We start from the raw sequence: 56,363 nt of genomic DNA, 5'->3' as shown, positions 1-56,363 counted from the left end.
CGAGGGCACGCTCGACCACATGGTGGGGGTGATCACTCCCGACCCGGCCACCGTGCAGATCGCCCTGGTCCACCCGCTGTCGGTCCTGGCCGAGATCCTCGCCTCGCCGGCCTTCGGGATCGTGCCCCGGGAGGCCGTCGAGGCCGCCCCCCCGGCACCGGCGTTCGCCGAGCAGCCGGTGGGCAGCGGGCCGTTCATGTTCCGCTCCCGCAACGTCGACGTCCTACGGCTGATGCCCTCCCCTGGGGCCGATGTCGAGCTCCGGGGCATCGACGTCTATTTCGGGAGCGACGGCGAGGAGGCCTACGCCGCCTTCCTGCGGGGCCAGCTCGACTGGACGGCCGTGCCCGCCGAGCGGGTCGAGGAGGTCGTGCGTGACCGGGGCCGGGACAGCTTCCGGCCCTACCCGGCCCAGCTCTTCTACGGGTTCAACCTCGACAACCCCAAGTTCGCCGACGTGCGCTTCCGGGAGGCCATCGTCCGGGCCGTCGACCGCCAGGCCATCGTCGACAACGTCTACGGCGGGCGGGTGCGGTTGGCCACCGGGGTGGTGGCCGCCGGGGTGCCCGGTCACCAGCCCGACCCATGTGGCGAGCGCTGCCGCTACGACCCGGCCCGCGCCCGGGCGCTCGTGGCCGAGGTGTTCGGCAACCGGCCCGTGCCCACCGTCAACATCGACTTCGACGACGACCCGACCCAGGAGGCGGTGGCCCGGTCCATGGCCGCCGGCCTAGAGGCGGTGGGGATCCCCGCGGGCCTGCGCCCCCACGCCTACACCGAGTACCTGAAGTTCGCGGCCAGCGGGCAGCAGGAGCTGTTCCAGATGGCGTGGATCGCCCCCTACGCCAGCCCCGACGCGTTCCTGGCCCCCCTCTTCTACAGCGGCAAGGACGACAACATCGTCTCGTTCAACTCTCCCGACGTCGACGCCTTCATCCGGGCCGGCCGCGAGACCGGCGACCGGGCCGCGGCCATGGCCGCCTACCAGGCCGCCGAGCAGCTCGTCATGGCCCACATGGTCGTGCTGCCCATCGCCCAGTACGAGACCCACACCCTGGTCGCCGACCGGGTCCGCGACCTACCCATGTCGGCCTTCGGCACCTTCGACGCCTCGCGGGCCCGCCTCTCGGGCTGACCGCTAGACTGGTCAATCCACTCGTCGGAGTGGCGGAATAGGCAGACGCGCATGGTTGAGGGCCATGTGCCCGCAAGGGCGTGGGGGTTCAAGTCCCCCCTCCGACACCATCTGACCAGCACGAAGGTGCTGGTCAGCGCAGTTTTCGGCGGGGGCCTCCTGGCTCGCAACGCACAGGTCGCCGTTCAGAAACAGGTGAGGCGCCCACCGATGCCGTCCGCCCTCACGTCGACGGATGACAGCCCGGTGATCCGGGATGACGTACGGCAGCCGCCCGTCCGGTCGGTGGGGTCTCCACGGCGGCTTCGCGCGAGGTGATATCGTGTGCTGGCGATTTGGATATCAAGGTCCGGAGGACACCAATGGCAAGAACCTTGGTGGACATCAACGAAGAGGCGCTGGCCGCTGCGGCGGCGGAGCTCGGGACGACGACGAAAGTCGACACGGTGAACCGGGCGCTTGCCGAGATCGCGGCCAGGCCCCGACGGCTCGCAGCGCTGGAGCGGCTCCGCACCACCGCTGACGACCTGGGCGACGCGGAGATCATGCGGGGAGCATGGCGTTAGGCCGCTACCTGGCGGACAAGTCGGCATTCGACCAGCAGCGCCACAGCGACGCCGCGGCCGGGCTCCTCGCGGCCCTCGCAGCCGACGGCGCACTCTTCATGACGGAGATCGTCGCCCTGGAGCTGCTCTACTCCGCCCGGAGCTCTGACGACTACGGCACACGCCGTGAGGACCTGCTGAGCCTCCCGTGGCTGCACCTGACGCAGGCGGTGGCAGCACGTGCGCTCGCGATCCAGCAGGAGCTGGCCGGACGGGGACAGCACCGCCGGCCGATCCCCGATCTCCTGGTCGCCGCCACCGCCCTCGAACAGGACGCGGTGGTGCTCCACTACGACCGGGACTTCGACCTCATCGCCGAGGCGACCGGGCTCTCGGCCCTCTGGATCATCCCGGCCGGGACCGGCCACGGCGGCGCAGCCTGATGTCCACGACACACCCTCCGAGGTGTGTCGCTTGTCATCAATCTGTCCTCACTTCTCCGGACAACAGGGTGGAAACGGTGGTGCGCTTTCTTTGGGCTTGCGGTCGGGTTCACCGTCCTTCGCGGCGCCAGGCGCGGGGGACGCGACGACCGCATGACCGAGGGGTCCCCGATGTCAGTCGCGATGGGGGCACGAGGTTGGCCACGGCGGCCCCGCCGACGATGACATCGAGCATCCCCGGGGGCGAGGGGGAGGTCAGGTACCTTCAGCACCTGTTCGGCCTTCGCTGTTGTGGATCGGGAGTAGGCTTCCCGAACACATGTTCGCCAGAGAGGTGGCCTCGTGAGTTCGACCAGACAGCGAAAGCAGTCAACGGGCGGTGCCCCTGTCGTCCTGGGTGTCCCCCTTGGCCCCGAGCAGGTTGGCTTGGCGGCACCGCGGTCGCTGCTGGAGCTTGTTCAGGCCGAGCCCCAGAAGGCGTTCCCGGCGATCGCCAAGGATCCCGAGAGGTGCGCCCGGATCGAGAGTGCCGTGCGGGGCCTCCAGTCGATGCACCGGCTGCAACAGACCGACTGCCGCACTCTTGACTTGGAGCCCGAGAGTATCGACCTCGTGGTCACCTCGCCGCCATACTGGAACCTCAAGAAGTACAACGACCACGAGTGCCAGCTCGGCGAGATCGATGACTACGACCTCTTCCTCGACGAGCTCGACGAGGTGTGGCGACGGACGTACGACGCCCTGGTGCCGGGCGGCCGAATGGTCATCGTCGTCGGCGACGTGAACGTCTCCCGCAAGCTGTTCGGGCGCCACCTCGTGTTCCCGCTGCACGCGAGCATCCAGGAGCGATGCCGGCTGATCGGTTTCGACAACCTCGCTCCGATCATCTGGTACAAGATCGCCAACGCGCAATACGAGATGGGTTCGGGCGGCTTCTACGGCAAGCCCTATGAGCCCAACGGCGTCATCAAGAACGACATCGAGTACATCCTCTTCCAGCGCAAGCCCGGCGGGTACCGCAAGCCCGACTTGGCCACGCGCCTGTTGTCGGTGATCCCCGCCCAATACCACTCCGAGTGGTTCCAACAGGTCTGGCGCCTCAGCGGCGCGTCGACCCGCAACCACCCTGCGCCGTTCCCGCTCGCGCTCGCGGAGCGCCTGATCCGCATGTTCTCGTTCGTCGGCGACACCGTCTTCGACCCCTTCCTCGGTACGGGGACCACCTCCGCGGCCGCCGCCGGATGGGGACGCAACAGCATTGCCTGTGAAGTCGATCCGGTGTACTTCGCAAGCTGCCTGGATCGGGTGAGTGACGTGGTCGACGGCGTCGGCAAGGCGGCACTGGATCTCTCCGCATAGCGATGGTGAAGCTGGTGGAGCCCACGGGCCTCCCACTCGTCGACGGGCTGGCGAGCCTCGATCCGCAGACGATCGAGGACTACTGCCGGGCCTCCGCCGAGTACATCCGCCAGGCGTCCGTCCTCGGTGCAGCGAAGTCGAAGGCGGCCCAGATCCGGCTGTCGAACGCGTTGGCCGCCATCACGCTCACAGACCTCCGTGGCGCAAGCCTCGCCGCGCCCCACGCGGTTGCGGGTGAGCGTGAAGTCGGCGGTGGCCTGCGAAGTGTCAAGGCCGACGTGTCGGAAACGACGACCCGCGACGGTCTCACGTTGGCGATAGAGGTCAAGCCGGTTCACCTGGCGGTGGGCCGAGCCATCTGGAACCGCTTCGGGGACATCCGGACCTTCGCGGTCAACCTCCACCTCAAGTTCCCGTTCGCGGTCGTCGGCGGCATCCTGACCCTGCCAACCTCTGAACGGTTCAAGTCCGGCGACGACGAGCACTGGAAGTCCACCGCGCACCTGGTCACTCGGGCCGTCGGTCGCTTCATCCGAGCCGGTGGCCGCGTCACCGAAGGCGATGCTGCGCACCTCCTGGAGGGCATCGCCGTCGTCGCCTTCGATCGCCTGACCGGCGACATCGAGCCCGACCTGCCGCCGGCCGGAAGTGGCCTGCGATGGGACGAGTTCATCAGCAGCCTTGCCGAGGTGTACGACGCCCGCTTCGGCGAGATCTGACATCCCTCGCCAGCAGACTTGTTGATGGCGGACAGTGCCAGAGCGTGAGACGCCCCGGCCGCGAGCCGGCCTGACCGGCTTGGGCCGGTGGGTGGGGTGGGCAGAGCACCGCATGGTGCTGGAGCCCACGGCCCGCTGGGGCACCTTCGCCCTGCGGTCGAACCGGGCACGGGGCCCGGTGGGTGACACCCTCGTCACCTACCGGGTCGTACAGGAGGGCCGGGCCACGGGCCGCGCCGTCCTCCATGCCGAACACGACGGGGTCCCGGTGGCGATCGCCGACCTGGCTCTCGGCGCGTCGGGCTGCACCGAACGCATCGTCCTGTGCGTACCGGACTGGGCGCAGGACCTGTCCATCACGGCCGACGACGGCGACGTCAGGATCGTCGACCTCCGGTTCTGGGCGCTGGGGGCCGGCCCGTTCAGCGGCCTCCTGGCGTGGCGCTGGCTGACGCGGCGGAAGGGGGGGCTCGGTCGGTGGCCCCGGCTCCTGCGGGTGGCCGCCGGTTACTTCCGCCACGGCGGCGTCGCTGGCGTGCGTCAACGGCTCCTAGACAGCGAGGCTACGGCGAGGGTCGGCGCTCGCCCGGGGCCTGGGCCCGTCACCGCTCCCCCCGTGGCGAGGGAGCTACTGGCCCAGAAGCGCCAAGAGCTGGCCGAGGCCCTCCACAGCCGGTTGGAAGCGTTCCTCGAGGGCCCCGGCCGCCTGAGCCTTCCCACGTCCTCCGGCCCCGCCACGAGCGTGATCGTCGTGTGCCACGGCCGGGCCGAGCTCACCCTGGCCTGCCTCGAGTCAGTGGCGTCGTTCGCCGGGAGCGACGCCGAGGTCATCGTCGTCGACAACGCCTCCGACGACCGCACCCCGGACCTCCTCGCACGAGCCGACGGAGCCTTGGTACTCCGCAACAGCTCCAACGTCGGCTTCCTGCGGGCCGTGAACCAGGCCGCCGAAAGGGCCCGGGGAGAGGCGCTCCTGCTGCTGAACAACGACGCCTGCCTGCGGGAGGAGAGCCTGTCCGCCGCCCTCACCACTTTGGAGAGCGACGAAGACATCGGCGTGGTCGGCACGATGCTCGTCCTGCCCGACGGGACCGTCCAAGAGGCGGGGAGCGTCGTGTACGCCGACGGCATCTGCGAGGGCCACGGTCGAGGCCTCTCGCCCCTGGAGCCATGGCTGCAGTGCCGGCGGGACGTGTCGTTCGTGTCGGGTGCGTTCCTGCTGACCCGCCGATCACTGTGGACCGACCTGGGCGGGTTCTCAACCGAGTTCGAACCGGCGTACTACGAAGATGTCGACTACTGCATTCGAGCGCGACAGGCCGGCCGTCGAGTCGTGTACGAGCCGGCGGCAGTCGTAGACCACTTCGAGGGTGGGTCGTCTGCTGACCCGCAATGGGCGCACCGGCAGACGCAGCAGAACTGGTCTGTGTTGGTGCAGCGGCACCGGGACTGGCTGGGAGGCCAGCCCCGTCGCGGTGACCCCGCGCACCAGGTGCGTACGTCGGACAGGCGGCCCCGTGCACTCGTCATCGACGACCGCGTCCCCATCCCCCGCCTCGGGAGCGGCGCTCCTCGGGTCGCGTCGCTGGTGCGGGCCCTGGAGAACCTCGGCCAGGCGGTGACGTTCTACGCCAAGCTCCCCTTGGATGGGAGTTGGCCCGAGGTTCGCGCCGCGCTGGGGCCGACGGTGGAGGTGGCCGGGTGCGACGGTTTCGCCGGGCTCGAAGCACTCCTGCGCGACGGCGCCGGGTCGTGGCGGACGATTATCGTGAGCCGGGACCACAACGCCGGGAAGGTCGCACGCGTGCTCGGCCGCAACCGGTCGGCCCTCGTCGGGGCGGTCGTCGTGTACGACGCGGAAGCGGTCGCCGCCAACCGGCTCGTGGCCCGCCACGCGGTGCTGGGGCCACCCCTGGGCCCCACCGAAGCCACGGCGCTGGTGGCCCGCGAGCTGCGCGTGGCCCAGTTCGCGGACCGCGTGATCGCCGTGTCGGAAGCCGAGGCCGAGCTGTTCCGGCGCCACTGCTCCGTCGAGACGCGCGTGGTCGGCCACGGCGTGGCCGTCAACCCCACCGAGCCGGGCTTCCACGACCGCCACGGCCTGCTCTTCGTCGGCAACCTGTCCGAGGACGGAAGCCCCAACGTTGACGGCCTCCTGTGGTTCATCGAACACGTCCTGCCCCGCTTCCGGCACCTGCTGGCGGAGGCGGGCCAGGGCCCGCGGGATGGCCTCCTGACCGTCGTAGGACGGACGACCGCCCTCACCCTCCTGTCTCGGACGCAACCCGGCGTGCGGTTCGCGGGAGAGCTCGACGACCTCTCGGGCGTCCTCGGCGCCGCCAGGGTGTTCGTCGCCCCCACCAGGTTCGCGGCGGGCATCCCGCTCAAGGTCATCGAAGCGGCCGCTCGTGGGCTACCGGCAGTGACCACGGAGCTGCTGGCGGACCAGCTCGGGTGGGAGCACGGAGACGCCCTGCTGGCCGCTCCGGCCGACGGCGACCGGTTCGCCCACGAGTGCGCCCGGCTCTACCTCGATGCCGACCTGTGGCAGAGGGTGCGCGAACGGGCACTGCGGCGAGTAGAAGAAGGCCACTCGCCGGGCACCATGCAGTCGCGGCTCGCCCAGGTGATCGCCCCTCGTGGCCAGGTCCTGCCGACCTAGGAACGAGAGTCAACGGCGGCGGACGCGGCCCGCCAGTGAGCGAAAGGCCAGCGTCCACGAGACCAGGGCGACGGCCGCGATGGCCAGCAGGGCCTGGCCCAGCTCGGCCGCCACCCAGCGCCCGGACCTCGACGTCGTACCGGAAGGGCGCCCGGAGCAGGTAGTGGGCGATCCCCTACCGCCGGGGCCGTCGTCGGGCCCGGTGCTACACGCAGAGCAGGGGCGTCGTGGCCGAGGCCTGGTTCGAGTTGGGGCTCGTCCACGTGTGCTTGGTCGCCCGGATCACGTAGTAGTACGTCGTCAGCAGGGCTAGGCCCGTGTTCGTGTAGGTCGTGGTCGTGCGCCCCGGCACAGTCGCTACCACCGTGTAGGGACCGCCGTTGGTCGTCGACCGGGCGATCTGGTAACCGTCGGCCCAAGTCGACGAGGTCGCGGTCCAACTCAGGCTGACGTGGTAACCGAGCAGTCCGTTGCAGCCACCGCTGGCGGACGCACCCGTCGGGGCGGCCAGGGAGTTGGTGGTGACCGACAGGTTGGCGACTGGGTGAGCGGACGTGAAGGTGGCCACGGCCGGTGTGGCCGAGGCCACGGCCGACAGGTACACGGCACCGGCCACCACCAGGGCCCAGCGGGCCCGGCGCCGGGTCGTCACGTCCCCGCCCCGGCGACCACGGGCTTGGCCCCGCTGTCGGCGCGGGGCTTGCGCCAGATGTCGAAGAGCACGACGATCACGAACAGCAACGGCGCGCCGACCACTGTGACCTTGTGCACGACGGGCTGGCGTAGCCAGTTAACGGCGTAGCCCACGGCCGGGACCGTATAGCGGACCTTCCAGGCCGTCGTGTCACTGATGCGGGCCGACCAGGGGTCAGGGGCGTTGCTGGCGTCCCCCTGGGTGCGGACGACGGGGTGGGCACCGGGGTCGGTGATCTCGATGATCCGGTGGGTCACGACGGGCGCACCGGCCACGGGTGCGTGGAAGGTGATCACGTCCCCGACCCGCAGTTCGGCGGGCTCGACGGGCACGACGACCACCACCGAACCGGGGTCGATGGCCGGCCTCATGCTCCCGGTTAGGACGGTGAGGGTGCGGTACTGGCCCGTGCGGGGACCGACCCCGACCAGGAGCAGCACGACGACGCTCACGACCGTCACGACCGCCACCAGCAGGCGGGCCATGCGGCCCAGCGTCCTCAAGGCAACTCCTCTCATCCGAGGCCCCCCACGCGAGAAAGCCGCCGGGCTGCCACCAGATGGCGGCAGCCCGGCGGTCGGCGGTTACTTGTCGGTGGCCACCCTCTGGGTGCCGAAGAACTCGTAGTCGATGGTCGAGGCCAGGTTCTGGAAGGTGTTGCCGGCCGTCACCGGGAACGTGAGCTTGACCATCAGGTGGTCGGTGACCCCTGCGACCAGGGACCCCAGGTTGGCCAGGGCCAGCTCGGAGCCGATCACCGCCCGGGAAGCCAGCACAACCGACTCCGTCCCCGAACACGTGTAGGTGTAGCCGGGGGCGCTGCCGGCCTCGGTCCAGGCGACCGAGCAGTCGCGGATCTCCATCTGCAGCCCGTGGGTGGCGTCGGTGTCGAGCAGCGACGACGGGTCGGCGGTGGTGGTCAGCACGATGGAGGACAGATCGGTGTCGCCCGAGTTGATCAGGTCGACGGCCCGCTGGATGGTGTCGCCGGGCACGATGTTGACGGCGTCGACGCTGAGGCGGTTGGCCGTTCCGTCGGCGCCCAGCTCGATCTGGACGAGACCGGAGTCGACGTCCTGGCTGGCTGAAGTGGTGCTGGTGAAGGTCGCGAACGTGCCCAGGCCGGCGATGGCGGCCGCGGTGCCGATGGCCCCGAGGCTGAGCAGGAGCTTCTTCGTAGTGGTGCGGTTGGACATCTTGGGACGAGCCCCCCTTGTGAAGACGAATGCTTGCCGGTTCTTTGTCGACCTCGAGTGGTCGACGGGATAGGGCCGAAAGGCCCATTCGCCGTGCTCGGTCGTAGGCTCGGCCCGTGGACCCCAACAGGTGCCGCTCCATCGAGGAGGTCGTCGACCGGATGTGGGAGCGGTGGCGGCGCCTCGACCGGGCGCGCGACTGGCGGGCGGTGTTCGCCAAGACCTACCTGCGCACGACCGAGGCCATCGGTGAGGCGACGGCCCGGCCCGGGGTGTTCGAGAACCCTGACTGGGTGGTCGAGATCGACTGCGAGTTCGCCTGGCGCTACTTCGAGGCCTTCGACCGGTTCGAGGAGGGCAGTGACTGCCCCTGGCCTTGGCAGGTCGCGTTCCAGAGCGCGAAGTCCAAGCGCACGCTGGCCATCCAGGACGTGCTGCTGGGCATGAACGCCCACATCAACTACGACCTGCCGTACTCCCTAGCGGCCACCGTGCCCCCGACGGCCAGCGGCGCCGATCTCGAGGCCTACCGGCGGGACAACCAGGTGCTCAACGAGGTGCTGGGCTCGGCTATCGACATGGTCCAGCGCCGGGTGGCCAGCCGTTACGACGTGATGCTGGGGGCAATCGACGCGGCCATGTGCGATCGCGACGAGGCGTTCGCGGGCTCGATGATCCGGGCCTGGCGGGCCCGTTCGTGGAACTCGTTCATGGTCCTGCGCACGAGCAACGACCCTCCGGCAGTCGACCGCCTGATCGAGGAGTCGGCCGTCGACAACGCGCTGCTGCTCCTCGAGGTGCAGCGGGCCTTCCCTTTCCTCCACTGGCCCAACCGGGCCTACCGCGGCCTGCTCTGGCGCCTGCCTAAGAGCGCCGCTCGCTCCAAGATGTGAGAGATCCGTGGGATTTAGTTGGGAAAGTGTTGACTTGTAGGGTTTGTAGGCGCATACTGACCGGGTGAGGCCGGATGCACGCTGAAGACCGCCGCCAGCTGATTGCCGACGAGCTTCGGAGGCGGGGGCGGGTGTCGGTCAGCCGCCTGGCCCAGGCCTACGACGTCACGGCCGAGACCGTCAGGCGCGACCTCGTCGAGCTCGAGCAGCGGGGCGTCCTGCGCCGGGTCCACGGCGGGGCCCTCTCCCACCAGAGGGTCCAGGCCGAGCCGGCGGTGAGCGAGCGGGCCAGCCTCCAAGCCGAGGAGAAGGCCCAGATCGCGTCGGCCGCCCTCAGCCTGCTCCCCCCCGACGGCGGCACGGTGCTCGTCGACGCGGGCACGACCACTGGTGCCCTCGTCGACCAGTGGCCACCCGACCGGCGCCTCACGGTCGTCACCAACGCCCTGCCCCTGGCCCAGCGGCTGACTGCTATCCCGGCGCTCTCGGTGCTGCTGGTCGGCGGGCGGGTCCGGCCCCGCACACTGGCCTGTGTCGACGACTTCGCCGTCCGCATGGTCAGCGAACTGCGGGTCGACGTCGCCTTCCTGGCCACCAACGGAATCACCGAGCGGGGGTGCTCCACCCCCGACCAATCCGAGGCAGCCGTAAAGCGGGCCATGGCCCAGGCCGCTGACCGGACGGTCCTGCTGGCCGACCACAGCAAGTTCGGCCAGGAACACTTCGTGCGCTTTGCCGAGCTCGCCGACCTCGACGTGGTCGTCACCGACGGCGGGGCCCACGAAGACGACCTGCTGCCCCTCAAGCAGGCCGGCACCGAGGTGGTCGTGGCGTGACCGTCCCGATCAAGCCGGTTCGAGTCGTCACGGTCACCCCTAACCCGTCCCTCGACCGCACCGTCGAGGTCGACCGGCTCGTGCCGGGAACCGTCATCAGGGCATCGGCCATGCGGGAGGACCCCGGGGGCAAAGGGGTCAACGTGGCCCGCGCCCTGGCTGCCAACGGCGTCGCCTGCACGGCCGTCCTCCCCCTGGGTGGGCGCGACGGCCGGCTGCTGGCCGACCTGCTCGACGAGCTCGGGCTGGCCTACAGGTCAGTCGCGGTCGCCCCGTCCACCCGCTCCAACGTGACCGTCAGCGACTCGAGGGGCACGGTGACCAAGCTCAACGTGCCCGGGGACGCGCTCACCCCCGGTGAGCTGGCTGCCTTAGCCGAGGCCGCCGTTGACGAGCTGGGCGGAGCATCGTGGCTCGTGGGCTGCGGCTCGCTTCCCACCGGCGCCCCCGACGACTTCTACGCCAGGCTTGCCGAACTGGGCCACGGGGCCGGGGTGGCCGTGGCCGTCGACACCAGCGGCCCGGCCCTGGCCGCAGCCGTAGAGGCGGGCGTCGAGCTCATCAAGCCCAACCTGGCCGAGCTGGCGGAGCTGGCCGGCCGTGAGCTGGTCTCCCTCGACGACGTGGTGGCGGCCGCCGAGGCCACCCGCGAACGGGGTGTCGCCATGGTCGTGGTGTCTCTGGGCGCCTACGGTGCTGTCCTGGTGGGCGACGGCGAACCATGGCTGGCCGTGCCGCCCCCGGTCGTGGCCCGCAGCGACGTGGGCGCGGGCGACAGTGCCCTGGCCGGATTCCTAGCCGGTGGCGCGTCGGGCCCGGGCGCCCTGTGCAGCGCAGTGGCGTGGGGCACAGCCGCTGTCTCACTGCCCGGCACGGCCGTCCCCGGGCCCGACCTCATCGACCCTTCGCTCGTCACCCTGCGGGCTGCTCGTGGCTCGCAACCGCTCGTCCGCCCACCGTCCTGAAGGAGACCACATGTCCGTGTCCATCGAGAACCTCGTGACCCCCGAGCTCGTCGTGCTCGACGCCGAGTTCGGGGGCGCCGATGAGGCGATCGGCGCCCTGGCCGATCGCCTGCTGGCCGCCGGTCGCCTGACCGACCGGGACGGCTTCGTGGCCGCCGCTTGCGCCCGAGAGACCGAGACGGGGGGCACGGGCATGGAGATGGGTGTCGCCATCCCCCACGCCAAGCACGCCGGGGTCACCGAACCGAGCGTGGCCGTGGCCCGGGTGCCCGGAGGCGTCGACTTCGGGGCCGAGGATGCCCCCGCCGACCTGGTGTTCCTGATCGCCGCCCCGGCCGACGCCGACGACGTGCACGTCACCGTCCTGTCCAAGCTGGCCCGCCGGCTGATCCACGAGTCCTTCCGTTCCGCTCTGAGAAGTGCCGCCACCCCCGAGGAGCTCGTGGGGACGCTGAAGAGGGAGATCCAATGAAGTTCGTAGCCGTAACCGCCTGCCCCACCGGCATCGCCCACTCGGCCATGGCCGCCGAGTCCTTGGAGGTGGCAGCCCGGGCCGCGGGCCACGAGATCGAAGTCGAGATCCAGGGGGCAGCCGGCGGGCCGCCCATTGCCGCGGCCACCATCGCGGCCGCCGACGCCGTGATCTTCGCGGTCGACGCCGGTGTGCGCGACCGTGAGCGCTTCGCCGCCCTGCCGGCCGTCGAGGTGCGTACCCGCTACGCCATCGACCGGGGAGCGGACGTGATCGACCAGGCGGTGGCGGCCGCCGGGGCGAGTCCCGCCCCTGCGCCCGGCGAGGCGGCTGCGACCGCCGAGGCCGCGGGTGGGGCGGGGGCCGGGCCCGTCAGCCCCATGGCAGCCAGGGCACCGGCGGCGTCGGGGGCTGCCCAGTTCAGGATCTGGCTGATGACGGGCGTGAGCTACATGCTCCCGTTCGTGGTGGCCGGCGGGATCCTGATCGCCCTCGGGTTCGCCATCGGGGGTGCCACCCGGGTCACCGAGGTCGCCGACTGGCCCAGCTTCGGCGACGCGTTCACCTCGAAGCTGCTCCTGGGCGTGCTCATGTTCAAGATCGGCGCCCTCGCCTTCAGCATGCTCGTGCCCATCCTGGCCGGCTACATCGCCTTCGGGATGGCTGACCGGCCGGGCATCGCCCCCGGCCTCGTCGCGGGCCTGATCGCCAACGACCTCGGCGCCGGCTTCCTGGGCGGCATCGTCGGCGGCCTGCTGGCCGGGGCCATCGTCAGGGCCCTCATGCGCATTAGGGTCAAAGGAACGCTGTCGAAGATGATGCCCATCCTGGTCTACCCGGTCGTGGGCACCCTGGCCGTCGGGGCCCTGCTGGTCCTCGTCGTGGGCAATCCCATCGCCGACCTCCAGTCCGCCCTGACCGACTGGTTGGAGGGGCTCCAGGGTTCCAACGCCATCCTGCTGGGCCTGCTGCTGGGATCGATGATGGCCTTCGACATGGGAGGGCCGGTCAACAAGGCGGCCTACGCCTTCGGCCTGGCCTCGCTCAGCTCGGGCAACTACACGGTGATGGCGGCCGTCATGATCGCCGGCATGACCCCGCCGCTGGGGCTGGCCCTGGCCACCGTGGTGCGGCCCAAGCTGTTCACCGACGGCGAGCGCGAGTCGGGCAAGGCGGGGTGGCTGCTGGGGGCGTCGTTCATCACCGAAGGGGCCATCCCCTTCGCGGCCGGTGACCCGCTCCGGGTCATCCCGTCGCTGATGGTGGGTTCGGCCACGGCCGGCGCTCTGTCGATGGCCTTCGAGGCCGGCCTGCGAGCGCCCCACGGCGGGATCTTCGTGCTCGGCCTCATCGACGGCAAGATCGGTTACCTGATCGCCGGTATCGTCGGAACGGCGGTGACCGCCGCCATGGTCGTCGTCCTCAAGTCGCTGCACCGGGAAGGGGCCGGGAGCGGTAGCGGGGCGGCGGCCACGCCAGCTTCGGGAGGGGTGCTCGTCGGTGCCTAGCCAGACCGTCCGTCTCGTCAACCCCACGGGCCTGCACGCCCGGCCGGCCAAGGTCTTCGCCGAGGCCGCGGCCCGCACCGGTATGACCGTGAAGGTGGGCAAGGCCGGCCCCGACGGCCCCACGGCCATGGTCAACGGCCGGTCAGTACTGTCGGTGCTCACCCTCGACTGCCACCACGGCGACGAGGTCACGATCTCGGTCGAGAGCCCCGGCGACGGGGCCGGCGGTGACGCCGGCGATGCGGCCGCCGCCCTCGCCGAACTGGTCGCCCTGGTCGAGACCGGTATCGGCGAGGACATCGGCGAAGATATCGGCGAGGACATCGGCGAAGATGTCGGCGAGGGGACTGCGGGGGCGGGGGGGCCGTGAGCGTGAGGTTGGCGGGCGCGGGCGTGTCCCCGGGGGTGGCCGTGGGGCCGCCGTTCGTCGTGGCCCCGGTGGCGGTGGTCCACGACCCGGGCCCGCAAGGGCCACCAGCGACCGAGAAGACCCGCCTGCGCCAGGCCCTGGCCCAGGCGGCCGCCGAGCTGCACACCCTGGCCGACCGGGTCCGGGAGGCGGCCGGCGAAGAAGCCGAGATCTTCGAGGCCCACGCCGCCTTCGCCGAGGACCCCGAACTGGAGGCCCAGGCCGAGGAGCTGATCGATGCCGGACAGTCCGCCATCGCCGCCACGCTCGCGGCCTTCGCCGCCTTCCGGGCCCTGCTGGCCGCGTCGTCAAGTGAGTACCTGGCGGCCCGGGCCGCCGACCTCGACGACGTGTGCGCCCGCGTGACGGCCATCCTGAGCGGGTCCCGGCAGACCTACGACCTTCCCGAGGAACCATCGGTCCTCCTGGCCCACGAGCTCACCCCCTCGGAGACGGCCGAGGTGCCCCGGGACCGGATTGCAGCCATCGTCACCGAAGCGGGCTCCCCCACGTCCCACGCCGCCATCCTGGCCCGTACCCTGGGGATCCCGGCGGTGGTGGGCGTGGCCAACCTGCTCCAGCTCGCAGCCGGCGTGGGCACGATCGCCGTCGACGGCCGCACCGGCGAAGTGCACCTCGGCCCCGACGCCGACGTGCTGGCCCTGATGGGCGAGCGTCACGGCCACGAGCAGGCCCGCCGGGCGGCGCTGGCCGGGGCACGGCTCCAACCTGGCCGTACCGCCGACGGCGTGGCCGTGGAGCTGGTGGCCAACATCGCCGGGCGCGACGACCTGGCCCTGGCCGTGGAGGCCGGTGCCGAGGGGGCCGGCCTGGTGCGAACCGAGCTCCTGTTCCAGGACCGCCGGACCGAGCCGACGGTCGACGAGCAGGCGTCCTACTACGGCGAGGTGCTCGACGCCTTCCCCGGTCACCGGGTCGTGTTCCGGACCCTCGACATCGGCGCCGACAAGCCGATGCCGTTCATCACGCGGGCCTCGGAACCCAACCCGGCCCTGGGTGTGCGGGGCATCCGGCTCTCCCTGCGGGCGCCCAAGCTTTTCGAGAACCAGCTGAGGGCACTGGTGCGCGCCCACGCCCGCCAGACGGGCACGGCCCGCATGGCCGTGATGTTCCCGCTGGTGAGCCGGGTGGAGGAGGTGGTGGCTGCCCGCGAGGAACTGGCCCGGGTGGCCGACGACGAAGGGGTCGACATCACCGACGTGGAGGTCGGCGTGATGATCGAGGTCCCCTCGGCGGCCCTGGCCTCACACCGGATCGCCCCCCTGGTGGACTTCTTCTCGATCGGCACCAACGACCTGCTGCAGTACCTGTTCGCGGCCGACCGCCTGAGCGCGGACGTGGCCGACCTGGCCGACATCTGCGAGCCGGTGGTCCTCGAGCTGGTGGCCACCGTGGTGGCCGCCGCCGGCGAGCACGGCGCGTGGGTGGGCGTGTGCGGGGAGACGGCCAGCGACCCGGCGGTGGGGGCGGCCTTCGTGGGCCTTGGGGTACGTGAGCTGTCGATGGTGGCCGGGGCCGTCGGCGAGGTTAAGGACCTGTTGGGCCGCCACGACCTGGCCTCGTTGGAGGCGGCGGCCCACGCCGCCCGCCTCGCCCCCTCGGCCGCCGCCGCCCGCGAGGCCCTCGCGAGCGTCCTCGGCTGAACTGCCGCCCCGACCACGCAAAACCTGCGCGGGAATCGTGGGCGAAACGCCCACGATTCCCGCGCAGGTTTCGTGGGGTGGGGGGAACCGTCAGCCGCCGGTCCGGCGCCGGCTGGCTACCAGGCCGGCCACGCCGATGACGATCAGCAGCACAGGCCACACCCAGCGGCTGGGTAGGCCGGTGGTCTGGCCGAGGAGGTAAGCGAGGCCGATGCCGCCGAAGAGCACTCCGGCCACCAGCGAGACGGGGTCGAGGTCATGAGCCGGCACGGAGAACCTCCACCTGCCCGACGCCCACCCGGGCGTGCAGCACCAGCCGGCCCCCGCCGTCCTCGCCGGCCAGCACCACCCGTTCGGTCGGCGTCCGGCGCCAGTCTCTCTGGCCGTCCACCACCACCTCGCCGAAGCCGGCCGTGGCCGTCACCACCACCTGGACAGCCGCGGGGACGACCACCGTGAGCTGGCCGATGCCCACGGAGGCGACGACGGTCTGGGAGGCCGCGGGGAACGACACCCGGCCGAGGTCGACGGTCATCTCCCCCACTCCCAGGCGGTATGGGGACCGGACCTCGGCCAGGACCGCCGGGCGGTACTCCCTCTCGCCGACCCCCCCTCTCAGCGGCACGTCGACGACGGTGGCGACGAACAAGGCCAGCGACAGCAGGACGCCGACGGGTACGAGCCCGCCCGCCCGGCCCCGCCAGGCACCGATCACCAGGGCCAGCCCGGTGACGACCAGCCCGACAGCCAGCCCGGTGGCCACGCTCGCCCCGGCCAGGGCCAGCACGCCGGCGATGATGGCCAGCACACTCAGGGTGACGGCCGTGAGCACCGACTTCGGCCCCGCCTTGGAGGCACCCGATGGTGACGCCACCGATGGTGCCGCGACCGGACCTGGCTCGAAGCCGGACAACGCCGGGCCAACCGCCCGCGCCTCAGTCGCACGGGCGTCGGTCGGACGGGCGTCGCTCGGACGGGCGTCGGTCGGACGGGCGTCCGCAGGCGGCTCCGGTCCCGGCCCGGGGCCCGGGCCGGGGGGCGGGTTGTCGCGCCGGGACCACAGCCACACGAGGCCGGCCACGGCCAGGAAAGCGGCCAGTGGGAACCCCCGGTCCGGCCCCCAGCCGTCGAAGCCGTCGAACAGCAGGAGCAGGGCCACGAGGCCGAGCACCCACAGGGCGGTGGTGCGGCCCGAGCTGCGGACCAACTGGTCGGCTTCCACCGTGCCGCGGTCGTCGGGCACCAGGAGCCAGCCGGCCAGGTAGAGCAGGAACCCCGTCCCGCCCACGAAGCACAGCACCACGAAAGCGATCCGGAAGACGACGGGGTCCACCGCGAAGTAGCGGCCCAGGCCGCCACACAACCCGCCGAGCACCTTGTCGTCGCGCGACCTGGTCAGCCGGCGCTCGCCCTGGCCGCCGGCCTTGCTGTCAGCCTGACCCTCAGGCTTGCCGCCGGGCTGGCTGCTCGCCCCCTCACCGGCACCCTCGCCCGGCCCCTCGCCGGCCCCACCGCCGTGGTCCGGCCTCGGGCCCGGGGAACCGGTCTCGTCGGTGGTGTTCATGCAGGACAGCATGCGCCTCGGCGCTCGCCAGGGCTATCCGTAAGGGCCCGGATTGGTCCCCTAGACCGTCCCGTAGGCCCGGTCGGGGACGCCGCCGTGGGATGATCGGAGGCGGTGAGCAGCGCCACCAGTGCCCGCATCACCCGGCGTCCCGACGACCGGCTGGTCGCCGGTGTCTGCAGCGGCGTCGCCCGGGCCTTCGATGTCGACGTGTGGGTCGTACGGGCCGCGGCGGTGGCACTGGCCCTGGCCGGTGGGGCCGGGCTCATCGCCTACGCCGCCGCCTGGGCCCTGATGCCGGCCGGCCCGCCCGGAGGGCAACATCCCCCGCGGGCAACGGGCGGGGCCCGAGACCGCCGGGGCCCCGAGACCGGGGAGGCCCTGGCCATCGGGGCCATCGTCCTGGGCGTCGTACTGGCGGTGCGGGCGACCGGGCTGTGGTTCGACGACGCCGTCGTATGGCCCGTGGCCCTGGCCGGGGCCGGCCTGGCCGTCATCTGGCGCCAGGCCAGCGACGAACAACGCCATTCGCTGGCCGGGATCGTGGGAAGCCTCGACGTACGCTCGCGGCGGGCGGCCCTGGCCCGCGTCGTCCTCGGGACGGCCTTGGTCGTCGGCGGGGTCAGCGCCTTCCTGGCGGCCAACAACGCCTTCTCGGCGGTCCGCGAGGCCGTCCTGGCCAGCGCCGGCATCGTGGGCGGCTTGGCCCTGATCTCGGGGCCGTGGTGGCTGCGGCTGGGCCGCGACCTGGCCCGCGAGCGCCGCCAGCGCATCCGCTCCGAGGAGCGGGCCGAGCTGGCCGCCCATCTGCACGACTCGGTCCTCCAGACGCTGGCTCTCATCCAGCGCACGGCCGACGACCCCAAGGCGGTGGTGGCCATGGCCCGCAAGCAGGAGCGCGAGCTGCGGAACTGGCTCTACGGGCACAAGCCGGCCGCCACCGACGGTCCCGCCCGCCTGGGACCGGCGCTGGCGGCCGTGGCCGAGGAGGTGGAGGGGCTGCACGGGGCCAGGATCGAGGTCGTGACCGTCGGTGACTGCGCCCTCGACGACCGGCTGGTGGCGCTGGTGGCGGCCGCCCGCGAGGCCATGGTCAACGCCGCCAAGTGGGCGGGCGTGGGTGAGGTGTCGGTCTACTCCGAGGTGCGCGACGGGGAGGTATCGGTGTTCGTGAGGGACTGGGGCCGGGGCTTCGACCTGGCCACGGTGGGCGACGGCCACCACGGCCTGCGGGAGTCCGTCCAGGCCCGCATGGCCCGCCAGGGCGGCACGGCCGATGTCCGCACCGCGCCCGGGGAGGGCACCGAGATCGTCCTGCGGGTGCCCCGGGTGCCGCGGTGACGGTCCGGCTGTTCCTGGTCGACGACCACCAGATGTTCAGGGCGGGAGTACGTGCTGAGCTGGGTGGGTCGGTCGAGGTGGTGGGTGAGGCGGGCGACGTGGACGAGGCCGTGACGGGGATCGTCTCGTCGCAGCCCGACGTCGTGCTGCTCGATGTGCACCTGCCGGGCGGCGGCGGCCAGAGCGTGATCGAGAGGGTGACCACCCAGGCCCCCGACGTTCGCTTCCTGGCCCTGTCGGTGTCCGACGCGGCCGACGACGTGATCGGGGTGATCCGGGCGGGGGCGCGTGGCTACGTGACCAAGACCATCTCGGGGCCCGAACTGGCGGCCGCCATAGACCGGGTGGCCGAGGGCGACGCCGTGTTCTCCCCCCGGCTGGCCGGCTTCGTGCTCGACGCCTTCACGGCCCCGTCTCCCTCGGCCGACCCCGAGGTCGACCTGCTGACCAGCCGGGAGCAGGAGGTCCTGCGCCTGATCGCCCGGGGTTACCCCTACAAGGCCGTGGCCCGCGAGCTGTCCATCTCGGCGCGGACCGTCGAGACCCACGTGTCCTCGGTGCTGCACAAGCTCCAGCTCTCCAACCGCCACGAGCTGAGCCGCTGGGCGGCCGAACGCCGGCTCATCTGAAGGTTCGGGAGGCTCGAGGTTGGTGACGGTCAGGCGGCCCGGGTGAGGCGGCGGCGCAGGCGCGCTCGCTCCCGTTCGGTCGTCCCGCCCCACACACCGTGGCGCTCGCCGTTGCGCAGGGCCAGGGCCAGGCACATGTCGGTCACCGGGCACTGCCGGCAAACGGCCAGGGCGGCGGCCGTGCCCGCCTCGTTGTCGGGGTAGAAGACCGATGCGGCCACGCCGCGGCACGCGGCCATGTCCTTCCAGGTACCGGTGACGGGGAACCGCTGAGCTGCCATGGGCGCAATGGTGCACCGTGCCGCCCGGCCCGTAAATAGGCCGATCGACCCAGTGCCTCACGGACTGTCCCGGTAGCCTGCTGGCCAGACGGACCGTGATCTCCCATTCCGCGCTCACCGAGGAACAGCAGGCCGCCGTCGAGGCCGTCGCGGTGTTCACGGGCGGGTTCACGGCCCACGCCTTCCGGGCCGTGGTGGCTGGCCCGTTCGACGACCGGGCCACGCTCGACCACCGCCTCGATGAACTGACCGCCAGCGGCGCCGTGGTCAGCGTCCACGAAGGTCGGTTCGACCTGCCGCCGGGACTGCGGGCCGAGGCCGCCACCGCGATGGCGGCGCGCCCGGACGAGGGCGAAGAGGTGGCCCGTGACCGGCACCTGGCGTGGGCCGTCGCCTTTGCCCTCGACGGGGCGGCCGGCCTCGAAGGGCCCGAGCAGGTCGTGTGGCTCGACTCCCTCGAAGCCGACCACGACAACCTGCGGGCCGCCCTGGCGTGGGCCACCCGCCACCCCGGCATCGAGGCGGCCCTGACCCTGAGCGGCGCGCTGGGCCGGTTCTGGGAGGTGAGGGGCCACGCCACCGAGGGCCGCCGCTGGCTCCGCACGGTCCTGGAGCTCAACCCCGAGGCGTCGCTCGCGGCCAAGGCCCGGGTGGCCAACTCCGCGGGCCTGCTGGCCTTGCGCGAGGGCGACGACCGTTCCGCCGGGGAACACTACGAGGAGAGCCTGGCCGCCCACTGGGAGATGGGCGACCGGTTGGGGTGCGCCGGCGTGATGCACTCGCTGGGCAACCTGGCCTTCCGGCGATGGGACCTCGACGAGGCCAGCCGGCTGTTCGGTGAGAGCCTGGACATCGGCCGGGACCTGCACGACGATCGCGTCATCGGGGCCTCGCTGGCCAACCTGGGGGCGGTGGCCGATGTCCGCAAGGACCGGGCCGAGGCCCGCCGCCTGTACGAGGAGGCCCTCGACGTGTGGCGGCGCGACGGGGACACGTTCAACGCCGCGGCCGCCCTCGCCAACCTCACCGAACTGGCCATGGCCGAGGGAGACGACGCCACCGCCCGGCGCCTCGGGGAGGAGACGCTGGCCGCCCGCCGCATGCTGGGCGACGACGAGGGCACCCGGTCGGTGCTGCTCAACCTGGGCCGGGTGGCCGCCCGTCAAGGCGATGCCGCTGCGGCCCACGCCTACCGGGCCGAGGCCCGCGCCCTGCGCAAGAAGGGCTGGTGGCTCGACGCCCTCCGCCGCCGGGCCCCGGGAAGCTGACCGGACCGGGGGGCCTGCCCGCCGTTCTAGCGTGGCGCGATGGCATCTCTCGTTACCGCTCCGCTGAACACCCAGGAGCTGGCCGGTATCGACGCCTGGTGGCGGGCGGCCAACTACCTGTCGGTGGGCCAGATCTACCTGCTCGACAACCCCCTGCTCGCCGAACCCCTCCGGCCTGAGCACGTCAAGCCCCGGCTGCTGGGCCACTGGGGCACGACCCCGGGCCTCACGTTCGTCTACGCCCACCTGAACCGGGTCATCCGGGCCGGCGACCTCGACATGATCTACGTGTGCGGGCCGGGCCACGGCGGGCCCGCCATGGTGGCCTCCACGTGGCTGGAGGGCAGCTACAGCGAGATCTACCCCGATGTCAGCCTCGACGGCCGAGGCATGGCCCGGCTCTTCCGGCAGTTCTCGTTCCCGGGCGGGGTCCCGAGCCACGCCGCTCCCGAGACCCCGGGTTCGCTCCACGAAGGAGGAGAGCTCGGTTACGCCCTGTCCCACGCCTACGGTGCCGCCTTCGACAACCCCGACCTGGTCGTGGCCTGCGTGATCGGTGACGGCGAGGCCGAGACCGGGGCGCTGGCCACCAGCTGGCACTCCAACAAGTTCCTCGACCCGGCCACCGACGGGGCCGTGCTGCCCATCCTCCACCTCAACGGGTGGAAGATCGCCAACCCCGCGGTCCTCGACCGCATCGGCGACGACGACCTCACCCGCCTGCTGGAGGGCTACGGCCACAAGCCTTACTTCGTCTCGGGCGACGAGCCCGAGGCCATGCACCAGGCCATGGCCCAGGCCCTCGACGCCGCCTTGGCCGACATCCGCGAGGCCCAGGGGCGGGCCCGGGCCGGCCATGGCGGCGGGCGGCCGCGGTGGCCGGTCATCGTCCTGCGCTCGCCCAAGGGTTGGACGGGCCCGGCCGAGGTCGACGGGGTCGCGGTAGAGGGGACGTGGCGCTCCCACCAGGTGCCGCTGGCCAAGGTCAGGACCGACGCCAGCCAGCTCCGCCTCCTCGAGAAGTGGATGCGCAGCTACCGCCCCGAGGAGCTGTTCGACGCAGAGGGCCGGCCGGTAGCGGCCGTCATGGGCCAGGCCCCGAGCGGGCCCCGGCGCATGGGCTCGAACCCCCACGCCAACGGGGGCGGTTTGCTGCGCGAGCTCGATCTGCCCGATGTCGAGTGGTACACGGTCGAGGTGGGCACTCCCGGGGCCACCAAGTCGGAGCCGACCCGGGCCCTGGGGGCCATGCTGCGCGACGTCTTCAGGCTCAACGAACGGTCCCGCAACTTCCGCCTCGTGGGGCCGGACGAGACCGAGTCCAACCGGCTGGGGGCGGTCTACGAAGCCACGGCCAAGGCGTGGACGGCCGAGGTGAGGCCCGAGGACGTCAACCTGGCGGCCGGGGGCCGGGTCATGGAGATGCTGTCCGAGCACACCTGCCAGGGGTGGCTGGAGGGGTACCTGCTGACTGGCCGGCACGGTCTGTTCTCGTGCTACGAGGCGTTCATCCACATCATCGGCTCGATGTTCAACCAGCACGCCAAGTGGCTCAAGGTCACACGCGAGCTGGAGTGGCGCTACCCCATCGCCTCCCTCAACTACCTGCTCACCTCCCACGTCTGGCGCCAGGACCACAACGGCTTCTCCCACCAGGACCCCGGCTTCATCGACCACGTGGTCAACAAGAAGGCCGAGGTCATCCGCGTCTACCTGCCGCCCGACACCAACACGCTCCTGTCGGTGGCTCACCAGTGCCTGGCCAGCCGCAACCTCGTCAACGTCATCGTGGCCGGCAAGCAGCCGTGCTTCGACTGGCTGGACGCCCGCGACGCGGCCCTGCACTGCGCCCGGGGCCTGGGGATCTGGGACTGGGCCAGCACCGACGACGACGGCGACCCCGACGTGGTCCTGGCCTGCGCGGGTGACGTTCCCACCATGGAGACGCTGGCGGCCGCCGACCTCTTGCGTGAACACCTCCCCGACCTCAAGGTCAGGGTGGTCAACGTGGTCGACCTGATGCGGCTCCAGCCCGAGAGCGAGCACCCCCACGGCCTGCCCGACCGCGACTTCGACGCCATCTTCACGGCTGACCGTCCCGTGATCTTCGCCTTCCACGGTTACCCGACCCTCATCCACCGCCTGACCTACCGGCGCACCAACCACGCCAACATCCACGTGCGGGGCTACAAGGAGGAGGGCACGACCACGACGCCCTTCGACATGGTCGTGCTCAACGACATGGACCGCTTCCACCTGGTGATGGACGTGATCAACCGCGTCCCGGGGCTCGGCCAGCGGGCGGCGCGCGTCTACCAGCACATGCTCGACAAGCGCACCGAGCACCACGCCTGGACCCGCCGCCACGGCGACGACATGCCCGAGGTCAGGGACTGGGCGTGGCGGGGCCGCGGTTGAACGTCCTCGTCGTCAACACCGGGTCGAGCACCCTCAAGCTCCGGCTCTTGTCGGCGGACGACGAGGTGCTGGCCACCCACGAGGTCGACCCGTGGACGGGGGACGGCTCGTTGCCCGACGAGGCCGTCGCCGCCCTGGACGAGATGGTGGCCCGAGCTGGGGCCGTGGGCCACCGGGTGGTTCACGGCGGTCCCGACTTCACATCGGCCACGGTCGTCGATGCCACGGTGCTGGCCCACCTGGAGGGGCTCGCCCCGCTGGCTCCCCTCCACCAGCCCCGGGCGGTGGCCGCCATCAGAGCGGTGGCCGCGGCCCGCCCCGATCTGCCGGCCGTCGCCTGTTTCGACACCGCCTTCCACGCCACCCTGTCACCGGCGGCGTCGACCTACGCCCTGCCCCGTGAGTGGCTGCGCCGGTGGGACCTGCGCCGCTACGGGTTCCACGGCCTGTCCCACCAGTACGCCGCCCGCCGGGCGGCCCAGTTGGTGGGCCGCCCGCTGTCCAGCCTGCGCACGGTGACCTGCCACCTGGGCGCGGGGGCGTCGCTGTGCGCCGTCCGGGCCGGTCACTCGGTCGACACGACCATGGGGTTCACCCCCACCGAGGGACTGGTCATGGCCACCCGCTGCGGGTCGGTCGACCCCGGGCTGGTCATGTGGCTGGTCAACCAGGCGGGCCTCGGCCCCGCCGAAGTGGCCGAGGCTCTCGACCGCCGGTCGGGGCTGGCCGGCCTCAGCGGGGGGACGGGCGACTTCCGGGAGCTGATGGGCACAATGACGGCTGGTGAGGACGCCGCCCGGCTGGCCTTCGACGTCTACGTCCACCGCCTGCGACGGGAGATCGCGGCCATGACGGCGACGCTCGGAGGCCTCGACGTGCTGGTGTTCAGCGGGGGGGTGGGCGAGCACGTCCCCATCGTGCGGGCCACGGCCGCCCGCCCGCTCGGGTTCCTGGGGGTGGCCATAGACGGGACCCGCAACGGGGCCACGACCACCGACGGGGACATCTCGGCCGAGGGCGCGACCGTCCGTACGGTCGTGGTCACCGCCCGCGAGGACATCGAGATCGCCCGCCAGGTCCGCCGGGCCCTATAACCCGCCTTGCGGCCCCCCGAACACGTCGCGGAGGGCGGACTGGGCGGCCCACCAGCCGCACATGCCGTGCACGCCCGCCCCCGGGGGCGTGGAGGACGAGCACAGGTAGGCGGGCCGGCCGGCCAGAGGCACGCGGTAGGGGTTGCGGGCCAGCACGGGGCGGGCCACCAGTTGCAGGCCCCCGTGCGAGCCGCCGGCGATGTCGCCGCCCACGTTGTTGGCGTTGTGGGCCTCGAGGGCGACCGGGCCCATCACGTGACGGGCCAGCACGAGGTCGCGGAAGCCGGGGGCGAACCGCTCGAGCTGGGCCTCGATCCGAGCCGTCATGTCGACATCGGACCCGGCGGGCACGTGGCAGTAGGCCCACAGCGTGTGCTTTCCCTCGGGGGCCCGGCCCGGGTCGAACAGGCTGGCTTGGGTGCACAGCACGAATGGGCGCTCGGGGTGGCGGCCCCGGGCCACCTCGGCCTCGGCACCGGCCACCTCGGCCATGGTGCCGCCTACGTGCACGGTGCCCGCCCGCCCGCACGCCGGGTCGGCCCACGGGACCGGGCCGTCGAGGGCGTAGTCGACCTTGAACGAACCGGGGCCGTAGCGGTAGCGGCCCAGGCGTCGCCGGTAGCGGGCGTCGAGGGCGTCGCCCGCGATGTCGAGCAACTGGCCGGGGGTGAGGTCGAAGAGCACGGCCCGGGACGGGGGCAGGTCGGCCAGGCCGCGCACGGGGTGGGACGTGACCACCCGGCCGCCCAGCGAGCCCAGGTAGGACACCAGGGCACCGGCCACCGCCTGCGAGCCACCGGCCGCCACCGGCCAGCCCTGGGCGTGGGCGCTGGCCCCGAAGATCGTCCCGAACGACGAGGTGAGGGGAGCCCGTAGGTCCAAGATGGCGTGGGCCGCCATGCCCGCGAACAGCGCCCGCGCCGGCTCGCCCCTGAAGGCCGCCCGGGCCAGGGCGGTGGCCGGCCAGGCTGCCCGTAGCCCGAACCGGGCCATCGTCACGGGGTGGGGCGGCCAGCGCAGGACAGGGCCCAGGACCGACTCGGCCAGGTCGTCCCACCGGCGCACGAACGGCCCCACCAGGCGTCGCCAGGCCCGGCCGTCGCGCCCTCCCAAGGTCCCGCTCACCTCGGCGAGCGCCCGTTCCAGCACGACGGCCGGGGCCCCGGGGAGAGGGTGGGCCAAGGGGGCCTCGGGATGGGCCCAGCGCAGGCCGTGATCGGCCAGGGGCAGCGACGACAGGAAGGGCGAGGCCACGCCCAGGGGGTGCACCGACGAGCACACGTCGTGGACGAACCCGGGCAGGGTCAGCTCGGCCGAGCGCGTCCCTCCACCGGGCCGGTCGGCAGCCTCGACCACGACGACCTCCAAGCCGGCCCGGGCCAGGGCCACGGCCGCGGCCAGGCCGTTGGGCCCCGCCCCCACCACCACCGCATCGGCGGTCACCGCCGGCTCAGCAGCCGTCCTGCTGGAGGCGGGCCAGGAACGCCCCCGACCCCAGCACGGCCGCCCCGGCCGCGGCCACGTCGGCGGCCAGGGCCCGGTCGGAGGTGACGACCACGTCGCCCCGGCGTACCAGCTCGCGAACCCGGTCGTCAGCCGCGTCCCGGCCCGAACGCGACGCGTAGGCCACCTCCACGCCCCCGTGGCTGCCGGCCGGGAGGTCGGGGTGGGCCACGTCGAACACCACCATCACGTCGTCGCCGGTCACCCGGCTGAAGCAGGCCAGCCGCTCGACCAGCCGCCGGGCCGCCGCCGGCCGGTCACGCCACCAACCGTCGGCCGCCGAGCCGACCACGTTGTTGCCGTCGACCAGGTAGGTCGTCAGCCGGCCAGCCGCCCGGAGACCTCGATGGCCACGTTGCCCCGTAGCGCCCCCGAGACCGGGCACGACTGCTCGGCCGCCTCGAGCCCCTCACCGAAGGCGTCCTCGCCCACGCCCGCCATCGTGGCCACCACGTCGAGGGCCATCTTCGTGATGCCCTGGCCGGGGACGAACGTGCACGTGGCCGAGACCGCGAGCGTCTCGGGCGGGTTGCCCCGAGAGGACAGCTCGTTGGACAGGGCCATGCAGAAGCAGGCCGCGTGGGCCGCGGCGATGAGCTCCTCGGGGCTGGTGCGGCCCTCGGGCTGCTCGGTGCGCGACGCCCAGGTGACCCCGGCGTCGGTGAACAGCGCGCTGGACTCGGCTGTCACCGTGCCGCCGCCCTCGAACAGGTCTCCATGCCAAACGGCACTCGCCTTGCGATCAGCCACCCGGTCGGCCTCCTTGGATTTTCGGCCCGCCAGTCACGGGACCAGCGCCCCGGCTTCGGGCGAGGTCGCGGTGGATGTCGCCCGGCGTTCGGCGTAACGCGACGCCACCCGGCCGAGGCGCTCGAAGTGGTTGACGACCCGCTCGCGGGCCTGCTCGGCCGCGGGGGTCAGGCCCTCGATCTCCTCCAGGCGCCAGAAGTTGCGGACCACGGGCACCAGGACCTGGTCGAGGAAGATGGACACGTCGTAGATGCCGGCGTTGGCGATCAGCCGGGAGTGGGCCGCGAAGTCCTCGATGCCGGTGCCGGGCATCTGGAAGCCGATGACCTGAGCGGCGATGGCCTCGACCATGGTGGACGGGGCCACTTCGAGAGCGGCCGTCACCACGTCGCGGTAGAACAGGTAGTGCAGGTTCTCGTCGGCCGCCACCCTGCTCAGCAGGTCGTAGCCCCGGCTCTCCCCCAGGTGCTTGCCGGTGTTGCGGTGGGCGATACGGGTGGCGATCTCCTGGAGGGCGACGTAGGCCATACCCTCGGCCGCCGTGGGGGGCTCGGGCACCTCGCCCGTGCTCACCTGGTGCATCCGGGCCCGCTCCAGGGCCACCGGGTCGATGGCCCGGGTGACGATCACGTAGTCACGGATGACCATGGCGTGGCGCATCTCCTCGGCCGTCCACCGCCGGGTCCACTCCCGCCACGGGTGGTCCTGACCGAACATCTTGTCGATGTGGGCCGAGTAGTAGGGCAGGTTGTCCTCGGTCAGCAGGTTGAGGAGCAGGGCGCTACGCACCGCCGGCGGCAGGGACTGCTCGGTCTCCTCCCACTCCTCGCCGGGCACGAAGTCGCGCCCCAGGCTCCAGGGCACGTACTCGTGCGGCATCCACTCCTTGGCCGTGGCCAGGTGCCGGTTGAGGAGGCGTTCGGCCTCGGGGGCCAGCTCTCGGAGGAGGGTTTCGTCATCCAAGCGCGCCCACAGTACCCGACTCACCGGTAGGCAACTTTGGTGAGAGCCGTGAATAGTTCGATCCTCGAACCAGTACCCTGGCGGGCTGTGGACGACCCGCTCGACGAAGAACTGAAGGCGGTCCGCACCCTGGCCCGCCTGGCCCGCCTGCTGGAACGCTCGTCGGGGGGCCTGACCCTGGCCCAGTACCGGGTGCTGGCCGCGGTCGACGACGGGGGGGAGCGGGCCACCCACCTGGCCCACGCCCTGGCCCTGGCCAAGCCCACGGTCACGGCCGCCGTCGACGGCCTCGTCGAGCGGGGCCTGCTGGAGCGCGAGCCCGTCCCCGGCGACCGCCGGTCCCTGCGCATCGGCCTCACCCCGGCCGGCCGCGAGACGCTCCGGGAGGCCGAGGCGGCAATGGCCCGGCGTCTGCGGGAGGTGGTCGACATGGCCGGCGGCGGGCGGGACACGCTGGACGCCCTCGGCACCCTGGCCCCCGCCCTCGACGCCCTCCGGGCCGCAGCGATGGGCAAGTGACCGACGCTCGGGCCGATGGCCAGGCGGCCCCCGGGTGGGTACGCCGGCTCATGCCCTATCTGCGCGCCCGCCGGCGCGACGTGCTGCTCACCTTCGGGGCCGCGCTGGTGGGCCTGACGGTCGCGGCCCTGACCCCCGTCGTGCAGAAGGTGATCGTCGACGACGTGATCTTGGGGTCGGACCGGTCGCTGGCCCCCTGGCTCGGGCTGCTCGTGCTGGCCGGGTTGGTGCGCTTCGGCTGCGCCCACATCCGGCGGTTCATCGGGGGCCGGGTGGCCCTGGGCGTGCAGTACGACCTGCGCAACGACGTCTACCGGCGCCTCCAGCGCCTCGACTTCGCCCGCCACGACGAGTTCCAGACGGGCCAGCTCGTATCGCGGGCCATCTCCGACGTCACGCTGGTCCAGGGCCTGATGGCCTTCCTGCCCCTGTTCAGCGGCAACGTCGTGCTGCTGGTGGCCTCGATCACCATCATGCTGTTCCTGTCGCCCGCGCTGACGCTGGTCGCTCTCACGGTCGTCCCGGTGGTCACCCTGGTGGCCCTGCGCCTGCGTACGACGGTGTTCCCGGCGGCCTGGCACGCCCAGCAGAAGGCAGCCGAGGTGGCCGGGGTGGTCGAGGAGGCGGTGGCCGGCGTGCGGGTGGTCAAGGGCTTCGGCCAGGAAAGCCAGGAGCTCGACCGCCTGGTCAACCGCAGCGAGGCCCTCTACGGGTCGCGCCTGCGGGCCGTTCGCATCACCGCCGGGTTCAGCTCGGGCCTGCAGTCCGTCCCCGCCCTGGGCCAGGTGGCCGTGCTGGCCGTCGGGGGCTGGATGGCGCTGGACGGCCGCATCACGATCGGCACGTTCCTGGCCTTCTCGTCCTACATGCTCCAGCTCGTCGCCCCCGTGCGCATGCTGTCCAACCTCACGGTCATCGCCCAGCAGGCCCGGGCCGGGGCCGAGCGCATCTTCGAGGTGCTCGACTCCACCCCCCTGGTCGAGGAGAAGCCAGGGGCGCCCGACCTTCCCCCCGTACGGGGTGAGGTGCGCTTCGAGGGGGTCTCCTTCGGCTACCTGCGCTCCGAGCCGGTGCTGCGCGACTTCTCGCTCACCGTGGCCCCGGGCGAGACGGTCGCCCTCGTGGGCCCGTCGGGCTCGGGCAAGTCGACGGTGGCCCTGCTGCTGCCCCGCTTCTACGACACCCAGGACGGCACGGTCAGCATCGACGGCACCGACGTGCGGGACGTGACCCTCGACTCGCTCCGCCGCCAGATCGGCGTCGTGTTCGAAGAGACCTTCCTGTTCTCGGACACGGTCAAGGCCAACATCGCCTACGGGCGGCCCGATGCCACCGACGCCGAGGTCGAGGCCGCGGCCCGGGCGGCCGAAGCCCACGGGTTCATCACCGCCCTGCCCGGGGGCTACGGCGCCCGCCTGGGCGAAGGCGGTTACACCCTGTCCGGGGGCCAGCGCCAGCGCCTGGCCCTGGCTCGCGCCCTTCTCACCGATCCCCGCGTCCTGGTGCTCGACGACGCCACATCGGCCATCGACTCCCGTGTCGAGGAGGAGATCCACGCCACGCTGCGCCGCCTGATGCAAGGGCGGACGACCCTGCTGGTGGCCCACCGGCGCTCGACGCTGCGGTTGGCCGACCGCATCGCCGTGGTCGACGACGGCCGGGTGGTGGCCACCGGGGCCCACGAGGAACTGGTGGCGTCGTGCCCCCTCTACCGCCAGCTCCTGGCCGGCCCGGGTGAGGGGGTCGACGAGCCCGTAGCCACCGACGAGACCGCCACCAACGGGGCCGCCAACGGCGGCCCGGCGGGTGCCTGGGACGGGTCGCTCACGGCCCCGGCGTGGCCCGAGGACCGGCGGGGGGCCACCCCGCTGGCCCGGGCCCAGGCCGAGGCCGCGTCCGACGGCATGCTGGGCATGCACTCGATGGGCATGGGCGGCATGGGTGGTATCGGCGGCGGCCACGGGGCCATGGCCGGCAGGGGGGGCAGCCCCGGCTCCCGCCTCGCACTGGTGGCCGAGACGCCTGAGCTGAAGGCCGCCGTGGCCGCCCTGCCCCCGGCCGACGAGAAGCCGGGCATCGACCTCGATCGCGAGAGCGCGGCCGACGCCAACTTCTCGCTGCGCCGGTTCATCGCCCCCTACCGCCGGGCCCTGGCCGTCGGACTGGGCCTGGTCGTCCTGGACGCCCTGGCCTCGCTGACCGGCCCCGCCCTGGTCCGCTACGGGCTGGACCGGGGGGTAGTCGACGGGTCCCGGGCTGCCTTGTGGGTCGCGGTCGGCGTGTTCCTGGCCGTCACCCTGGCCGACTGGGCCGTGGTGTGGGCCCAGCAGCGCTACACCGGGCGGACGGCCGAACGCCTCCTGTTCGCCCTGCGGGTACGGACCTTCGCCCACCTCCAGCGGCTGGGCCTCGACTTCTACGAACGGGAGCTGGCGGGCCGGATCATGACGCGCATGACCACCGACGTGGAAGCCCTCTCCCAGCTCCTGCAGACCGGCCTGGTCAACGCCGTGGTGTCCGGCCTGACCCTCGTGGGGGTGGCCGTGGTGCTGGTGGTGATGAACGCCGAGCTCTCGCTGGCCACCCTGGCCACGCTGGTCCCCCTGGTGGCCGCCACCTTGTGGTTCCGGCGCCGCTCCGACCGGGCCTACAACACGGCGCGCGACCGGGTGGCCGTGGTCAACGCCAACCTGCAGGAGAGCGTGTCGGGCGTACGGGTGGCCCAGGCCTACGTGCGCGAGGACCGCAACATCGAGAGCTTCCAGCGGGTGGCCCGCGACCACCTCGACGCCCGCATGCACGCCCAGCGCCTGGTGGCCACCTACTTCCCGTTCGTCGAGCTCCTGTCGGTGCTGGCGGCCGCCGTGGTGCTGGGTGTGGGTGCCCGGCTGGCGGGCACCGGGGCGGTGAGCCCCGGCGAGCTGGTGGCCTTCGTCCTCTACCTCAACCTGCTGTTCTCGCCCATCCAGCAGCTGTCCCAGGTCTTCGACACCTACCAGCAGGCCCGGGTCTCGCTGGCCAAGATCGGCGAGCTGCTGGCCACCGAACCGTCGGTGGTGCCGGCTGAGAACCCTGTCGACCCGGGGCCGCTCCGGGGCGGGCTTCGATTCGAGGGCGTGCGCTTCCGCTACGCGGGCGCCCACGAGGACGCATTGTCGGGCGTCGACCTCGACATCGTGCCAGGCGAGACGGTGGCCCTGGTGGGCGAGACGGGCGCCGGCAAGTCGACCATCGTCAAGCTGGCGGCCCGCTTCTACGACCCCACCGAGGGCCGGGTGCTGGTGGACGGCCAGCCCTTGACCGACCTCGACCTGACCGCCTACCGGCGCCAGCTCGGCTACGTACCCCAGGAGCCCTTCCTGTTCTCGGGCACCATCCGCGACAACATCGCCTACGGCCGGCCCGAGGCCAGCGACCTGGAGGTGGAGGCCGCGGCCCGGGCCGTGGGCGCCCACCCGTTCGTCGCCCGCCTGCGAGGCGGCTACCTCCATCCGGTGACCGAACGGGGCCGGTCGCTGTCGGCCGGCCAGCGCCAGCTCATCGCCCTGGCCCGTGCCCAGCTCGTCCAGCCCGCCATCTTGCTGCTCGACGAGGCCACGGCCACCCTCGACATGGCCACCGAGGCCCGGGTCATCGAGGCCATGGGCATGCTGTCGGCCGGCCGTACCACCCTGCTCATCGCCCACCGGCTCCAGACGGCCCGTACGGCCGACCGGATCGTCGTGGTCGACCAGGGCCGGGTGGTCGAGGTGGGCCCCCACGACGAGCTGCTGGCCCGCGGCGGCCAGTACGCCGCCCTCTGGGGCTCGTTCAGCGAAGGCCCGGTGCGCCGGGCCGGCTGACCGGCCGGTACCGTTCTGGGGTGGACTACGTGCGATGGGACGACCGTCCGGCGCTGCGGCGGCCGGTGCTGATCGCCGCCTTCGAGGGCTGGAACGACGCCGGCGACGCGGCCACCACCGCCGTGCGCTACCTGCGCGACCGGTGGGGGGCCCACGCGTTCGCGTCCGTCGACCCCGAGGAGTTCTACGACTTCAGCGCCACCCGGCCCCACGTCAAGCTCAACGCCGGCCTCACCCGCGAGATCGTATGGCCGTCCAACCAGCTGGCCTGGGCCTCGTTGCGCCCCGAGGGGCGCGACGTCGTGACCTTGCTGGGCACCGAGCCCCAGCTCAAGTGGCGGACGTTCTGCGAGCAGTTGGTGGGCGTGGTCACCGAGCTGGACGTCGAGATGGTCGTGGTCGTGGGTGCCCTGCTGGCCGACGTGGCCCACACCCGGCCGGTACGGGTCACGGGCTCGGCCGCCACCGAGGAACTGGCCACCCGCCTGGGCCTGCGCCGCTCCCGCTACGAAGGCCCCACCGGCATCGTGGGGGTGCTCCAGGACGCGCTGGCCCGGGCCGAGGTGCCATCGGCCTCGCTGTGGGCCGCCGTCCCCCACTACGTGGCCGGCACGCCCTCGCCCAAGGCCGCCCTGGCCCTGGTCCAGCGGGCCACCAGCCTCATCAGCGTGCCCGTGGTCACCGCCGACCTCGCCCAGTTGGCGGCCGACTACGAGCAGGAGGTCAGCGAGGTGGTGGCGTCGGACGAGGACGTGTCGGCCTACGTGGCCCGGCTGGAGGAGAACACCGACAGCGAGGGCTTGGAGCTGGCCTCGGGCGAGGAGCTGGCGGCCGAGCTCCAGCAGTTCCTGCGCGACCAGGGCTGACCCGGTGTGCAGAACGCGCTGTAGGCGGCGCGCTCGCGATCAGGGGCGGGCGCCGAAGCGCTCCAGGACCTCGGGGGCGTCGGGGAACGAGGAGTGCAGAGCGGCGATGAGGTCGGCGGGGCGGGCTATGCGGTGGGCGAACACGGCCACGTAGGTGCGTAGCGCGCAGTCGACCAGCTCGGCCGGCCCCAGGGCGTTGAGGGCCTGCACGCCCTGCACGTAGGCGCCGCGGTAGTAGGCCGACGGCGCGGCCGACCAGTAGCTCATGGGCTCGCCCATCCGGCCGGCGGCCGCGGGCGGCATGGTGGCGGCCGCGAAGTCGGCCACCGTCCCCTCGTAGCGGGCCTCGCCCCAACTGGCCAGTCCCTCGTCCAGCCAGGGGTCGCGGCCCTGGTTGTTGCCGACCAGGCCGTAGAACCACATGTGGGCCACCTCGTGACTGGTGGTCGACCCGCTGGTGCCCGGGCCCTGCATGACGTGGCTCGGGTACTCGATGCCTCCCCCCAGGTTGGGGGTGATGGCCAGGGTGAACGTGGGCCACGGGTACGGGCCGTAGAGCTCACCGAACAGCTCCAGGGCGGCCACCACCTTGGGCATGTAGTTGGCGGTCGTGTCGGCCACGCCCTCGTGGACGCCGACGGTGACCTCGACGGGCTGGGGGGCCATGGCCGTGGCCTGCGCAGTGGTGAACCGCCCGACGGAGATGGCCACGTCGCGGTGGACGGGAGCGCTCCACCGGCCCGGCCCGTCCTCCACCCCGCTGGCCAGCACTGACAGCCCCTCGGGCACGGTGACGGTCATCTCGAAGTCGGCGACCATGGCCACCGACGCCTCGGCGAACGAGCCCGTCGGAGGTTCGGTGGCCCACCCCAGCCCCGGCTCCCAAGCCAGGACCGGGTAGAACGAGCCGAGGCGCACGGCGTCGCCGTCGCGCGACAGCCGGTCGCTCGACGAACGGGGCAGGCCCAGCGTCCACGGCACGACGATGTCGACGGCCCGGCCCGCGCTGTAACGGCCACCCCGATCGACGACCAGCACGGTGGCGCCGTCGAGGGCCGAGCCCACGGGCAGGCCCCCGACCGTCACCGGCCCGGTCTCGATCGCTCCCCCCGCCTGGGTGGGGCGGGGACCGTTGGCCCACAGCCGGAAGACCAGCCGATCGGTGTCGAGGTCGGGCACGAACCTGACCTCGGTGGTGCCCGTCACCGTGTTGGCCGCCAGGTCGACGTCCACCGCCAGCCGGTAGCGGGGCCGCTGAGGATCAGGCAGGGCCCGGCGCGGGGTGGCCGGGCACGTGGGGGCGGTGGCCGGGGGCGGGACCGTCGGGGGCGGGACCGTCGTGGTGGTGGCCGAGGCCCGGCCGGGCGACGCTCCCGGGGCCGGGGCCAGGGCGGCCCCACCCCCTCCCTGGCTGCAGGCGGCCGCCAGCACGGCCATGGCCACCAGGGTGGCCACGGCCATCGGTGGGCGACGCCAAAGCACGCTCCATGGTGGCAGGCGGGCCGAGCCACCCGGTCGCGCCGCCCGTGGGGGGCCGTGCCTGGGGCCTACCTGGGAGCCGGCCACCCCGTTGGCGGGGGCATAGGGTCGGTGGCCATGGCCCAGTTGGTACCCACGTGCGTGTGGCGGGCCGGCCCCGCGTTGGTCCTCGCCCTCGACGAGCGCTTCGGGGCGCCGCACGACGCCTACGTCAACGGTTCCCAGGTGTGGCTGCGCGACGACGGCCCCGGGGCCATGGCCGTCGAGTGGCGCCTGCACCCGGTGGCCGGCTACCAGCGGCCCGCGGCGGTGGGCACCTACGAGCTGTTCGAGGTGGTGGCCGACGCCCTCTCCGCGGGCTCGGAGCCTCCCGCCCCCCTCGACCGCCTGTGGGACGGCCTAGAGGCGTTCGCGGCCTACGGCGAGGAGGTCGAACCGGCCACCCTGGCAGCCGCCTGCTCGGCTGCCCTCGGGCTCCCCCCCGACGCCTCCGGGGTCGCCGACCACCAGGGCATCGCCGACGAATGGGAGCGCTCCCACCGCCGGATGTCCATAGTGGCGGCCCTGCTCGACCAGCTCGGCCGATGACGCGTCCGGCCGGGAGCGCCTCCGGCGCGTGCGGTCCTACGCGCCCTGCATCTGGCGGGCCGAGGCCTCGCCCTCTTCGCCGACCTGCTCGACGGGGCCGCTGTAGACGCGAGCCCAGCGGATCTTGTCGTCTTCCACGCCCAGGATGAAGACGCCCGCGACCTGGGCGGCGTTGCCCGCCCCGTGCAGCTCGACCCACACGGTGTTGCCCGAACGGGCGGAGCGCAGCACCGTGAGCCGGAAGCCGGGCTCGGACTCGAAGATGGCCCGCCAGTTCTTGCGGACCTGGTCGGAACCGGAGAAGTTCCGCGACGGGAAGCACGGCTGGATGCTGTCGAAGTCGGGGTGGACGACCGAGTAGATGCCGTCGACGTCGTGACGGTTGGCCGCCTCCACGAAACGGGCGACGACCGCCATGGGGTCGACTCCCGTCCGCTTTTTCGAGAACAGCACCTGGCCTCCTTTCCGGCCCGCGACCCTAGGGCCCGTCGTCCCCGTCGCGCCACGGTGGGTGCCGGGGAGGATCGAACAGCGTCTCTGACCCCTCGCCCCGGATGGCCCGGAACGCATGGTCCGCCCACCGCTCCCCCCGACCGGCGAGCGGCTGGGGAAGACGGTCCTCGGCGAACCAGCCAGCGTCGGCACACTCCAGGGGGTGCGCCTTGACCGAGCCGCCGACTACCCGGCAGTGGAACACCAGAGAGTACAGCGGGACCTGGGCGAACCCGAGCCGCAGGCCGTCGAGCACGGCGATGAGGCGAACGGGCTCGACCTCGATCCCCGTCTCCTCCAGCACCTCCTTGACGGCTACCTCCGAGGCCGAGTAGCCGATGTCGGCCCACCCCGTGGGGTAGAGCCAGATGCCCGAGTCGGCCCGCTGGACGAGCAGGATCTCGCCCCGGTCGTTGCCCACCACCGCCCCGACGGCCACCTTGGGGGTGGCGTAGCCCGCGACCCCGTGGCCCACCTCCCGCAGCCACTGCTCCACTACTGCCTGGGGGTCACGGCCCGAAGCCACCGACGGGGCCCCACACCGGCCGGCGGCCACCCCGATGTCGGCCGCCACCTTCAGGACCTCCTCGAAGCGCTCGCGCTCGTAGAGGTTGTCGGTAAACCCCAGCCCGGTGCGGGCGATGCCGGCCAGCGCCTCGCTCCAGCGCAGCAGCTCGCGCGGGGAAACGGGCGGCGGCCCCCCGTCCTGGCTGTCCACCGCCACGCTCCTACCCGCCCAGCAGTTCGCCGATACGGGCGAAGAAGGCCGACCGGGCCATCACCTGGCCGGCCCCGGCCGCCTGGGCAGCGTCCATGGCATCTCGGTTGGTGTGGTTGGCGAAGGCGACCACCTCGGTGGTGACGCCCTCGATGGCGGCCACGGCCCCCGGGCGGGTGACGTCGACCACCACCAGGTCGGCGTCCTCGGCAGCCGCGGTGGCCGCCAGGTCAGTCGGGTCTCGGACGAAGGTGACGATGGCCCCGGCGGACATCACCTTCGAGCGGTCCATCAGGTCCGGTATGTAAGCAACTACTTTCCTCATCGGCGGCCACCTCCATGGCGCTGGATGTGAGCGTAAGCCTTGGCCGCCCCCCACAACAGGCCTGCTTCGGCCACCTCGGGCCCGAAGTCGGAGAACGTAGCGGGCGCCAGGTCGTAGTCGTCGTCAGGGTGCAGGCGGGCCTGTACGGAATCCCGCTCCACCGGTGGGACGCCCGCCACCTGCAGGACCCCTGCCGGGTAGCGGACGGCACCCCGCAGCAGGGCCAGGGGGGTCGTCCACTGCTCGTCGACGTCGGCCGCCAGCAGGCGGCGCACCTGGGCCCCGAGCTCGGCCCTGGCCCGCTGGCCGGCGTCGACGGCCGCCCGGCGGGCTTCGTCCAGGCGGGGGTCGTCGGCCGGTAGACGCCCGGCGGCCACCAATTCGGTCAGGCGGCGGTCCACTGACCTCTCCACCCAGGGGCCGAGGGCGCCCTCGACAGCGCTGGCCAACGCCCTAGCATGCGCTTCCACGATGCGCCCATGCTCCCATGACACCGAGGCCGCCGGAGCGTGAGCGCGTGAGGCCCCAGCCGGTGCCGCCCCGCCCCGGCCAGGAGTCGGTATGGGACTACCCCCGCCCGCCCCGGGCCGAGCCCGTACGCCGCCAGTGCGAGGTCATCTTCGCGGGCCGGACCATCGCCATCACGCTGGCCCCTGTCCGAGTCATCGAGACCAGCCACCCGCCTACCTACTACTTCCCACCCGAGTCGGTGATCCCCGGGGCGCTGGTCCCCAACGAGCACCGGACCTACTGCGAGTGGAAGGGCTGGGCCAGCTACTTCGACGTGGTCGGCCCCGACGGCCAGGCCGCCCCGGACGCGGCGTGGACCTACCGCGACCCCAAGCCCGGGTTCGAGGCCATCGCCGACCACATCGCTTTCTACCCCCAGCCCATGGAGGTCTGCCTGGTCGACGGGGACTTCGTGCGGCCCCAACCCGGCGGCTTCTACGGCGGCTGGGTGACGAGCGACGTGGCCGGCCCGTTCAAAGGCGTGCCCGGCTCGGAGGGCTGGTAGCCGGGGCGGCGGCCCGTGCGCTCAACCCTCGACGACGTCACCCAGGAGCTCGACGCCTACGCCCTGCTCGGCGGCCCAGGCCAAGGCGGCGTCGACCGTGGCCCGCTCACCCACGATCTCGCACACCATCCAGCCGAACGTGTCCTCGATGTTGGCCCGGCGGATGTTGGGCAACACGTCGAACAGCCGCATCATGCGCCCGACCACCGGCTCGGTGATCAGGTGCTCTGGGAAGGTCAGCCTCACTCGGGTGGCGGCCATGGCCCGAGCATGGCCCGTCGCCGGGCGGCTGTCCATCAGGGGAGCGGGGGCGAGAGGTTGCCCGACCGGAAACCCTCCAGGTCGAGCGTCACGTAGCGGTAACCGGCCGACTTGACGGCCTCGACTACCTCGGCCCGCCGCCTCACCGCCTCGGGCAGGTCGGGCGCCTCCAGCTCGACCCGGGCCACGTCGCCGTAGTGGCGGACGCGGAGCTGGCCGAACCCCAGCCGCCGCAGGGCGGCCTCGGCCCCGTCCACCTGCCGCAGCCGGCCCAGGGTGACCGGTGTGCCGTGCGGCAGGCGAGAGGCCAGGCAGGCGGCCGCCGGCTTGTCCCACGTGCGCAGGCCCAGCCGCCTCGACCAGTCCCGGACGCCCGCCTTGGTGAAGCCGGCATCGACCAGGGGGAACACCGCGCCCCGGGCGGCGGCCGCCTCCTGACCGGGTCGGTGGTCGCCGAGGTCGTCCAGGTTGACCCCGAGCACGACCACGGCCTCCTCGCGGGCTGCCAGCGGCCCGACGGCGGCCATCAGCTCGGTCTTGCAGTGGGCGCAGCGGTCGCGATCGTTGGCCACGTAGGCGGCCACGTCGAGCTCGAAGGTCTCCACCTCCGACCACCGAAGGCCCCACTCCGCGGCCAGCGCGGCGCACTCGTGGCGCTCGGCCCCGGCCAGCGACGCCGAGACGGCGGTCACGGCCATGGCCGCCGCCGGGCCGAGGGTTTCGTGGGCCACCCAGGCCAGGAAAGCCGAGTCGGCCCCCCCGCTGAAGGCCACCACGACCCTTCCTAGCCCCCTCAGACGCTCACGCAGGGCCTCGATGTCCCCTGCTGGGGCCAGGGGGGCCGTTGCCGGATCGAGGGCTGTCACGGACCTAAGGCTAGGCGGGCGGGGGTAACAAGCACACCGTCGCAGTGGTCCATAGGGTCGGGGCCGACCGAGAGCCCGGAGGATGCCGTGGAGACGACCGTGAACGTGACCGGGGGGCGCCTGGTCCTGCCACCGGAGGTGGCCCGGGCCCTCGGGACGGCCGAGGGCCAGGCCGTGCGGGTCGTCGTGGAGGGCGGTCGGGCCCTGCTGACACCGGCGGCGGGCCCCGCCCGGCCCGCCGCCGCCGGGGGCTTGGGCACAGCCGTCCCCGCCTCGGGAGGCCCAGCCGGTGCAACTGGCAGCCCGGCCGGGGGTGGCCCGGGTGGCTGGACGACGCCGGCCGGCTGGGCCCCAGCAGCCGGCTCGCCCTCGGCCGCGGCGGCCGCGGCCCCGAACCAGTTCGTCGGGGAGGAGGCCAGGCCCCCGAGGCGGGCGTTGAGAACCTTCCTTTACGTCGTGATCGCATCGTTGAGCGCGGCCGCCCTGCTGGGCGTGGCCCTGGTGGCCTTCGGCACGAGGATCAGCTCGACCCAGGCGAGAGTGCTGGGCACGGCCGTGGCCGTGGGTAGCGCCAGCCTGCTGGGTATGTGCTCGGCCGCCTGGTACGACCGGCGGGAGCGGCTGTGGCTGCCGGCCGGGGGCCTGGCCACCTCGGGCCTGGCCCTGCTGCTGACCATCGTCGCCATCTGGGGCGACCCCGGGGGCGACGGTTACTGGCGGGCCTTGGCCTGCGCGGTGATCGTGGCCGTCGCCTGGGCCCTGGCCTCGCTCCTGCTCCACTTCCACGGCCGGGCCGACGCCGTGGACACCGTCGTCCTGGTGACCATCGGGCTCATCGCGGTGTTCACGGCCATGGTCATCATCCCCCTGGCCGTGGCCTGGAGCGGCCCCCAGACGGGCTACGTGCGCGCCGCCGGGGTGGTCCTGATCCTGGCCGTGCTGGGCAGCGTCGTCACGCCCATCCTGGCCCGAGCCAGCCGCAACGGCACCTGACGCCGATAACGTCTCAGCTCTGATCGTCGGTGATGCCGACCCGGGCGAGGATGGCCTCGGGGGGGCCTATGAGGCCGATGTAGAAGGGCCCGAACTCGGCGTAGACGGCCGAGGCCTCGTCGAAGCGCATCTCGTGGACGCACGTCTTGATGGCCCCCGGCTCCTGGGCGAACAGGGTGACACCCCACTCCCAGTCGTCGAGGCCGGTCGAGCCAGTGACGAGCTGGACGACTTGGCCCCGGTACTTGCGGCCCACCCGGCCGTGGCCCTCCATCAGCCGGTAGCGCTCCTCGTAGTCGAGGGCGTACCAGTTGCCGGTGGCGTCACGGCGCTTGGACATGGGGTAGAAGCACACCACCTGGGCGTCGGGCGGCGGGAGTTGGGGGTGAAGGCGGGGCTCGAGGCGCTCGGGCGGCATGCCCCGGGCGTACTCGGACACCTCGGTCAGCGACAGGTAGGAACCCACCAGGTCGAGCCCGGCAGCCACCAGGTCGGCCTGGAGCCGCTGGATGCGCCACAGGTCCGGCCCCAGGGCCATCACGCCGAGCTGGGCCTTGTGGCCCAGCACGGCGAACGTGATGACCTGATGGTCGTCGGCCTGGGCGCCCTTGACGGCCGCCACCACCGCTTCGGGGTCGGCGTCGGAGACGGGCCCGACCTCGAAGAACAGGTGCAGGACGCCCCAGCCCTCCGACGGCGTTACAGGGCCCATGGCCCGATGTTAGGGCTCAGGCGGGCCGGCCGAAGCCGCGGGCACACTCGTTGGCCTGGTACTGGCCGGCGTAGCGCATGACCAGCTCGTTGTTGGACGCCACCGTCTCGCGTGCCCGGTCGGCGCGCGCGGTGTCGTTCACCAGCAGGGACTGGTGCACGTCCTCCAGGGCGATCCAGAGGTTGTTCGTGTTCTGCACGAACAACTCGAACGTGTTGCGGTTCTGGCTGGGGGCGTCGAGCGCCATCAACTGCTCGGTCGCCTCCCGGATGGCGTCGCGGTCGGCCTCGGGATCGTCACCGAGCACCCGCCCGACCTTGTCCTGAGCAATCTCGCATATCTCGTCAGCCGCGGCCGCGTTGGCGCCTTGCGCCCCCCCGACCCCGTCGCTACCGCACGCCGCCAGCAGCAACGCCGCCAGCAGAACGAGACCGCTCCCCCTGATGATCCGACTCACAGTCGCTCCTCCTCGTCAGCCCTCGAACTCGCGCCACCGTTCGGTGGCCGCAAGGCGGGGCCGCCTGATCGAGTACCCCCCATGCCGTAGCGGGATTCTGCCTCGGGAAACCGATCTCCTGCCACTCCACGCGAAAAGAGGGCCGGCTCAGGCCGACCCTCTCTCGCAGTGACGGGTTGAACGCTTCTAGAAGTCGTCCATGCCGGCGGCGGCCGCCGCCTGGTTGGCCTTGGACTCGTCGGGCTTCTCGACGATGACCGCCTCGGTCGTCAGGAAGAGCCCGGCGATCGAAGCCGCGTTCTGCAGGGCGGAGCGGGTGACCTTGGCGGCGTCGATGACGCCTGCCTTGAAAAGGTCCTCGTAGTCGCCGGTGGCCGCGTTGAGACCGGTCGCACCTTCCATGCCGCGAACCCGCTCGACGATGACCCCGCCCTCCATGCCGGCGTTGACCGCGATCTGCTTCAGCGGCTCCTCGAGCGCCCGGGCCACGATGCGCACCCCAGTGCCCTCGTCGCCCTCGATGGTGTTGGCCAGCTCGTAGACCGTGGGCTGGGCCCGCAGCAGGGCCACGCCGCCGCCGGGCACCACGCCTTCCTCCACGGCCGCCTTCGTGGTGGAGACGGCGTCTTCGATGCGGTGCTTCTTCTCCCGCAGCTCGACCTCGGTGGCCGCCCCGACCTTGATGACGGCCACGCCGCCTGAGAGCTTGGCCAGGCGCTCCTGGAGCTTCTCGCGGTCGTAGTCGGAGTCGGTGTTCTCCATCTCGGCCTTGATCTGGGAGATGCGCCCACGGATGTCGGCCTCGTCACCGGCACCCTCCACCATGGTGGTCTCGTCCTTGGTGACGGTCAGCTTGCGGGCCCGGCCCAGCATGTCGAGGGTGACGTTCTCCAGCTTGAGACCGACCTCCTCGCTGATGACCTGGCCGCCGGTGAGGATGGCCATGTCCTGGAGCATGGCCTTGCGGCGCTCGCCGAAGCCGGGCGCCTTGACGGCCACCGACTTGAACGTGCCCCGGATCTTGTTGACGACCAGGGTGGCCAGGGCTTCGCCGTCGATGTCCTCGGCGATGATCACCAGCTGGCGACCGGACTGCATGACCTTCTCGAGGACGGGCAGCAGGTCGCGCACGGCGGAGATCTTCGAGCTCACGAACAGGATGTAAGGGTCCTCGAGGACCGCCTCCATGCGCTCGGGGTCGGTCACGAAGTAGGGGGAGATGAAGCCCTTGTCGAAGCGCATGCCCTCGACGAGGTCCATCTCCATACCGAAGGTCTGTGACTCCTCGACGGTGATGACCCCGTCCTTGCCGACCTTGTCTATGGCCTCGGAGATCATGTCGCCGATCTCGGTGTCGGCCGCGGAGATGGCGGCCACCTGGGCGACCTGCTCCTTGGACTCCACGTCTACGGCGATGTCCTTGATGGCGGCCACGGCGCTCTCGACGGCCCGCTCGATGCCCTTCTTCAACGACATGGGGTTGGCGCCCGCGGCCACGTTGCGCAGGCCCTCGCGGACCATGGCCCAGGCCAGCACGGTGGCGGTGGTCGTGCCGTCGCCAGCCACGTCGTCGGTCTTCTTGGCCACTTCTTTGACCAGCTCGGCGCCGATGCGCTCCAGCGGGTCTTCGAGGTCGATCTCCTTGGCGATGGATACGCCGTCGTTGGTGATCGTGGGGGCCGCCCACTTCTTGTCGAGCACGACGTTGCGGCCCTTGGGCCCCAAGGTCACGCGCACGGCGTCGGCCAACTGGTTCATGCCCCGCTCCAGCGCGCGCCGGGCGGTCTCGTCGAACGCGATCATTTTCGCCATAAGGGGTTCCTCCGTGGGGGAGCGGCTCGATTGGCCCGGGTGACCGGGTGTGCCGTTAGCACTCTCGTCTGTCGAGTGCTAACGATACCGCGTCCACCCGGCCCGCGTGCAAGCGCCATCCGGGACCGGGCCGGCCCCGAAGCCCTTGCGGACCGGTTGCCGCCGGAGGTCCTCAGATGCGACTTCGGCTCCTAACTGACGGGCGGCCCCGCCTGGCCCGGGTTCCCCGCCGGCTTCGTCTACGGCTTCGCCTACGCCTCCCCCTCGCCGGCCGCCTCGCCGGCCGCCTCGCCGGTGCGGCCGAAACCGGCCGCCCGGGCGGCGTCCACGAACCCGGACACCACAGCCGGGTCGGCCACGTGGCGGGCGTTGAAGTACGGCTCCTCGTAGATGTCCTCGCGGGAGACGCCCAGCTCCGACAGGCCCACGGTCAGCTCCTCGACCATGGCCCCGTTGCCGGCCAGGAGGAACCGGCGGTCGGCCAGGGCCGGGAGCAGGGGCGGCAGGGACGAGGTGAGCCGGCCCCGCAGCCCGGCCCATCCCGGCGGGGGCTCCGAGAGCGAGACGTGGTAGCGGAAGCTCGGGTGTGCGGCCGTCAGGCGGTCGAGCTCGCCCGTCAAGCAGATGTCGTCGGGCTGGCGCAGCCCCCAATAGAGATCGATGGCCCGCCCCGGGTCAGACCGCAGGAGCACGGTCGACAGCGACAGGAAGGGGGCGATCCCGACCCCGGTGGCCACCAGGGCCACCGCTCCGTCGCCTGCGGCTTTCACCATCGAGCGCCCCGTCGGGCCTCGGAACATGATCTCGTCACCCAGGCCCAGCGAGGCCAGGTGGGCCGACATGCGCCCGCCCTTGACCACCCGCACGAGCAGGTCGAACCGGCGGTACTCGGAGGGGGCCGAAGCGATGCAGTACGTCCCCCGCCGGTAGCCCCGGTCAGGCACGTGCAGCTCGACGCGTACGAAGTTGCCGGGGACGAACTTGAACGGCCGGTCGTCGGTGACCTCGAACCCCAGCCGCAGGGTGCCCGTGCGGGTCAGCCAGTCCACCGAGGCAACCTCGGCCCGGCGGTCGCACCGGCTCTCCTCCGACCAGCGCTCCTCGAGATGACCGGCCAGGTCATCGCGGTCGACCCGCCCACGGGGCTTGCGCCCTTGGAAGTTGCCGCCCGGGGGGACTGGGATCCCCTGCTCGGAGATCGACTGGGTAGCCGACTCCGACCCGGTGATCCCGCCGAACCGGGCGTACCAAGGCGGCCGCTCGGGCCCCTCGCCCACAGCTCTAGCCCCCGGCCACCGCCGGGATGATCGACACCGTCTGGCCGTCGGCCACGGGCGTGTCGAGCCCCTTGACGAACCTGACGTCCTCGTCGGCCACGAACACGTTGACGAAGCGCCTCAGGCTGCCCGTGGTGTCGAACAGGCGCTCACGGAACCCGGGGTGAGCGGCCTCCAGCGCACCAAGGACCTCGCCCACGGTGGAACCCTCGGCCCTCACCTCGGCCTCGCCCCCCGAGAGGGACCGGAGTTGGGTCGGTATGCGGACGATGGCACTCACGGCTTCTCCTCGTACAGGTCCGGGCCCAGGGCGGCGTTGAACGCCTCCAAGGTCGGGGGGATGGTCACGGTCGGGCCGGCCTTGTGGGCCACCGACTCGATCGTCTTGAGGCCGTGGCCGGTCACGTAGGCCACGACCCGCTCTTCGCTGCGCACCACGCCCGCGGCCGCCAGTTTGGCCAGGGTGGCGATCGTCACCCCGGCGGCCGTCTCGGCGAAGATGCCCTCGGTGCGGGCCAGCAGGCGCATGCCCTCGACCAGCTCCTCGTCGGTCACGGCCGCCAGCGCACCACCGCTCTTGCGGACCACGTCGAGGGCATACCAGCCGTCAGCCGGGTTGCCGATGGCGATCGACTTGGCGATGGTGTCGGGCTTGACCGGCCTCACGTAGTCGTGGTGCTCGGTGAAGGCGGTGGCGATCGGTGCGCAGCCCGCGGCCTGAGCGCCCGACACCCGGACGTGGGGCTGCTCGTCGAGCAGGCCCACCTTCCACAGCTCGTCGAAACCCTTGGCGATCTTGGTCAGCTGGGAACCCGAGCCCACGGGGACCACTACGTGGTCAGGGGTCTGCCAGCCGAGCTGCTCGGCCGTCTCGAAGGCGAGGGTCTTCGAGCCCTCGGCGTAGTAGGTGCGCAGGTTGACGTTCACGAACGCCCACGTAGGCTGCTCGGAAGTCAGCTCGGCGCACAGCCGGTTGACGTCGTCGTAGCTGCCCTCGACGGCCACCAAGTGGGGCCCGTACACCGAGGTCATGACGATCTTGCCGGCTTCGAGGTCGGCGGGCACGAACACCACGTGGCGCATGCCGGCCCGGGCCGCGTGGGCGGCCACCGAGTTGGCCAGGTTGCCGGTCGAGGCACACGCCGCCACCTTGAACCCCAGCTCGCGCGCCCGGGCCAGGGCCACGGCCACCACCCGGTCCTTGAACGAGCCCGTGGGGTTGACGGTGTCGTTCTTGATCCACAACTCGCCCAGGCCCAGCTCGGCGGCCAGCCGGTCGGCCCGCACGAGCGGGGTGAACCCCGCCCCTAGGTCGACGGCCCCGTCGTTACGGGCCGGGAGCAGGTTGGCGTAGCGCCATACCGACAGCGGTCCGGCGGCCACCGACTCGCGGGTGGTGGCGGCCGCGATCGCGTCGTAGTCGTAGTCGACCTCGAGCGGGCCGAAGCAGAACTCGCAGACGTGGAGCGCCTCCGCCGGGTAGGCGCGGCCGCACTCCCGGCATCGCAGACCAGTCACGAACTCCACGAGGACCTCCTCATCGAACCGGGCATTGGCACCTGGCTTGTCGCTGGTTGCCGCGGCGTCGACGGGCCCGTCCCTCAGCCGCTCTGGATGATTGTCCACCATGATGGCGGGCAACTTTTCAGTCGTCAAAGCGTATTGGACGACAATGGCCGTCATGGGCCCCCTGCGCTTCGACCGGCGCGCGTTCTCTCCCGCGGCGGTGGCCGCGGCCAAGGGCGGCCGGACGGTGTCGGTCTGCCTCCCGGCCCGGGACGAGGCCGCCACCGTGGGGACCATCGCGGCCCGCATCGCCGCCCTCGACGTGGTGGACGAGGTGTTGGTGGTCGACGACGGCTCCACCGACGCCACCGGCGAGACGGCTTCGGCCGCCGGGGCCATGGTGGTCACCTCCAGGAACGGAGCGGGCCAGCAGGCGGGCAAGGGCGGGGCGCTGTGGACGGCCGTGGGAGCCGCCCGGGGCGATGTCCTGGTGTTCTGCGACGCCGACCTGGTCGACTTCGACCCGTCCTTCGTGACCGGGCTCCTGGGCCCTGTCCTGACCGACGAGCGGGTGGCTTTCGCCAAGGGGACCTACGCCCGGCCCGGCGACGGGGGCCGGGTCACCGAACTGGTCGCTCGGCCCCTGATCTCGCTGCTCTTCCCCCACCTGGCCGGCTTCGGCCAACCGCTGGGCGGCGAGCTGGCCGCTCACCGGTGGGTGCTCGAAGCCGTCCCGTTCGTGGCCGGGTACGGCGTCGACATCGCCCTGCTGGTCGACGTGGCCGCTCTCGTGGGTCTCGAGGCCATGGCCGAGGTCGACCTGGGGGAGCGCCGCCACCGCAACCGTCCGCTCTCCGAGCTGCGGCCCCAGGCCCAGGAGGTGATGGCCGCGGCCTTCTCCCGGGCGGGCGTCGGCGGGCCCGTGCCCGAGCACCCTCCCCGGGGCGCTCGGCGAGACGAGCGTGCAGGCCGGTGACGACGCTCTACGTCGACATCGACGGCACGCTGGTCGGCCCCGGGGGGGACCTGTTCTGGGGGGGCTCGACGAGGGTGGCCGAGGCCCTGGTCAAGGCCCGGCAGGCCGGTCTGGACGTGGTACCCGTGTCGGGCCGGGGGCGGGTGCAGGTGTTCGAGCTCTGCCGGTTGCTGGGCCTGGGCCGGGGCCTGGCCGAGCTGGGGTGCGTCCACGTCGAGGGCCGGGAGGTGCGCTACGAGCTCGGGACGTTCCCGTTCGTGGGCCAGACGCCCGTGCAGGCCATGCACCAGCGGGGAGCCATTGCGGCCGTCGCCGGACTGGGCCTCGTCCCCTTCGACCCGTGGAACGAGGGGCGCGAGGCCACCTTCCTGCTGCGCGGCCCGGTCACCGCCGCGCAAGCCACCGCCCACCTCGCCTCGCTGGGCTTCGACTGGTGCGAGGTGATCGACAACGGCCACGCTCACCACCTGGCGCCCACCGGGACGGGCAAGGCGGCCGCCGTGCGGGCCGACATGGCCCGCCATGGCCTGGCCCCGCCGGCTACGGCGTACGTGGGCGACTCGGCCAGTGACCTGGCCTGCGCGGCCGAAGTCGGCCAACTGTGGCTCGTGGCCAACGCCGACCCGGCCCTGGCCTGGCCCAACCGCACCACGGGCCCCTACGGCGAAGGCGTGGCCGAGGTCGTCGACCGGCTTCTGGCCGCCGCCAGGTAAGAGGCCCCGCGAAACCTGCGCGGGAACCGTGGGCGAAACGCCCACGGTTCCCGCGCAGGTTTGCCGGGGTCGGGCCGCCGGGCAGTTAGGGTTCTGGCATCGTCGCCGAGCCAGAACACCTCGTCGTCGTCTCCAACCGGGGCCCGCTGTCGTTCTCACGGAGTGACGACGGGCAGCTCGTCGCCCGCCGCGGGGCGGGAGGCCTCGTGTCCAGCCTCGGCCCTCTCGTACGCGACACGGGGGCCATGTGGCTGGCCGCGGCCATAAGCGACGCCGACCGGGAGGCGGCCGCCCAGGGCCCGATCGAAGCCGAGGGCTTCCGGATCAGGTCCCTGGCCGTCGACGCCCGCGACTACCGCATGTTCTACGACGTGGTGGCCAACTCCACCTTGTGGTTCCTCCACCACGAGCTGTTCGACCTGTCGCGCCGGCCCCGCCTCGACCGGCGCTGGCACAGTTCGTGGGACGCCTACCGGCGGGTCAACCGCACGTTCGCCCAGGCCGTGATCGACCATGCCCCCGAGGGCGCCACCGTGCTCGTGCAGGACTACCACCTGGCATTGGTAGGCACGTGGCTGGCTCAGGAACGGCGCGACCTGCGGGCCGTCCACTTCACCCACATCCCCTTCTGCGACCCGGCGTCGCTGCGCATGCTGCCCACGACGGTGGCCGAGGAACTGCTCGTGGGCATGAGCAGCCACCAGTCGTGCGGCTTCCACGCCCGGCGATGGGCGGCCAACTTCGCGGAGTGCTGCCAGCAGGTCCTGGGCTTCGAGCCCGCGACGTTCGTGGCCCCCTTGTCCCCCGACCACGAGGACATCGCCTCGACAGCCCGGTCGCCCCAGTGTGCGGCCGCCCTCGAGGAGCTCGACGAGAGGGTCGGCGACCGCAAGCTGGTGCTCCGGGTCGACCGCATCGAGCTGTCGAAGAACCTCCTGCGCGGTTTCTGGGCGTTCGACGAGCTCCTGGGGGCGCACCCGCAGTGGCGGGGCCGGGTGGTCTTCGCCGCACTGGTGTACCCCTCACGGGAATCGCTGCCCGAGTACCTGGCCTACCGCCAAGAGGTCGAGTCGGTGGCCCACCTGCTCAACGACCGGTGGGGTACCCCCGACTGGACGCCTGTCCTGCTCGACACCTCGGACAACTTCCCGGCGTCGGTGGCCGCCCTGCGCCGCTACGACGTGCTGCTGGTGAACCCCGTTCGCGACGGCCTCAACCTGGTGGCCAAGGAGGGCGCGCTGCTCAACGAGCGCGACGGTGTGCTCGTGCTCAGCCGGGAGGCGGGCGTGTGGGAGGAGTTGGGCCCGGCGGCCCTCGGGGTCAACCCCTTCGACGTCACCGCCACGGCCGACGCCATGGCTGCGGCCCTGGCCATGGAGCCCGGCGAGCGGGCCAGCCGGGGGGCCTCGGCCCGAAAGCTGGTGGCCCGGCGCAGCCCTCGTCACTGGCTGGACGACCAGCTAGCGGCGGCGACGCGCGACCCCGGGCCGGCCAACCCCTTGGTCGGCGCGCCCTAGGCCTACCCGGCCACCAGGTCCCGCAGGAAGGCGAGCACGCCCGCAGGGCCGTCGACCACCACGTCGGCCCCGGCCAGCAGGGGGGCGGGCGCCTCGGGGCTGTCCACCCCCACCTTGACGGCGGTGAACTCGGCCTGCTCGGCCAGCCGGTCGAGGGCCTCGAAGGCCTCCAGGTCACCCCAGTCGTCGCCTGCGAAGCAGGCGGCCGCCAACCCGGCGGCCAGAGTGGTCACGGTCGTCCCCTTGCCGTGAGGGACAGGTGGGCGCAGCTCCACCGACCTGCGGGCGGGGTGGACCTCCAGCCCCGTGCTCTCGGCCGCGGCCGCGGCCCACGCCGAGACGGCTCGCTCCTGGTCGGGCCGGCGCCGGTAGTGGAGGGTGAGCGAGAGGCCCTTGTCCTCGACCTCGGCACCCGCCAGCTGGCGGCGGGCGGCGGCCGCTGTCGAGGTCACCACCGGACGCCACGGCTCGGCACCAGGTGCGGCCACCACCCGGCCCTCCTCGACCGTCTCCAGCCCGTGGAGGCCCCACAGCTCCACCCCTTCCACCGCGAAGTGGGCCAGTAGGAAGCCCGCGGGCCGGCCCGACACGACCGCCACCCGGCCGAAGCGCAGGGCCAGGGCCCCGAACACCTCGCCCGCCCCGGTGATGGCCCTGGCCGTCGTGGGGTCCTCGACGATGGGGGCCAGGGTGCCGTCGAAGTCGCAGAAGACCCCGGCCCGCAAGGGGTCGCCAGTCAGGGGGGCCGTGATCGACCCCCCACGAGGAGCCACCGCCACTAGCGAACGGTCGTCGAGGTGCTCGAGCTCGTGGGGGCCGAGGTGGCATCGGGCAGGCGCAGGTCGGCCCCGATCACCACGATGATGTCGGCGTCGCGGGTCTCGGGGACAGGAGGGGTGTCCTCCATGACCCGCAGCGAGCTGTTGGGTAGGACCAGGAACTGGGCGAGCGCCCGGGCTTCGGCCTCGAAATCGGCTTTGTACTGCACCTGGGACGCCTCCACCACCCGGGTGGCGTCGAGCGGGGCCAGGGCGTTGTAGCCCTGCTGGCCCAGGATGTCGGTCGTGCGCCCGGCCAGGCCCGAGGTGGTGGTGCCGTTGGCCGCCAGCACCCTGACATCAGCGGGGGGCCGCACCGGGCGGGTGGTCGGCGTGGGCCCGACGGGGTCGGCAGGCTCTTCCTCGATGGTGGTGGACGTCGTCTGGCCCGTGCGCACCTGCTCGGCGAACGGCGGGTTGCCGCTGTCGAAGTTCTGGAGCAGGACGATCCCCAGCAGCAGGGCGATACCGAGGAGGAACACGCCGCGGCCACCCGCACCGGTTGCTGCCGCGCCCCCTGGTCGCTCGGCGCCCACCCGCCCTGACCTCAGCGTCCCGGCGGGTACATCGCCGGGCGGCCCACGACGCGTGCCCGCCGGCGCTCGGCCTGCACCCGGCGGAGCCGCCGGACCAGCAGGGGGTCGTAGGAATAAGCGTCAGGCGATGTCATGAGGGAGTTGAGGACCTTGTAGTAGCGGGTCGGCGAGAGCCCGAGATCGGCACGGATGGCCGCCGTCTTGGAGCCCGGTGCCATCCACCACGATCGCTCGAAATCGAGGATGGCGCGCTCACAATCGCTGAGTCCCATTAGGGGCAGGTTGCTCCCCCTGAGCTCTGAGTTCAAGCATCCCCCGGCTAGCCTGTCACACAGCACGGGCCGTCGCCCGCTCGCCGGTGTGGCGCAGTCTGGTAGCGCAGGCGACTTGTAATCGTCAGGTCGTCGGTTCGAATCCGACCACCGGCTCGCCGCTGGGCCCGGGAACTTCCTGGTCAGGCCACCGCCACGACTTCGAGCTGGTCGGAGTCGCGAGAGCTGAGATGGGCCTCCAACTTGCGCTTGATGCGCTGGAGGGCGTTGTCGATCGACTTCACATGCCGGCCCAGCAGAACGCCGATCTCCTGGTAAGAACGTCCTTCGAGGTAGAGCCGTAGCACGTCCACCTCGAGGTTCGACAGCATGGCCGCCATCATCGCCTCCATAGCCGCCATGCCTTCGCCCGAGACCACTTCGTCGGCCGGGTCGGGCACGTGGTGGTCGTCGAGCAGCTCCTCCACCCACCACTCGGCCGGGTCGTCGATGACCCGCAGGCCCGACAGCGACACGTAACGGTTGAGCGGCTGGTGCTTCTGGCGGGTGGCCGTCTTGATGGCCGTGATGATCTGGCGGGTGATGCACAGCTCGGCGAAGGCCCGGAACGACGCCTGGCGGTCGGGCCGGAAGTCACGGACGGCCTTGAAGAGCCCGATCATGCCTTCCTGCTCGATGTCGTCGAAGTCGGCCCCCACGAGGAAGTAGCAGCGGGCCTTGGCCCGGGCGAACCGGCGGTAGCGCTCCAAGAGCTGGTTGAGGGCCTGGACCTCGCCTTGGTGGAACAGCTCGACCAGCTCGTCGTCGGAGACGGCGTACCGAGGGTGCTCCAGGTGGGTTTCCGGCATTCAGGGTGCTCCTCGATGGTGCGGCGGAGGCTGCGGCGGGTCGGTATGTGATTTCTGCCTAGAGGCGACCTGACTGTTCTACATACCGTCACTCCGCGTGTCAATGGCCGCGCCGTCGGTTCGCGCAGAAATCGGTCAGGAACGGGCCGGGCCCCGCTGGCGGGCGAGCTCGAACAGGCTCACGGCGCCCGCCGCGGCGACGTTGAGCGAGGCCAGCCGGCCCCGGAGCGGGATCGACACGAGCACGTCGCACCGCTGGCGGACGAGCCGGGACAACCCCGGGCCCTCGGCCCCCAGCACGGCCATGACCGGACCGTCGCCCAAGCTGGTCGAGAAGAGGTCCTCGCCTCCGTCGGCCACCAGACCGACCGTCCACAGCCCGAGCTCCCGGGCGCGGGCCACGGCCGCGGGGATGCCGCCCACCACGGCCATAGGCAGGTGCTCCACGGCGCCGGCGGCTGCCTTGGTTACGGCCGGGGTCACGTGGACGGCCCGGTGGCGGCCCAGGACCACCCCGGTGACACCTGCGGCTTCGGCCGTACGCAGCAGGGCCCCCAGGTTCTGGGGGTCGGTGACCCCGTCGAGGGCGAGCAGGAAGGGGGGCTCACCGCCAGGGCCCGAGCGGCACAGGTCCTCGAAGTCGACCTCGGCCAGGGGCTCGGCCCGGGCCAGCACCCCCTGGGGGGCCTCGGTACGGGCGGCGGCGTCAATGCGTCCCCGGGGCACCCACCGCACGGCCGTTCGCTTCTGCTCGGCCAGCCCCACGATCTCGTCGATCACCGGCGCGGGACTGAGGTCCTCGGCCAGCCATACCTCGCGCACCCGCCGCCGACCAGCGGCCAGCAGCTCGGCCACCGCCTGGCGGCCCTCGACCTGCTCGCCGCCCAGGCCCTTCTCCTCGGACCGGGACCGGGCCCGGCCCGTGGGCGGTCCCCCTCTGGTCCCGCGGCCCGAACCGAAGCGTCGACCCCCGCTCCCCTCGCTCTCCCCGGCCCGCCCTCCCCGGGCGCCCCGGTTGCTGCCACCACGGGTCGACGGGGGCGCGGGAGGCCTGGCCCGGCCCGTTCCCCGGCCCCCGGCCGGCGGGCGGCCCTGGCCGCCCTGGCGGTCCTGGCTGCCTTTCCGGCGGGGTGGGCGGCCGCCGTCAGCCACTCTCGCCGGCTTCGCCGTCTCGCTGCTCCAGCAGGGCGACGGCCCAGCAGGCGATGCCCTCAGCCCGGCCCAGCGCACCCAGGCCCTCGGCCCGCTTTCCCCCGACGGTGACCGGGGCGCCGACGGCGGCCGAGAGCCGCTCCTCCATCTCCTCACGGCGCGGGGCCAGCCGGGGGTTCTCGAGCACGACCTTGCAGTCGACGTTGACCGGTTCCCAGCCGGCCTGGCCGACGAGGACCACCGCTCTTCCGAGCAAGCCCATGCTGTCGGCCCCCGCCCATTCGGGGTCGGTGTCGGGGAAGTGCCGGCCCAGGTCGCCCAGCCCGGCCGCCCCCAGCAGGGCGTCGGCCACCGCGTGAGCCACGACGTCGGCGTCGCTGTGGCCCGAGAGGGGCCGGCCCTCGGGGAACTCCACGCCCCCGAGCACGAGCATCCGCCCGGCCCCGGCGAGCGCGAAGGGATGGACGTCGAAGCCCATGCCGACCCGGTGGCGGCTCACGGCCGTCCTGGCCCCAGGTCGGACGCGTTGGTGACCTTTCGGTTGCCCGCCTCGCCGGGGACGATCACCACCACCCCGCCGTCCGCCTCGACCAGGGCGGCGTCGTCGGTGGCGTCGGCCCCCTGGGCGTGGGCCCGGCGCAGGGCGGCCGCCCGGAAGGCCTGGGGGGTCTGCACGGCCACGAGCTCGGACCGTTCCAAGGTGGAGGTGACCAGGCTGCCGCTGACCCGCTTGACCGTGTCGGTAACCGGCACCCCCGGCACGGCCCCGTCGGCACCCGCCAAGGCGGCGACCACGGCCCTGAACAGTTCGGGTGTAGCCCAGGGACGGGCGGCGTCGTGGACCACCACGACCTCGGCTTCGGCGGGCACCACGGCCAGTCCGGCCCGCACCGACTCCGAGCGCGTCGCACCCCCGGCCACGACGGCGTCGACCGAGGGCTCGGCCTCGGTCGACCTGTCGGCCGGTACGACCAGCACCACGCCGTGGGCCACCGCTCGCGCCGCGGCCACCGACCAGTCGACCACGCGCCGGCCGTCGAGCAGCTCGTACTGCTTGCGGGCGCCGAACCGGCTACCGGAGCCGGCCGCGACCACCACCGCCCAGACGGGTCCTACGGCAGTGCCTCGTCGAGCTTCTTCTCGGCCTCGGCCTCGTCGACCGAGAGGGCGAAGGTCAGCTCGGACACCAGTATCTGGCGGGCCTTGGTCAGCATGCGCTTCTCGCCCGCGGAAAGGCCCTTGTCCTTCTCGCGGATGGACAGGTTCCGCACGACCTCGGCCACCTGGTAGATGTCACCCGACTTCAGCTTCTCGACGTGGTTCTTGAAGCGACGGGACCAGTTCGTCGGCATCCGGGCCTCCTTCTTGCGGAGGACGGCGAACACCTCCTCGACCTCCTCGTCGTTGATGACCTCCCGCAGGCCTATGGCCTCGGTGTTGTCGGCCGGGACGCTGAGGGTCAGGTCGCCGTACGCGAGCTTGAGGACGAGGTACTCGCGGTCTGCGCCGAACCAGTCCTTCGTCTCCCTCTTTTCGATGACAGCTGCGCCGTGGTGCGGGTAGACGACCTTGTCACCGACATCGAAGGACATGGATCTCCCAGGAACGAGACAACAACGGGACAACAACCAGAGTGCCAGGAATGCCGACCAACGACAACTTGCCGGCGCGGCCGGCGATCAGCCGTAGCGGTCGAGGATGCTGCTCTCGGCCAGCCGGGACAGCCCTTCCTTGATGGCCCGCGCCCGCGTCTCACCGATCCCCTCGACCTCGTCGAGGTCGTCGACCGTGGCCCGCAGGATCTTCTGGAGCGAACCGAAGTGCTCCACAACCCGCTCGATCACCACGTCGGGCAGGCGGGGGATCCGCGACAGGATGCGGTAGCCGCGTGGCTGGAGGCTGATCTCCACGTCGGAAGCCTCGACCGGGAGACGGAGGACGGCCGTCACCAACTTGAGGTCGAGCAGGTCTTCGGTGCTCATCTCCGCCAGCGCAGCCATGGCCTGGCTCAGCTGCCAGTCGTCGGCCACCTGGAAGTAGTCCTTGATCACCAGGCGGCGGTCGTCTTCGACGCCACCCATGAGCTCGACGAGCTGGAGGCGTACGAGGCGGCCATCGGTGCCCAGCTCGATGATGTAGTCGCGGATCTCCTCGGCGATCCGTCGGACCATCTCGGCCCGCTGGAGGGCGACGACCACCTCGCGCACGGTCACCAGGTCTTCCACCTCGAGGGCTGACAGCTCGCCTGACACCGTGTCGAGCCGGTTCTTGTAGCGCTCCAGGGTCTGGAGGGCCTGGTTGGCCCGGTTGAGCAGCCGGGCCGAGGGCTCCAGCGGGTGCTTGACGTCGCCGTGGTAGACGGCGATGACGGCCATGTCCTCGGAGACCGACACCACCGGCACACCGATCGAACGGGCCACCCGCTCAGCCGTACGGTGGCGGGTGCCCGTCTCGGACGTGGGCACGTTGGGGTTGGGCACGAGGTGGACGTTGGCCCGGGCGATACGGCTGGCATCCGCGGCCAAGATGATGGCGCCGTCCATCTTGGCCAGTTCGGACAGGCGGGGGGGCGTGAACTCGGCGTCGAGCAAGAAACCGCCCGAGCAGATGGCCAGCACCTCGGGGCCGTCGCCTATGACGACGAGCGCGCCACGGTTGCCCTGGAGGATGCGGTCGAGCCCTTCCCGGAGCGCAGTACCGGGCGCCACCGCCGCCAGAGCGTCGGTGAACGCCAGATGCCGCCTGGAAGGCACGCTGGAATGCTAGCGCCTCTGCCGCCCCCATTGCACCGGGGTTGGCGTCCCTCGACCGCTCGAACTCCGGCCCGCCCCCGCGACTTGGAGGCCGACCTGGCGGGCGTCGAGGCCGGCCAGGCCGAGGGCGTCGCTCAAGGTCGACGCCCTCATGGCGACCATGCCCGGGGGCGGCTCGGGCGCCGACGCGGGCACCAGGGCGGACCGGAACCCGAGGCGGGCGGCCTCGGCCATCCGCCGGCCCAGATGGGGTACCTGGCGCAGCTCGCCCCCCAGGCCCACCTCGCCGCAAGCCACCAGGTCGGGGGGCAACGGCCGGTTGCAGGCCGACGAAGCCACGGCCAGCGCCAGCGGCAGGTCGGCCCCGGGGTCGGTCACGCGTGCCCCGCCGGCGGCCATGGCGTAGACGTCGCACCCCGGCGTGCGCACGCCCGAGCGCCGGTCGAGCACGGCCAGCAGCAGGGCCAACCGGCCGCCGTCGACGCCCTGGGCCGACCGCCTAGGAGGTGCACCCTGGGGGGCGGGCACCACCAGGGCCTGGAGCTCGACCATCAGCGGGCGGTTGCCGTCGATCGCGGGGACGACCACCGACCCGGCCACCCCTGGGAGCCGGTCGGCCAGGAACAGGTGGCCGGCGTCGTCGACCCCTTCGAGGCCGCCCTCACCCATCTCGAACAGGCCCACCTCGCTGGTGGGGCCGAAGCGGTGCTTTACGGCCCGCAGCAGGCGCAGGGCGTGGTGGCGGTCGCCGGAGAACGACAGCACCGTGTCGACCATGTGCTCGAGCACCCGGGGACCGGCCAGGCTGCCGTCCTTGGTGACGTGGCCGACCAGGACGGTCGAGATCGTGCGCTCTTTGGCCAGGCGCACGAGCTGGTGGGCACAGTGGCGGACCTGGCTCACCGACCCGGCGGCCCCGCTCACCCCACCGTCGGAGAGGGCCTGCACCGAGTCGATCACCAAGAAGCGGGGCTCGACCTGGCTGACCCGCTCCAGCACCGTGGCCAGGTCGGCTTCGGCCACCACCCACAAGTCGGGCGAGACCGTCTCCAAGAGGCTGGTGTCTTTCGTGTTCGGCGCGACGCGCAGAGGCGCCCGACCTGCCTCTGACCAGCGCCTTTCAGCTGAGCCGCGAACAGGGCTGTCGGCCGCCTGAGGAGGGTTCAGGCACCAGCCCTTTAGCCGCTCGGCCCGCAGGCGCACCTGCTGGGGCGACTCCTCGGCGGCCACCAGCAGGCACCGCCGGTCGCGGGCCAAGCCGGCCAGCACCTGCAGGAGAAGGGTCGACTTGCCGATCCCGGGCTCGCCGCCCAGCAGGGTCACCGACCCGGGGACGAGCCCGCCGCCCAGCACCCGGTCGACCTCGGCCACGCCCGTCGGAGCGGGCGCCCACAACCCGGCGCTCACCTGGCCGATGGGCTCGGGCTCATGCACGGTCGCCACCCACGCCCGGCCCTCGGCGATCGGCGGAGCCTCCTCGCCCAGGGTGCCCCACTCCCCACACCCGGCACAGCGCCCCACCCACCGGGGCGACGGCACGCCGCACCCCGAGCACCTGTACGTGGCGTTGGCCCGGCTCATGGCGGCCACCGTACCGAGGGGGGTATGACATTTAGGGTTCCTCGGTAGGTCCACCACCCCGGTGGCGGGCCTCCGTAGGGTTCGCCGGGTCGGTTCTTCCGGTTCGGCTCGGTGTATGACCGGAGCGGCTGCAAGGTCGACTCCTCAAAGCTGATCGT

The 56,363-nt window shown here is 72.3% G+C and carries 60 protein-coding genes, 2 tRNA genes and 1 riboswitch (1 of these 63 running past the window's edge); of the genes, 29 read left to right on the top strand and 33 right to left on the bottom strand.

The window, feature by feature from the left end; all coding sequences use genetic code 11:
• The 7 genes from AB1673_01360 to AB1673_01330 all read left to right on the top strand — a co-directional run.
• Nucleotides 1-1,135, top strand: partial view of a peptide ABC transporter substrate-binding protein gene (locus AB1673_01360; GenBank protein ID MEW6152624.1) — the 3' portion only. 434 nt of this gene lie to the left of the window's left edge; 1,135 of the gene's 1,569 nt are visible here — the last part of the coding sequence; the start codon falls outside the window, past its left edge; it ends in the stop codon at nt 1,133-1,135.
• Between the two features lie 23 nt (nt 1,136-1,158).
• A tRNA-Leu gene (locus tag AB1673_01355) sits at nt 1,159-1,245 on the top strand.
• 252 nt (nt 1,246-1,497) lie between these two features.
• Nucleotides 1,498-1,701 carry a type II toxin-antitoxin system VapB family antitoxin gene (locus tag AB1673_01350; protein MEW6152623.1) on the top strand — a complete coding sequence of 68 codons (204 nt, stop codon included), beginning with the start codon at nt 1,498-1,500 and terminating at the stop codon, nt 1,699-1,701.
• Nucleotides 1,692-2,123 carry a PIN domain-containing protein gene (locus AB1673_01345; GenBank protein MEW6152622.1) on the top strand — a complete coding sequence of 144 codons (432 nt, stop codon included), beginning with the start codon at nt 1,692-1,694 and terminating at the stop codon, nt 2,121-2,123. The genes AB1673_01350 and AB1673_01345 overlap by 10 nt, the downstream gene beginning before the upstream one ends.
• A gap of 426 nt (nt 2,124-2,549) precedes the next feature.
• Nucleotides 2,550-3,482, top strand: coding sequence for a site-specific DNA-methyltransferase (locus AB1673_01340; protein ID MEW6152621.1), 933 nt, complete (start codon nt 2,550-2,552; stop codon nt 3,480-3,482).
• Between the two features lie 2 nt (nt 3,483-3,484).
• Nucleotides 3,485-4,201 (top strand): hypothetical protein, encoded by a 717-nt coding sequence (locus AB1673_01335; protein MEW6152620.1) that lies wholly within the window; start codon nt 3,485-3,487, stop codon nt 4,199-4,201.
• A 91-nt stretch (nt 4,202-4,292) separates the two neighbouring features.
• A complete protein-coding gene (locus AB1673_01330; protein MEW6152619.1) occupies nt 4,293-6,863 on the top strand; it encodes a glycosyltransferase in 2,571 nt (856 codons plus the stop codon).
• A gap of 205 nt (nt 6,864-7,068) precedes the next feature.
• Here AB1673_01330 and AB1673_01325 read toward each other — a convergent pair whose 3' ends face one another.
• From AB1673_01325 to AB1673_01315, 3 genes are all read right to left on the bottom strand, one after another.
• A complete protein-coding gene (locus AB1673_01325; GenBank protein ID MEW6152618.1) occupies nt 7,069-7,515 on the bottom strand; it encodes a hypothetical protein in 447 nt (148 codons plus the stop codon).
• Nucleotides 7,512-8,060 (bottom strand): signal peptidase I, encoded by a 549-nt coding sequence (locus AB1673_01320; GenBank protein ID MEW6152617.1) that lies wholly within the window; start codon nt 8,058-8,060, stop codon nt 7,512-7,514. The genes AB1673_01325 and AB1673_01320 overlap by 4 nt, the downstream gene beginning before the upstream one ends.
• Before the next feature lie 81 nt (nt 8,061-8,141).
• Nucleotides 8,142-8,753, bottom strand: a complete 612-nt coding sequence (locus tag AB1673_01315) for a TasA family protein (protein MEW6152616.1) — start codon at nt 8,751-8,753, stop codon at nt 8,142-8,144.
• Nucleotides 8,754-8,869: 116 nt separating this feature from the next.
• Between AB1673_01315 and AB1673_01310 the strand changes: the two genes are divergently transcribed.
• From AB1673_01310 to ptsP, 7 genes are all read left to right on the top strand, one after another.
• Complete coding sequence (locus tag AB1673_01310; GenBank protein MEW6152615.1) at nt 8,870-9,646, top strand: DUF5995 family protein; 777 nt, start codon at nt 8,870-8,872, stop codon at nt 9,644-9,646.
• Nucleotides 9,647-9,720: 74 nt separating this feature from the next.
• Nucleotides 9,721-10,482 carry a DeoR/GlpR family DNA-binding transcription regulator gene (locus AB1673_01305; GenBank protein ID MEW6152614.1) on the top strand — a complete coding sequence of 254 codons (762 nt, stop codon included), beginning with the start codon at nt 9,721-9,723 and terminating at the stop codon, nt 10,480-10,482.
• Nucleotides 10,479-11,447, top strand: coding sequence for a 1-phosphofructokinase (gene pfkB / locus AB1673_01300; GenBank protein MEW6152613.1), 969 nt, complete (start codon nt 10,479-10,481; stop codon nt 11,445-11,447). The genes AB1673_01305 and pfkB overlap by 4 nt, the downstream gene beginning before the upstream one ends.
• Nucleotides 11,448-11,457: 10 nt before the next feature.
• Complete coding sequence (locus tag AB1673_01295; GenBank protein MEW6152612.1) at nt 11,458-11,919, top strand: PTS sugar transporter subunit IIA; 462 nt, start codon at nt 11,458-11,460, stop codon at nt 11,917-11,919.
• Nucleotides 11,916-13,427 carry a fructose-specific PTS transporter subunit EIIC gene (locus AB1673_01290; GenBank protein MEW6152611.1) on the top strand — a complete coding sequence of 504 codons (1,512 nt, stop codon included), beginning with the start codon at nt 11,916-11,918 and terminating at the stop codon, nt 13,425-13,427. Before AB1673_01295 ends, AB1673_01290 begins: the two co-directional genes overlap by 4 nt.
• The gene (locus AB1673_01285) at nt 13,420-13,797 is read left to right on the top strand and encodes an HPr family phosphocarrier protein (protein MEW6152610.1); all 378 of its coding nucleotides are present in this window, start codon (nt 13,420-13,422) and stop codon (nt 13,795-13,797) included. The genes AB1673_01290 and AB1673_01285 overlap by 8 nt, the downstream gene beginning before the upstream one ends.
• Entirely contained in the window at nt 13,794-15,500 is a 1,707-nt protein-coding gene (gene ptsP, locus AB1673_01280; protein ID MEW6152609.1) for a phosphoenolpyruvate--protein phosphotransferase, read from the top strand. The genes AB1673_01285 and ptsP overlap by 4 nt, the downstream gene beginning before the upstream one ends.
• A 90-nt stretch (nt 15,501-15,590) precedes the next feature.
• On the opposite strand, the gene AB1673_01275 is transcribed toward ptsP, so the two are convergent.
• Together AB1673_01275 and AB1673_01270 are read right to left on the bottom strand one after the other, a co-directional pair.
• Entirely contained in the window at nt 15,591-15,770 is a 180-nt protein-coding gene (locus tag AB1673_01275) for a hypothetical protein (protein MEW6152608.1), read from the bottom strand.
• Entirely contained in the window at nt 15,757-17,064 is a 1,308-nt protein-coding gene (locus AB1673_01270) for a PspC domain-containing protein (protein ID MEW6152607.1), read from the bottom strand. The genes AB1673_01275 and AB1673_01270 overlap by 14 nt, the downstream gene beginning before the upstream one ends.
• A 114-nt stretch (nt 17,065-17,178) precedes the next feature.
• On the opposite strand from AB1673_01270, the gene AB1673_01265 reads away from it, so the two are divergent.
• Both AB1673_01265 and AB1673_01260 read left to right on the top strand, forming a co-directional pair.
• Complete coding sequence (locus AB1673_01265; GenBank protein ID MEW6152606.1) at nt 17,179-18,405, top strand: PspC domain-containing protein; 1,227 nt, start codon at nt 17,179-17,181, stop codon at nt 18,403-18,405.
• Complete coding sequence (locus AB1673_01260; protein MEW6152605.1) at nt 18,402-19,034, top strand: response regulator transcription factor; 633 nt, start codon at nt 18,402-18,404, stop codon at nt 19,032-19,034. Before AB1673_01265 ends, AB1673_01260 begins: the two co-directional genes overlap by 4 nt.
• Nucleotides 19,035-19,063: 29 nt before the next feature.
• On the opposite strand, the gene AB1673_01255 is transcribed toward AB1673_01260, so the two are convergent.
• A complete protein-coding gene (locus AB1673_01255) occupies nt 19,064-19,273 on the bottom strand; it encodes a WhiB family transcriptional regulator (protein ID MEW6152604.1) in 210 nt (69 codons plus the stop codon).
• Nucleotides 19,274-19,410: 137 nt separating this feature from the next.
• On the opposite strand from AB1673_01255, the gene AB1673_01250 reads away from it, so the two are divergent.
• From AB1673_01250 to AB1673_01240, 3 genes are read left to right on the top strand one after another with little or no spacing between them, the layout of a single operon-like run.
• On the top strand, nt 19,411-20,583 hold the full coding sequence (locus AB1673_01250) for a tetratricopeptide repeat protein (GenBank protein MEW6152603.1): 1,173 nt from the start codon (nt 19,411-19,413) through the stop codon (nt 20,581-20,583).
• Nucleotides 20,584-20,622: 39 nt separating this feature from the next.
• Nucleotides 20,623-23,001: a phosphoketolase family protein gene (locus AB1673_01245; GenBank protein ID MEW6152602.1), complete on the top strand. Its 2,379-nt coding sequence runs from the start codon at nt 20,623-20,625 to the stop codon at nt 22,999-23,001.
• A complete protein-coding gene (locus AB1673_01240; protein MEW6152601.1) occupies nt 22,998-24,095 on the top strand; it encodes an acetate/propionate family kinase in 1,098 nt (365 codons plus the stop codon). Before AB1673_01245 ends, AB1673_01240 begins: the two co-directional genes overlap by 4 nt.
• Here the strand turns inward: AB1673_01240 and AB1673_01235 are convergent.
• Genes AB1673_01235 through AB1673_01220 form a run of 4 tightly spaced genes read right to left on the bottom strand, consistent with a single transcriptional unit; the run spans nt 24,090 to nt 27,311 of the window.
• Nucleotides 24,090-25,538 carry an NAD(P)/FAD-dependent oxidoreductase gene (locus AB1673_01235; GenBank protein MEW6152600.1) on the bottom strand — a complete coding sequence of 483 codons (1,449 nt, stop codon included), beginning with the start codon at nt 25,536-25,538 and terminating at the stop codon, nt 24,090-24,092. The genes AB1673_01240 and AB1673_01235 overlap by 6 nt on opposite strands.
• A 7-nt stretch (nt 25,539-25,545) precedes the next feature.
• Nucleotides 25,546-25,908: an NYN domain-containing protein gene (locus AB1673_01230; GenBank protein MEW6152599.1), complete on the bottom strand. Its 363-nt coding sequence runs from the start codon at nt 25,906-25,908 to the stop codon at nt 25,546-25,548.
• An 8-nt stretch (nt 25,909-25,916) separates the two neighbouring features.
• On the bottom strand, nt 25,917-26,348 hold the full coding sequence (locus AB1673_01225; GenBank protein MEW6152598.1) for an OsmC family peroxiredoxin: 432 nt from the start codon (nt 26,346-26,348) through the stop codon (nt 25,917-25,919).
• A 33-nt stretch (nt 26,349-26,381) separates the two neighbouring features.
• Nucleotides 26,382-27,311 carry an acyl-ACP desaturase gene (locus AB1673_01220; protein ID MEW6152597.1) on the bottom strand — a complete coding sequence of 310 codons (930 nt, stop codon included), beginning with the start codon at nt 27,309-27,311 and terminating at the stop codon, nt 26,382-26,384.
• Nucleotides 27,312-27,398: 87 nt separating this feature from the next.
• On the opposite strand from AB1673_01220, the gene AB1673_01215 reads away from it, so the two are divergent.
• From AB1673_01215 to AB1673_01205, 3 genes are read left to right on the top strand one after another with little or no spacing between them, the layout of a single operon-like run.
• Nucleotides 27,399-27,830, top strand: coding sequence for a MarR family transcriptional regulator (locus AB1673_01215; GenBank protein MEW6152596.1), 432 nt, complete (start codon nt 27,399-27,401; stop codon nt 27,828-27,830).
• On the top strand, nt 27,827-31,672 hold the full coding sequence (locus AB1673_01210) for an ABC transporter ATP-binding protein (GenBank protein MEW6152595.1): 3,846 nt from the start codon (nt 27,827-27,829) through the stop codon (nt 31,670-31,672). Before AB1673_01215 ends, AB1673_01210 begins: the two co-directional genes overlap by 4 nt.
• A gap of 20 nt (nt 31,673-31,692) precedes the next feature.
• Nucleotides 31,693-32,538, top strand: coding sequence for a PAC2 family protein (locus AB1673_01205; GenBank protein MEW6152594.1), 846 nt, complete (start codon nt 31,693-31,695; stop codon nt 32,536-32,538).
• Between the two features lie 39 nt (nt 32,539-32,577).
• Here AB1673_01205 and AB1673_01200 read toward each other — a convergent pair whose 3' ends face one another.
• Nucleotides 32,578-33,999: a hypothetical protein gene (locus AB1673_01200; GenBank protein MEW6152593.1), complete on the bottom strand. Its 1,422-nt coding sequence runs from the start codon at nt 33,997-33,999 to the stop codon at nt 32,578-32,580.
• 75 nt (nt 34,000-34,074) lie between these two features.
• Here AB1673_01200 and AB1673_01195 point away from each other — a divergent pair, with 75 nt between their 5' ends.
• Nucleotides 34,075-34,605 (top strand): hypothetical protein, encoded by a 531-nt coding sequence (locus AB1673_01195; protein ID MEW6152592.1) that lies wholly within the window; start codon nt 34,075-34,077, stop codon nt 34,603-34,605.
• A gap of 36 nt (nt 34,606-34,641) precedes the next feature.
• On the opposite strand, the gene AB1673_01190 is transcribed toward AB1673_01195, so the two are convergent.
• From AB1673_01190 to AB1673_01175, 4 genes are read right to left on the bottom strand one after another with little or no spacing between them, the layout of a single operon-like run.
• Nucleotides 34,642-35,058: a nuclear transport factor 2 family protein gene (locus tag AB1673_01190; GenBank protein MEW6152591.1), complete on the bottom strand. Its 417-nt coding sequence runs from the start codon at nt 35,056-35,058 to the stop codon at nt 34,642-34,644.
• A gap of 25 nt (nt 35,059-35,083) precedes the next feature.
• A complete protein-coding gene (locus AB1673_01185) occupies nt 35,084-35,815 on the bottom strand; it encodes an NUDIX hydrolase N-terminal domain-containing protein (protein ID MEW6152590.1) in 732 nt (243 codons plus the stop codon).
• Between the two features lie 10 nt (nt 35,816-35,825).
• Nucleotides 35,826-36,140 carry a hypothetical protein gene (locus AB1673_01180; GenBank protein MEW6152589.1) on the bottom strand — a complete coding sequence of 105 codons (315 nt, stop codon included), beginning with the start codon at nt 36,138-36,140 and terminating at the stop codon, nt 35,826-35,828.
• Nucleotides 36,137-36,589 (bottom strand): hypothetical protein, encoded by a 453-nt coding sequence (locus AB1673_01175; protein MEW6152588.1) that lies wholly within the window; start codon nt 36,587-36,589, stop codon nt 36,137-36,139. The genes AB1673_01180 and AB1673_01175 overlap by 4 nt, the downstream gene beginning before the upstream one ends.
• A gap of 68 nt (nt 36,590-36,657) precedes the next feature.
• Between AB1673_01175 and AB1673_01170 the strand changes: the two genes are divergently transcribed.
• Entirely contained in the window at nt 36,658-37,155 is a 498-nt protein-coding gene (locus AB1673_01170; protein MEW6152587.1) for a DUF427 domain-containing protein, read from the top strand.
• A 21-nt stretch (nt 37,156-37,176) separates the two neighbouring features.
• Here AB1673_01170 and AB1673_01165 read toward each other — a convergent pair whose 3' ends face one another.
• Both AB1673_01165 and larE read right to left on the bottom strand, forming a co-directional pair.
• A complete protein-coding gene (locus tag AB1673_01165; protein MEW6152586.1) occupies nt 37,177-37,416 on the bottom strand; it encodes an NIL domain-containing protein in 240 nt (79 codons plus the stop codon).
• Nucleotides 37,417-37,451: 35 nt separating this feature from the next.
• Complete coding sequence (larE, locus tag AB1673_01160) at nt 37,452-38,282, bottom strand: ATP-dependent sacrificial sulfur transferase LarE (protein MEW6152585.1); 831 nt, start codon at nt 38,280-38,282, stop codon at nt 37,452-37,454.
• Between the two features lie 87 nt (nt 38,283-38,369).
• Between larE and AB1673_01155 the strand changes: the two genes are divergently transcribed.
• Nucleotides 38,370-39,275 carry a hypothetical protein gene (locus AB1673_01155; GenBank protein ID MEW6152584.1) on the top strand — a complete coding sequence of 302 codons (906 nt, stop codon included), beginning with the start codon at nt 38,370-38,372 and terminating at the stop codon, nt 39,273-39,275.
• Between the two features lie 13 nt (nt 39,276-39,288).
• Here AB1673_01155 and AB1673_01150 read toward each other — a convergent pair whose 3' ends face one another.
• The 6 genes from AB1673_01150 to AB1673_01125 all read right to left on the bottom strand — a co-directional run bounded on the left by AB1673_01150 (nt 39,289) and on the right by AB1673_01125 (nt 45,060).
• On the bottom strand, nt 39,289-39,987 hold the full coding sequence (locus tag AB1673_01150) for a chlorite dismutase family protein (GenBank protein ID MEW6152583.1): 699 nt from the start codon (nt 39,985-39,987) through the stop codon (nt 39,289-39,291).
• Between the two features lie 16 nt (nt 39,988-40,003).
• Nucleotides 40,004-40,444 (bottom strand): hypothetical protein, encoded by a 441-nt coding sequence (locus tag AB1673_01145; protein ID MEW6152582.1) that lies wholly within the window; start codon nt 40,442-40,444, stop codon nt 40,004-40,006.
• Nucleotides 40,445-40,630: 186 nt separating this feature from the next.
• Nucleotides 40,631-42,256: a chaperonin GroEL gene (gene groL / locus AB1673_01140; GenBank protein ID MEW6152581.1), complete on the bottom strand. Its 1,626-nt coding sequence runs from the start codon at nt 42,254-42,256 to the stop codon at nt 40,631-40,633.
• A gap of 251 nt (nt 42,257-42,507) precedes the next feature.
• Entirely contained in the window at nt 42,508-43,533 is a 1,026-nt protein-coding gene (locus tag AB1673_01135) for an FAD-binding oxidoreductase (GenBank protein MEW6152580.1), read from the bottom strand.
• A gap of 4 nt (nt 43,534-43,537) precedes the next feature.
• Nucleotides 43,538-43,813: a ubiquitin-like small modifier protein 1 gene (locus tag AB1673_01130; GenBank protein MEW6152579.1), complete on the bottom strand. Its 276-nt coding sequence runs from the start codon at nt 43,811-43,813 to the stop codon at nt 43,538-43,540.
• Nucleotides 43,810-45,060, bottom strand: a complete 1,251-nt coding sequence (locus AB1673_01125) for a threonine synthase (protein ID MEW6152578.1) — start codon at nt 45,058-45,060, stop codon at nt 43,810-43,812. Before AB1673_01125 ends, AB1673_01130 begins: the two co-directional genes overlap by 4 nt.
• Before the next feature lie 7 nt (nt 45,061-45,067).
• Nucleotides 45,068-45,154, bottom strand: a riboswitch (SAM riboswitch).
• Between the two features lie 51 nt (nt 45,155-45,205).
• Here AB1673_01125 and AB1673_01120 point away from each other — a divergent pair.
• The 3 genes from AB1673_01120 to AB1673_01110 all read left to right on the top strand — a co-directional run bounded on the left by AB1673_01120 (nt 45,206) and on the right by AB1673_01110 (nt 48,245).
• Nucleotides 45,206-46,015, top strand: coding sequence for a glucosyl-3-phosphoglycerate synthase (locus AB1673_01120; protein ID MEW6152577.1), 810 nt, complete (start codon nt 45,206-45,208; stop codon nt 46,013-46,015).
• Nucleotides 46,012-46,728: an HAD family phosphatase gene (locus tag AB1673_01115; protein MEW6152576.1), complete on the top strand. Its 717-nt coding sequence runs from the start codon at nt 46,012-46,014 to the stop codon at nt 46,726-46,728. Before AB1673_01120 ends, AB1673_01115 begins: the two co-directional genes overlap by 4 nt.
• A gap of 98 nt (nt 46,729-46,826) precedes the next feature.
• The gene (locus AB1673_01110; GenBank protein MEW6152575.1) at nt 46,827-48,245 is read left to right on the top strand and encodes a trehalose-6-phosphate synthase; all 1,419 of its coding nucleotides are present in this window, start codon (nt 46,827-46,829) and stop codon (nt 48,243-48,245) included.
• Nucleotides 48,246-48,247: 2 nt separating this feature from the next.
• On the opposite strand, the gene otsB is transcribed toward AB1673_01110, so the two are convergent.
• The 3 genes from otsB to AB1673_01095 form a co-directional block, all read right to left on the bottom strand.
• A complete protein-coding gene (otsB, locus tag AB1673_01105) occupies nt 48,248-49,024 on the bottom strand; it encodes a trehalose-phosphatase (protein MEW6152574.1) in 777 nt (258 codons plus the stop codon).
• Complete coding sequence (locus AB1673_01100; protein MEW6152573.1) at nt 49,024-49,545, bottom strand: LytR C-terminal domain-containing protein; 522 nt, start codon at nt 49,543-49,545, stop codon at nt 49,024-49,026. The genes otsB and AB1673_01100 overlap by 1 nt, the downstream gene beginning before the upstream one ends.
• A 65-nt stretch (nt 49,546-49,610) precedes the next feature.
• Nucleotides 49,611-49,871, bottom strand: coding sequence for a DUF3263 domain-containing protein (locus AB1673_01095; protein MEW6152572.1), 261 nt, complete (start codon nt 49,869-49,871; stop codon nt 49,611-49,613).
• A gap of 82 nt (nt 49,872-49,953) precedes the next feature.
• On the opposite strand from AB1673_01095, the gene AB1673_01090 reads away from it, so the two are divergent.
• A tRNA-Thr gene (locus AB1673_01090) sits at nt 49,954-50,027 on the top strand.
• Nucleotides 50,028-50,053: 26 nt separating this feature from the next.
• On the opposite strand, the gene sigH is transcribed toward AB1673_01090, so the two are convergent.
• The 7 genes from sigH to radA form a co-directional block, all read right to left on the bottom strand.
• Nucleotides 50,054-50,719: an RNA polymerase sporulation sigma factor SigH gene (gene sigH / locus AB1673_01085; GenBank protein ID MEW6152571.1), complete on the bottom strand. Its 666-nt coding sequence runs from the start codon at nt 50,717-50,719 to the stop codon at nt 50,054-50,056.
• A gap of 135 nt (nt 50,720-50,854) precedes the next feature.
• Nucleotides 50,855-51,871: a 23S rRNA (guanosine(2251)-2'-O)-methyltransferase RlmB gene (gene rlmB, locus AB1673_01080; protein MEW6152570.1), complete on the bottom strand. Its 1,017-nt coding sequence runs from the start codon at nt 51,869-51,871 to the stop codon at nt 50,855-50,857.
• Nucleotides 51,864-52,370 (bottom strand): 2-C-methyl-D-erythritol 2,4-cyclodiphosphate synthase, encoded by a 507-nt coding sequence (gene ispF, locus AB1673_01075; protein MEW6152569.1) that lies wholly within the window; start codon nt 52,368-52,370, stop codon nt 51,864-51,866. Before ispF ends, rlmB begins: the two co-directional genes overlap by 8 nt.
• Entirely contained in the window at nt 52,367-52,969 is a 603-nt protein-coding gene (locus AB1673_01070; protein ID MEW6152568.1) for a 2-C-methyl-D-erythritol 4-phosphate cytidylyltransferase, read from the bottom strand. Before AB1673_01070 ends, ispF begins: the two co-directional genes overlap by 4 nt.
• A gap of 14 nt (nt 52,970-52,983) precedes the next feature.
• A complete protein-coding gene (locus tag AB1673_01065) occupies nt 52,984-53,463 on the bottom strand; it encodes a CarD family transcriptional regulator (GenBank protein MEW6152567.1) in 480 nt (159 codons plus the stop codon).
• A gap of 87 nt (nt 53,464-53,550) precedes the next feature.
• Nucleotides 53,551-54,624 (bottom strand): DNA integrity scanning diadenylate cyclase DisA, encoded by a 1,074-nt coding sequence (disA, locus tag AB1673_01060; GenBank protein MEW6152566.1) that lies wholly within the window; start codon nt 54,622-54,624, stop codon nt 53,551-53,553.
• A gap of 9 nt (nt 54,625-54,633) precedes the next feature.
• Nucleotides 54,634-56,205: a DNA repair protein RadA gene (gene radA / locus AB1673_01055; protein MEW6152565.1), complete on the bottom strand. Its 1,572-nt coding sequence runs from the start codon at nt 56,203-56,205 to the stop codon at nt 54,634-54,636.
• Nucleotides 56,206-56,363 lie beyond the last annotated feature (158 nt).

The sequence above is a fragment of the Actinomycetota bacterium genome (assembly GCA_040754375.1).
GTDB lineage: Bacteria > Actinomycetota > Acidimicrobiia > Acidimicrobiales > AC-14 > JBFMCT01.
Note: the sequence above shows the minus strand (reverse complement) of the source record. Positions and strands in the feature narration are given on the sequence as shown.

What these genes read in the sequence shown, in the direction of transcription:
- AB1673_01165 (MEW6152586.1), bottom strand. Translation starts at nt 37,416, where the DNA reads ATGGCCGCCACCCGAGTGAGGCTGACCTTCCCAGAGCACCTGATCACC.
- AB1673_01295 (MEW6152612.1), top strand. Translation starts at nt 11,458, where the DNA reads ATGTCCGTGTCCATCGAGAACCTCGTGACCCCCGAGCTCGTCGTGCTC.
- AB1673_01305 (MEW6152614.1), top strand. Translation starts at nt 9,721, where the DNA reads ATGCACGCTGAAGACCGCCGCCAGCTGATTGCCGACGAGCTTCGGAGG.
- AB1673_01255 (MEW6152604.1), bottom strand. Translation starts at nt 19,273, where the DNA reads ATGGCCGCGTGCCGCGGCGTGGCCGCATCGGTCTTCTACCCCGACAAC.
- AB1673_01335 (MEW6152620.1), top strand. Translation starts at nt 3,485, where the DNA reads ATGGTGAAGCTGGTGGAGCCCACGGGCCTCCCACTCGTCGACGGGCTG.
- AB1673_01290 (MEW6152611.1), top strand. Translation starts at nt 11,916, where the DNA reads ATGAAGTTCGTAGCCGTAACCGCCTGCCCCACCGGCATCGCCCACTCG.
- sigH (MEW6152571.1), bottom strand. Translation starts at nt 50,719, where the DNA reads ATGCCGGAAACCCACCTGGAGCACCCTCGGTACGCCGTCTCCGACGAC.
- AB1673_01180 (MEW6152589.1), bottom strand. Translation starts at nt 36,140, where the DNA reads ATGAGGAAAGTAGTTGCTTACATACCGGACCTGATGGACCGCTCGAAG.
- AB1673_01345 (MEW6152622.1), top strand. Translation starts at nt 1,692, where the DNA reads ATGGCGTTAGGCCGCTACCTGGCGGACAAGTCGGCATTCGACCAGCAG.
- AB1673_01350 (MEW6152623.1), top strand. Translation starts at nt 1,498, where the DNA reads ATGGCAAGAACCTTGGTGGACATCAACGAAGAGGCGCTGGCCGCTGCG.
- AB1673_01095 (MEW6152572.1), bottom strand. Translation starts at nt 49,871, where the DNA reads ATGGGACTCAGCGATTGTGAGCGCGCCATCCTCGATTTCGAGCGATCG.
- AB1673_01245 (MEW6152602.1), top strand. Translation starts at nt 20,623, where the DNA reads ATGGCATCTCTCGTTACCGCTCCGCTGAACACCCAGGAGCTGGCCGGT.
- AB1673_01065 (MEW6152567.1), bottom strand. Translation starts at nt 53,463, where the DNA reads ATGTCCTTCGATGTCGGTGACAAGGTCGTCTACCCGCACCACGGCGCA.
- AB1673_01120 (MEW6152577.1), top strand. Translation starts at nt 45,206, where the DNA reads ATGGCCGTCATGGGCCCCCTGCGCTTCGACCGGCGCGCGTTCTCTCCC.
- AB1673_01150 (MEW6152583.1), bottom strand. Translation starts at nt 39,987, where the DNA reads ATGGGCCCTGTAACGCCGTCGGAGGGCTGGGGCGTCCTGCACCTGTTC.
- radA (MEW6152565.1), bottom strand. Translation starts at nt 56,205, where the DNA reads ATGAGCCGGGCCAACGCCACGTACAGGTGCTCGGGGTGCGGCGTGCCG.
- AB1673_01315 (MEW6152616.1), bottom strand. Translation starts at nt 8,753, where the DNA reads ATGTCCAACCGCACCACTACGAAGAAGCTCCTGCTCAGCCTCGGGGCC.
- groL (MEW6152581.1), bottom strand. Translation starts at nt 42,256, where the DNA reads ATGGCGAAAATGATCGCGTTCGACGAGACCGCCCGGCGCGCGCTGGAG.
- AB1673_01200 (MEW6152593.1), bottom strand. Translation starts at nt 33,999, where the DNA reads ATGGCCGTGGCCACCCTGGTGGCCATGGCCGTGCTGGCGGCCGCCTGC.
- AB1673_01270 (MEW6152607.1), bottom strand. Translation starts at nt 17,064, where the DNA reads ATGAACACCACCGACGAGACCGGTTCCCCGGGCCCGAGGCCGGACCAC.